Genomic DNA, 56700 nt, shown 5'->3' with positions numbered 1-56700 from the left:
GCCCGCAGCCGCCCCGACACCAACCCCTCCAGGTAGCGCTCGCGCAGGGCGGGCGTCGCGTGCGCGTCGAGGGTCCGCACGTCGAGCAGCGCCGCCGACCCGAGGGCCGACGGCCCGTGGTCGCTGCGTCCCTCGGCCTCGGCCACGGGCGCGTACCGGGCCAGCCCGACACCGCCCCCACCGAGCCCCTCGGGCAACGGCAGCGCCCACAGCCCCTCTCGTACCGCGAGCTCCCTCAGCTCCTCGCGCCGCTCCCGCGCCCGGTCTCCGCCCGCGTCCAGGACGTCCTCCCAGGGCTCGACCTCGCGCACCACGAAGTCGCGCACCCTCCCGGCCAGCGCCGACTCACCGTCCGGACACTCCCGTCCCACGGGCACCGCCTCCTCCTCCACCGGCCGCGCGGGAACCACCCGGCCCCGGACGGCGACTGCTTGTGCGACAGAAAGGTCGAAGCGGACGATCGACGAGTTCCCCCACTCCCTCCCCCACCCACAACCCCCGGACAGAATTCGCGAGGCGCACCCATGACCTCCACTGTTCCCCTCACCCCACCGCCCCTGGCGGGCACGGACCTGGCCTGCTACGGAGGCGGCGATCCGCACCGCCACACCGCACGCCAGCTCCGTGCCCTCGGCGCCGGCCTGCCGGACACCCCGGTCGGCGGCGCCCCCGGCCCCTCCCGACTCCGGTTCCCCCACGGCGCCGGCGCGGTCCTGGACTGGCCCGTGCACGACGACGGCGAGACCGACCTCCAGGCCCGCGCCGGGCTGACGGCCGTCCACGGCCGCCGCCACGGCGCCCCCGAACCCCTGCCCTTCGCCTACGTCGGCACGGTCGCCGCCACCGCGCACGTCACCGGCCTCCTGGCCGCCGAACTCCTGCGTCTGCGCACCGGCCGCACCGGTACCGTCCACACCAGCGCCGAGGCGTGCGCCCTGACCACCGTCTCCCAGTACCTGGCCGCCGAGGCCGCCGACGACGGCGAGGCCGTCACCCCGCGTCCGGGCACCGCCACGTTCACCAGCGGCGACGGCGTGGACTTCGAGATCGAGGCACTGGCCCCCGAACCCTGGGGCCGTTTCTGGACCGAACTGGACGCCCCGCGGCGCGCGGTCGGCGCGGGCTGGACCCCCTTCCAGTTCCGCTACGCGACCGCGTGCGCCCCCCTGCCCGAGGAGCTGCGGTCGGCCGCCGCCGCACACTCCTGGGCGAACGTCCTCGCCGCGGCCGAGCGCGCCGGCGTCGGTCTCGTCCGCCTGACGGGCGCCCCCCGGCGCTCACGGGAGCAGGCCGGGCGGAGACCGCCGTGGATGCTGCGCCCGGCGCCCGTCGGCGCCCCGCGTCCGGCCACCCGCTCCGGCCCCACGGCGCACCCCGGCGACCTGCCCCTCACCGGGGTGCGCGTCCTGGAGGCGGGCCGCCGCATCCAGGCGCCGCTCGCCGCCCGCCTCCTGCGCGCGCTCGGCGCGACGGTCGTCCGGATCGAACCGCCCGGCGGCGACCCGCTGCGCGGCATGCCGCCCGTCTGCCGGGGCCTGTCGGCACGGTGGCTCGCGCTCAACCGCGGCAAGGACGCCGTCGAGGTGGACATCAAGAGCGATCGGGGCCGCCGGGACCTGCGCGACCTGGCCCGCGGCGCCGACGTCTTCCTGCACAACTGGGCCCCGGGCAACGCCGAACGGCTCGGACTGGACGCGGAGTCCCTGACCGAGGCCAACCCGCGCCTGGTGTACGCCTACACGTCCGGGTGGGGCCGCCCCGCCGACGGACTGCCCCCGGGGACGGACTTCATGGTCCAGGCGCACGAGGGCCTCACCGCCCCCGCCCCGGTCCCCGGGCGGACGACGGTCGCCTCCCTGATGACCGTGCTCGACGTCCTCGGCGGCTTCCTGGGCGCCCAGGCCGTCACCGCCGCCCTGCTGACCCGCGAGCGCCTGGGGTCGGCTGTGTCCGTGGAGAGTTCCCTGCGCGCGGCGGCCGACCTGCTGCGCGGGGCGCGCCGGTCCGGGCCCCCCGGTCTGGACTGCCACACGGTCACCGCGGACCTGCCCGGCCTCGAACACGACCCGCGCCTGGGCCCGCTGCTCTCCCGCACCGCCGAGGGCCTCCTGGCGGTCGACTCCCCGTGGAGGATCTCATGACGACGCCCCACACTCCCGTCCCGGCCGCCGCCCGCGAACCGGCCCGGTTCCCCGACCTGGTCCCCGCCCGGCTGCGCGCACGGTGGCGGAACGAGGGCCACTACCTCGGCATGGGCCTGTACCAGCTGTTCCGCACCGTGGCCCGGGCCCACCCCGACCGGGACGCCGTCGTCGACGACCACGGGCGGGTCCCGTACGCGGCCCTGCACCGCGAGGTCCTGCGTGTGGCCGGAGCCCTGATGGGCCTGGGTGTGCGCCCCGGCGAGGTGGTCGCCGTCCAGCTCCCCAACCAGGCCGCGGCCGTGGCCACCGAACTGGCGGTCGCGGCGGTCGGCGCGGTCGCGCTCCCGTTCCCGGTGGGGCGCGGCGCGTCGGAGGTCGAGGCGCTGCTGCGCGGCGGCCGGGCGGCGGTCCTCGTGGCCGCCACCGAGTTCCGGGGCCGCTCCCCCGTGCGGACCGCGGAGACGCTGCGCTCCCGCCTGCCCGACCTGCGGTGGGTGGTGGGAGTGGACGCCAGGGGACGGTTCCCGTCGGCGAGCGACGGCCCGGCCGGGGAGTCCGACCTGCCTCCGGTGGACGCCTCCGGCGCGGCCCGGATCCTGGTCTCCTCCGGCTCGGAGGCCCTGCCCAAGATGGTGGCGTACTCCCACGACGCCCTCGCGGGCGGTCGCGGCAACGTCATGGCCTCCCTACGACTGGGCGCCGACCCCTTCCGCGCGCACTTCCTGGTCCCCCTGGGGACGGCGTTCGGCAGCAACGCCACGTCGGTGGTCCTGGCCCGGCACGGCGGAACACTCCTGCTCAACGACCGCTTCGAGGCGGAACGCGCACTGGCCACGATCAGCGAGCACCGCCCGACCCACGTGCTCGGCGTGCCCACGATGATCCGCATGATGCTCGATCTGGACCGGTGTCCCCCCGGGGACGGCGCGGTCCTGGTGCTCGGCGGCGCGCCGTTGGAGGCCGACACGGCACGGCGGGCGCGCGAGGTGTTCGGCGGGCCGGTGGTCAACCTCTACGGGTCGGCGGACGGCGTCAACTGCCACACGGGCCTGGACGGCGACCCGTGCGACGAGTCGGGGCCGGGCCGACCGGCGGGGCGGCCCGATCCCGGCGTCGTGGCCATCCGCGTGGTGGACGCCGAGGGACGGGACGCGGCCACGGGCGAGACCGGTGAGATCATCGCGCTGGGACCGATGTCCCCGCTGTGCCACGTCGGCGAGGAGGGCGCCGACGGGCGCCACCGCACCGCCGAGGGCTGGGTACGCACGGGTGACCTGGGGGTCCTCGACCACCGGGGCATGCTGAGGGTGGTCGGCCGGCTCAAGGACGTGGTGATCCGGGGCGGCGCCAACATCAGCCCGGTCGAGGTCGAGGCCGCCGTGCGCGCCCACCCGGACGTGGCTGACGCCTGCTGCTTCGGGATCCCCGACCCGCTCATGGGCGAGCGGCTGGTCGCGGCCCTGGTGCCGTACGGCGGCCAGGAGCCGCCCGACGCCGCCGCCCTCGCCGCGCACCTCACGAAGGCGGGACTCGACGCCTTCAAGTGCCCGGAGCGGGTGGTGGGGGTCGACCGGCTGCCCCTCACGGCGGCGGGGAAGGTGGACCGCGACGCCCTGCGCGCGCTCGTCGACTGACCGCGCGGCGCCCGCACGCCGACGGACGCCTCCGTGGGGCGGAGAGCCCCCGTGCCGCCCCACGGGCCGGAGAACTCAGTCGGCGCCGCTCGGAGCCGGAACGACGTCGAGCACGTGCCGCGCGACACCGGCCAGCGTGCGGGGGCAGCGCCACTCCTCCGGGGTGTGGCCCTCCGCGTCCGGCTCCGCGTCGGTCTCCCCGGCCAGGTCGTCCCCGGGACCGGCCCCGGCGAGCTGTTCGAGGCGCTGGGGGATGAAGGAGGTGACGTCCCCGTGTTCCCCGTCGGCGGGATGGGAGGCGTGGTCGCAGTCCGCGTCGGCCCAGGCGCGCTCGGCCTCCTCCGCGGTCGCCCGGATCCTCCTGACCAGCGCGCGGTCGTCGTTCAGATCGGCCCAGACCCCGGTGCCGAGCAGACTGAGCAGCACCTCGACGCTCTCCGGCCCCGGGCCCAGGAGCGCGTCCTCGGACACACGCGCCGTCAGCCCCAGGATCGTCTCCCGCGGATCGCGGTACGGGTACCCCTCGATGAGGTTGAGCGCCTCCCCCACGAGATCGCGGAGGTCGGAGAAGGGCGGGGGCTCCGTCGCCGTCGCCGCGCGGGGGAAGTCCGGCTCGGCGCTCGGGGGGAGGGGCGTGCCCTCGGCTCGGTCGTCGGTCATGGGCGGTGGGACGCGCCCGTCGGCCGAACGGTTCCGTGGTCGCGCCGACGACCGCCCCGGCGCCCGTCGCCGACGCCGCTAGTGGTCGCCGTGGCCTCCGGTCCCGGGCTCGGCCTCCCGGCCCGCGAACGCCTCCGCGATGGTGTGTGCGTTCGCCTCGTACAGCGCGACCAGGTCCAGGTCCTCGCCCGGGTAGTTGACCACGCCGATCTGGAGCGCGTCGGAGTCCGGCAGCACCCGGCCCGCCGACATGTGCGTGTTCTCGAACACGAACGCGGGCTCGGCCCCTGCCAGCCCCGCCACGTCGGACGCGCCCAGCTGCTCGGGGCCGTAGGTCTCGACGAGTTCCGCTCCCGCCAGTTCCGCGGCCCAGGCGGCGTAGACCTGCGCGACGGCGCGCGGGGCCTCGCCGTCCGGCCACTGCCCGGCGAGCTCCCCGGCGATCCGCTGGCGCTCCTCGTCGAAGTCCGCCAGCCACGCCTCGGCGGCCCCGGCGGTGCCGAACAGCTCGCCCAGGCGGATGACCTCGGCGGAGATGGTCTCCGGGGTGTTGTCCAGGTCCACCTCGACCGTCTCGGCGTCGCCCCCGGCGGCGTCGGTGATCTGCTGCGCGAACGGTTCGAAGGGGCTGTACAGCACGTAGTCCGCCCCGGCGACGGCGGCCAGGTCGGAGGGGGAGGGCTCGTACTCGGGGGCGTGCTGGACGTCGGCGGGCACGATCACCGTGACGTCCTCGGCCCCGGCGGCGGTCGCGAAGGCGCCCTGCCAGGTGGTGGTCGCCACGACCACGGGCCCCTCGGCGGCGGTGTCGTCCGCGCTCTCCGCCTGGCCGCCGGGGTCGGCGCCGGCCGCGCAGCCGGTGAGCAGCAGCGCGGCGGAGGCCAGGGCGGCCGGAGTCAGTGCGAGGGGTCGGGGGTGGGCGGTGTGCGGTGCCATGCTCGGCGGTTCCTTTCGGGGAGGAGGTGGGCGGCCACGGCGAGGAGCCCGGCCGTCAGGACCAGGACCGGTCCGGGGGGAAGGTCGAGGAGGAGGGCCAGGGCGAAGCCGGCGACGGTGCTGACCAGACCGCACAGCACGGCCCAGACCGCGATCGAGGTGAGCGAGGCGCCCAGACGGCGGGCCGCGAGGGCGGGAAGGATGGTGAGCGCGTCGACCAGGAGCGCGCCGGTGAGCCGGATCGCTCCGGCCACGGCGACGGCGACGACCACGAGCAGGACGAGGGTGAACCAGCGGACGGGTACGCCGCTGACCAGGGCGAGCTCTCGGTCGTGCAGGAGCAGGGCGAGCTGGCGGCGGAAGAGGACGAGGAGTCCGGGCACGACCACGGCCAGGCAGCCGAGGATGACCAGGTCGACGGTGCGCACCGACAGGATGGAGCCCCACAGCAGGGCGAAGGCGCTGGCGGCGTTGGCCCCCGAGACCGCGATGAGCAGCAGGGCCGCGGCCATGGCCAGGCTCATGAGCAGCCCCATGCCGCCGGAGAGCCCGCCCGGACGGTCGGCCAGGGGGCTGACCGCCGCCCCGGCGCAGGCGCACGCCACCAGGGCGCACAGGGTGGGGTCGGCCCCGGTGAGCAGTCCGACGGCGATGCCCAGCAGGGCGACGTGCATCATCGCGAAGCGGACCGGGAGGATGTCCAGTCCGACGATGACCACCCCGACCAGGGGGAGTCCGACCGCGCCCAGGAGCAGGCCCAGCCCGGCGCGTTGGACGGCGGGCATGGCCAGGAGGGCGGCCAGGGTGTCCGCGTCGATCACGCGACCTCCCGGATCCGGCCCGCGGCCATCTCCAGCCGCCGGTCGCAGTCGGCCGCCAGGTCCGGGTCGTGGGTGACGACGAGGGTCGTGACGCCCAGGGAGAGCAGGTGGCGGGCGGCACCGCGGCGGGCGTCGAAGTCGAGCGCGGCGGTCGGCTCGTCGGCCAGGACCACGCGGGCCCCGGCGCCGACCCGCCCGATCACGCGCGCCAGGTGCACGCGCTGGAGCTGTCCGCCGGAGAGGGTGGCGACCGGTCGGCCCAGGAGGTGGCCGACGCCGAGGTCGTCGGCGGCGGCGCGGGCGCGGTCCGTCCCGGGTCCGCCGCCGTCCAGGAGCTCGCGGACCAGGAGCGGGAAGGATCCGGCCGACTGGCGCTGCGGGATCCACGCGCACTCGCGTCGGCGTCGGGCCCAGTCCCGGGAGGTGCGGGCGACGTGCCCGTCGACGGCGACGGTCCCGGAGGAGGGCCGGTGCAGTCCGAGGACCGCGCGGACCAGGGTGGACTTGCCGGAGCCGTTCGTGCCGACCAGGGCGACCCGGCTGCCCGCCCGGATGTCCAGATCGACCTCGCGCACGGCCCTGACGGGCCCGTGCTCACAGGTCAGCGACTCGATCCGGATACTGGCTCCCGGTGGTGGCACGCGGCACCTGCCTTCCGCTGGACGGTTCCTTCCCGACAGGAGTCGTCGGGACACCGCGCGGAGTTCCCGAATCCCGACTTCGCGGGATCCGCTCCGGTTCGCCCGCCGGGTCCGGGTCGCCCGCCGTGGCGTGCCGCGACGTCCGGAAGGCCGAGGCCCGGACGAGCGGGCGCCCCGGGCGGCGGTGCGGCCGCCCGGGGCGCGCGTGGGCGACCCCGCGGACGGGACGGGCCCGTCTGCGCGGTGCGCTCCGCGTGGCGCGTCCGCGGTGGCCGAGGCGACCGGGGACGCGGCACGGCGGGCGCCGGTGTCGCCCCGCCACCGCTCCGGACGGGGCGGCGGCGAACCCGGGGTGCTTCTAGTGGTGGCCCTCGTGCCCGTCCTCCCCGCCGCCTCCGGCGGCCATCGGCTGGACGGGGACGGCGACCTCCACCTCCTGCCCGCTGGCGAAGGTCAGGGTGAGCGTGACCTCGTCGCCGACGGCGAGCGGCTCGGCCAGGGCGTTGACCATGACGTGGTACCCGCCCTCCATCAGCTCGGTCGATCCACCGCCCGGCACCGGGATCTCCTCGACGGAGCGCATCGTCGAGGCCCCGGAGCCGGTGGTCTCGGTGGCGTACAGGTCCGCGTCGTCGGAGGCGTCGGCGGACACCGCCGTGATCGCGTCGTCGGCCTCGGCGCCGTTCTCCACGCGCAGGTAGACCGCGCCCACCTCCGGGTTGGCGGGCTCGGGCATCCAGGCGCCGGAGACCACCAGATCCGCGCCCCGGGCCGCGCCCCGCTCGGCCTCGTACGCGTCGGCCGCCGCGTCCTGACCGGCGGGCTCCCCTTCCGCGCAGGCGGCCACGGTCAGCAGCGCGGCCAGTCCCACCGCCGCCGCGCCCGACGTGCGACGTCTCGGCCCTGTGGACATGCTTCCTCGTCCCCCTCGTTGTCCGGTGTCCGCCGGGAGCCGGTGCGCTCCGACGCTCGGATACGGAGTCGTCGCAGCCCTCGCGCCGGTTCCCGGCCTGTCCCGTCGGCGGCTCACAGAAGTGTTCCGGCCAGCCCGGATCCGCTCTCGGGAACGGGCGGAACCGCGAACACGGCGCTGCCCTCGTGCCGGACGAAGGCGTTCAGCGCGTCCGCCCCCCGGTCGAGGTTGGTCTGCACGGCCGTGAAGCCGGACCGCGGGTCGGCCTGCCACGCGGTGAAGAGCAGCCCCGCCTGCCTGCGGCCCCCGGCGTCCCAGCCCAGGTCGTAGTTGAACCCCCGCCGGAGCATCCGCGCACCCAGCGTGCTCTCCGGGCTGGCGAGGCGGATGTGGGCGTCGCGCGGGATGACGGGCTCCCCGTCGTCGCCGCGCGCCGCCAGGTCGGGCCGGTCGTCCTCCCGGTCGCCGCCGAGCGGAGCCCCGTCGGACAGGCGGCGGCCGATCACCGCCTCCCGCTCCCCGGTCCCCAACGCGAACCAGTCGTCGAGCAGCATGCGGATGCGGCGCACGACGACGTAGGAGCCGCCGTCCATCCAGGCCAGCGCCTCCTCGGGGTGCGCGGCCAGGACCTGGGAGTCGAACAGGGGCTCGGCGGGCTCCGGGTTGACCGTGCCGTCGACGCTGCCCATGAGGTTGCGCGGGGTCGCGGTGTGGTCCTCGGCGGTCACCGGCGAACGCTGGAAACCGGGCAGGGCCCAACGCACCCGGACCCGGTCCCCCGCCCGGCGCAGCAGGTACGCGACGGCCGAGCTGACCACCACGGGATCCTCGGCTCCCACGTGCAGCATCAGGTCACCGCCGCACCAGGCCGGGTCGAGGTCGTCGGCGCCGAACGCGGGAAGGTCCTCCAGGTGGGGCGGGCGCCGGTCGGGCAGGCCCGCCCGGTCCAGGAGCGATCCGCCCAGGCCGACGGTGACGCCCAGGGAGGCGGGGCGCAGCCCCTGGGAGGGCGCGCCCTCGTCGATCGCGGCCAGCCCCCGTGCGTGGAGGGCCGCCGCCTCCCCGGTCCACACGTCCAGCACCTCGCGGGCGGACGTGCGCACGGTCCCGGCCGCGTCGCCCCGGACGTCGACGCCGAGCACCTGGACGTGCGCGGGGGTGGGCACGCGCAGAGCCGGGGGCCGTCCCGACGCGGGGCCGCTCCGGGCGTGCACGGTGGCGAGCGCGGAGCCGTCGTCGGCGCCCGAGCCGACCGCGACGGCGGTGGCGTACCCGCCCAGACCGCCCGCGCCGAGCCCGGTGAGGCCCGCCGCGCCCGCGGCGGAGAGCAGGCCGCGCCGGGAGACGCGCCGGCGGGCCCCGCGCGAGGTCCCGCTCACAGCAGGTCGTCCCGCAGGGTCGGCAGGAGCCCTGCGATCTGGTCGGCCTCGGCGCCCTCGTCGAACATGCCCGCCGCCTCGCCCGTGGGCAGCAGGACGACGATCCGTCCGCCGTGGGTGACCAGGTACTCGCCCTCGGTCTCCCGCGGGGCCTCGATCGCGATGCCGTAGTCGGCGGCGGCCCCGACCGTCGTGTCGATGTCGCCGCGCACGCCCTGGAACCCGGGGTCGAAGCGGTCGAGCCACGTCCTCAGCTGCTCGTCGGTGTCCCGTGCGGGGTCGGTCGAGACCATGACGACGTCGAAGTCCTCGGCGGTCTCTCCCGCCTGGTCGAGTGCCACGTCGATGTCGGCCATGGTCATCGGGCACACGTCGGGGCAGCTGGTGTAGCCGAAGAAGAGCAGCGTCAGGCGGTCGTCGGCGACGTCGGCGAAGGTCCAGGCGTCGCCGTCGACCGTGGTCAGCTCCGCGGTGGACGCGGCCATCGGGTCATCGGACAGGTCGAGGTAGTACTCGGCGTCCGCCACCGGGGCGCCAGCGGAGCAGGCGGTGGTGAGGGCGAGCAGCGCCGCCGCGGCGGCGGCGCGCCGACGCGCGGATCGGAGGGGTCGGGGTGTCATCTGTCTCCTCGGTGGTGGGGCCGCGCGCGGCGTGCGCGCGGCCCTCGGTCGGTCACGGGCCGCGGCACGGCCCGGGGTGCCGGGGTCAGGCGGCCTCGCGGAACAGGCGCAGCAGGTCGCGGCGCCCGCGCGCCACCCGGGACCGGACGGTGCCGATGGGCACGCCGATCGCCCGGGCCGCCTCGGCGTAGGGCATCCCCTCGATCTGCGTGAGGACGAACGCCGTGCGCCGGTCCACGGGCAGCGCGTTCAGCAGGTCCAGGAGGGCCAGGTACTCGTCGAAGCGTCCGGGGGCCGCTCCGGGGGTGACCCGCGACCAGTCGTCCACGGGCTCGTGGCGCGGGGCGCGGCCGTGGGACCGGTAGCGGTCGGCGACGGTGTGCCGGGCGACGGACAACAGCCAGGAGCGGACCGGGGCCCGGCCCTCGTAGCGCGCCAGGCCGTGCATCGCGCGGGAGAAGGTCTCCTGGGTGAGGTCGTCGACCCAGGAGGGGTCCACGCGCCGTGCGATGAACCGCGCGACGTGGTCCCGGGTCTGGGAGAAGAGGGCGTTCATCTCCTCCATGCCGCCCTCCTTGGCCCGCAGCGCCAGGAGGGTCAGTTCCTCCCGGTCCGGGCGGTCGTCGGAGGACGGGCGCGGTCGTGGTTCGGTCGGCGGGGGGGCGGGTCTGTCCAGGGGAACGGGGGGCCGTGTCTCGACGAGCGCGGGCACGCGTGCTCCTTCGGTCACCGCGCGCGGTCGACGGACCGGCGGACGGCGAGGGGCCGTCCGCGGGCTCGACCGCGGGCGCGGGGGATGTCTGGTCCGTGGTGTCCGGTGGAGGGCCACCGGGGTGACAGCGCACGGCCTGGGCCCCGGAAACGACCGGGACACGGGGTCACGGCGCACGGCGGACGGACGCGGTGCCGGGGGCAGCGCGGTCAGGGCCGTGTGCGGTGGGACGCCGGGTACTCAGGCGGTGCGCGGCGCCAGGGGCGGGCCGCGCAGGATCCGGGTGTGCCGAAGGTAGGGCAGGAGGGGCTGGGAACGCTCCTCGCCGCCCCAGGGTCCCCGGCCGAGGGTCGGCTCGGGGAGGATCCGCACCCGCCCGAGGACGAGCAGGAGCGGGAGGAGGGTGAGCGCCATGAAGCGCAGGAAGGCGAAGAGGGCGTTCTCGCCGCGGTGCAGCCACCACGCGCTGATCAGGGCGGCCACGACGTGCACGGCCAGCATCTGCCAGGTCGACAGCGCGCCGTTGGCCGCCGTGTCGGCGACGCTGGCCGCGTAGGCGGCGGTGTCGGTGGCCAGCGAGGGGTTCTGGGCCGAAGCGGTGTGCGCGCCGTGTCCGCCGCCCCACAGCTGCGTGTAGCTGAACGCGAGGTGCAGGGCGAACTGGCCCCACAGCATCCACCCGGCCAGGACCAGCGGGCCGTGGCGGCGCCGGGCGGCGACCCACGCCACGGCCATGACCACCACCGCGCCGAACAGCAGACCGGCGACGGGGACGTCGTGTCCTGAGGTCAGCGCGTGCCCGTGCGCGGACAGGCTCGCGCACACCAGGGTGAACACCCCGGCGCGCAGCGGTCGGCACGGCTGGCTCTCGGACATCTCCGCCCCATCGTCTCACCCTCCTCGGGCGCCCCCGGACCGGGATGCCCTCTTCGCCGCGGTCCCGCGTCTGGGGCGTCAGGGGTCGGGATCCGCCGGGGGCCAGTCGATCCCGCGCGGGATGTCAAACCCCTTGACCAGCGATTTCTCCGCTCCGAGGCCGGATGTGACCCCGCGCACGAGCGCGTCGGCGGTGCGGATCCGCGCGTCGGCCCGGACGTGTTGGCGCTGTGTTCGGTCGTCGGCGTGGGGCACGCCCGCTCCCTCGGTCGGTGGACACGGCCACGGGTCGGCATGCCCGCTTCCGCGGCCACCTGCCCCTTACCTGAGCGCGACAGTCCTGTCACCGAGAGGCGACCGTGTCGGGGTCGCCCGCGCCGATCCGGTGCGTCGGCCGAACCGCCTCAGTCCTCGCCGGAGTCGCAGTCGCACACCGTCGACCGCGCGTCCTCCAGCTCCTGGTCTGGTCTGCGCCGTTCCAGCATGACGGTGTCGCGCCACACCCCGTGGTGCCGGCCGATCCGCTCGCGCACGCCGAGGGTGCGGAAGCCCGCCAGGTGGTGCAGGGACAGGCTCGCCTTGTTCTCCGGGAAGACCGAGGTCTGGAGCGTCCACAGACCTCCGGCGTCGGCCGCGGTGACCTGACGGTGGATCAGCGCCTTGCCGACCCCGCGCCCGCGTGCGTCCTCGGCGACGTAGACGGAGGTCTCGGCGACCCCCGCGTACACCTCGCGGGCGGAGACGCGGGAGGCCGCCGCCCAGCCGACCACCCGGCCGTCCGCCTCGGCCACCCAGCGGTGTCCGGGCAGCCACCGGGCGTCCAGGTCACGGGCGTCGGGCACCTCGGTCTCGAAGGTGGCGTGCCCCGTGGCGATCCCCTCGGCGTAGATCCGCAGCACGTCGTCGAGGTCGTCTTCGCCCATGGCCCGGACGGTCACGCCGTCGGGGAGGCCGGTGGGGCAGCAGGGGCGCGTGGACAGCAGGCCCATGACGGCGTCGGCGGCGTGCGGAAGGCCGGTGCAGCAGGCCGGATTGACCGCCACATGGGTGGACGTGCCCACCTTGGTCAGGGTCACGAAGCCGACGTCGGCCAGTTTGCGCAGGTGGTGGGAGACGGTGGGCTGGCGGAGGCCGACCGCCTCGGCGAGCGCGCCCACGCCGAGCGAACCCGGCGCGGTGGCGATGGCGTGCAGGAGGCGCACGCGCGCGGGCTCCGCCAGGCAGGCGAACCAGGAGGCGTAGGTCTCGGCGTCCTCGGGGCGCAGGGGCGCGGCGGTCGTCCGCGCGGGTGTCGTGGCGGTCATGGCATTCATTATCAACGATGATCTATATCGATTGCCATCTATGTTGATTTCATCGACAGACATCTATACAGTCTCCTTCATAGACAGCAGTCGATGAAAGGGAGCGTGTCATGGAGAACCACCCCGTCGTGGTGATCGGAGCCGGTCCGGTGGGCCTGGCGGCAGCGGCGGAACTCGCCGAGCGAGGGCTGCCGACCGTGGTCCTGGAGAAGGGGGGCTCCCCGGGCGCGGCGGTCGCGGAATGGGGCCACGTGCGGCTGTTCTCGCCCTGGCGCGACCTCGTCGCCCCGGCCGCCGCCAGGCTGCTCGCCGCCACCGGATGGCACCGCCCCGACGACGGTGACCACCCGACCGGCCGTGCGTGGGTCGACGCCTACCTGACGCCCCTGGCCACCGCCCTCGGTGACCGCGTGCGTCTGAACACCGAGGTCACCGGCGTCACCCGCCGGGGCCGCGACCGCGTGGTCGACACCGACCGCGAGGACCGGCCGTTCACCGTCCGCGTGCGCACGGCCGACGGTGAGGAGCGCCTGACGGCCCGCGCCGTCGTGGACGCCTCCGGCACCTGGGGCGCCCCCAACCCGCTGGGCGGGGACGGCCTGCCCGCCCTGGGCGAGGAGGCCCTGGCCGACCGGATCGCGCACCGCGTCCCCGACCTCGCCGACCCGGCCGTCCGGGACCGGTACGCGGGCCGCACCACCGCCGTCGTGGGACGCGGACACTCGGCGCTGACCGCGCTCGTCGCCCTGGCCGCGCTCGCGGAGGAGGCCCCGGACACCCGGGCCGTGTGGGTCCTGCGGCGCGGAGGGGTCGGGGACGCCTTCGGCGGGGGCGAGGCGGACCGGCTCCCGGCGCGCGGAGCCCTCGGCGAGCGGGCGCGCCGGGCCGTCGACGCCGGCCACGTCCGCGTGGTGACGGGCTTCCGCACCGCCGAGGTCCGCGAACGGGACGGCCGCCTCGTCCTGGTCGACGACGACGGCCGGGAACTGGAGCCGGTCGACGGGGTCCTGGCCCTCACCGGGTTCCGGCCCGACCTGTCCTTCCTCTCCGAGATCCGGCTGTCGCTGGACCCCGTGCTCCAGGCCCCCGTGGAGCTGGCGCCGCTGATCGACCCCAACGTCCACTCCTGCGGAACCGTCTACCCGCACGGGGTGCGCGAGCTGTCCCACCCCGAGACCGGCTTCCACCTCGCGGGGATGAAGTCCTACGGCCGCGCGCCCACCTTCCTCGCCCTGACCGGCTACGAGCAGGTCCGGAGCATCGCCGCGCGGATCGCGGGCGACCACGCGGCGGCCGACCGGGTGGAGCTGACGCTGCCCGAGACCGGCGTGTGCGGCGGATCGGGGCTGTTCGACGAGCCCGAGGCGGCCGACGAGGGCGGTTGCTGCGGCGGCCCCGGGCCGGAGGCGGTGGAGCTCACCGGAACCGCCCGGGTGCGCTGACGCCCCCTCCCCCACGAAGGAACACGCCCATGGAACACGTCCCCCTCGTGATCGTCGGCGCCGGTCAGGCGGGACTCGCCGCCGCACACGCCGCCAACCGGCGGCGCGTGCGCCCGCTCGTCCTGGAGGCCGCCGACCGCCCCGGCGGCTCCTGGCCGCACTACTACGACAGCCTGACGCTGTTCTCCCCGGCCCGCTTCGCCGCGCTGCCGGGTCGACCGATGCCCGGTGACGGGAACCGCTACCCCTCCCGTGACGACGTGGCGGCCTACCTGAGCGACTACGCGTCCCGTCTGGACGCCGACCTCCGCTGCGGCCACCGCGTCACCGGGGTCGGGACCGAGGACGGCGCGTTCACCCTCACCACGGCCGACGGCTCACGGGTGCGGACCGACGCGGTGGTCGCGGCCACCGGGAGCTTCGGCCGGCCGCACCGCCCCGATCTGCCCGGCCTGACGGAGTTCGGCGGCGCCGTGCCGCACTCCGCCGAGTACCGCGCCCCGGAGGCCTTCGCGGGACAGCGCGTCGTGGTGGTCGGCGGCGGCAACTCGGGGGTGCAGATCGCCACGGAACTCGCGCGGGTGGCCCGGGTCAGTCTGGCCACCCGAAGCCCCGTGGCGTGGGTGCCGCAACGCCCTCTGGGGCGTGACGTCCACTGGTGGGCCACGCGCAGCGGACTGGACACGGCGCCGCTCGGCCACCTGTGGCGGGGAAGGGCGACCCCCGTCCTCGACGACGGGCGCCACCAGTCGGCGTTCGCGACCGGCAACCCCGACCAGCGCGCGATGTTCGCCCGCCTCCACGCGACGGGTGTGGAATGGTCCGACGGCACCACCGAGGAGGTCGACACCGTACTCCTGGCCACCGGTTACCGCCCCGACCTCGGCTTCCTGCACGGGACCGGGGCGCTGGACGGCGACGGCCGCCCGCGGCACCGGGCCGGTGTCTCCACCACCGTCCCCGGGTTGGGCTACGTGGGGTTGGAGTTCCAACGCACCTTCGGCTCCGCCACCCTGCGCGGCGTCGGCCGGGACGCCCGGCACGTCCTGCGACGCCTCCTGCGCGGGCGCGGGAGCCGTTAGCGGCGGGGAACCGGACCCGCGTGCGCGACCGGAGCCTCCTGGGCGCGGAGGGTCCGGGGAGCCCTGGAGCGCCCGTCGGGACTCCCTGGCGCTGGACCCTCACGGACGTCGTTCCTCCGCGCCCGGGGGGCGGAAGGGAGGTCTCGGAGCGCGCCGTCACGCCTCGGGCGGCGGACCTCCCCCGCCGTGGCCCGACCGCGGCGGTCCTCCGTCGTAGGGCACTCCGGCCCGGGCCGCGAGCCCGGCGATCAGCAGCTCGATCCCGTACGCGAACTCGACGTCGTGGTCGCTGGTGGCCAGATGGGCCGCCACCGAGGTGAGCAGGGGGTCCCCGGCCGCCTCGATCTCGCCGATCCGGTGGAGCTCGCGCTCCCGGCCCATCGTGCCCGGGGTGATCGCGGATCCGAGTTCCCGCAGGATCGAACCCGCGACGAACGCGACGTAGGCGCGCAGCACGTGGACGAGCTCCCGGGGAGGGAGCCGGAGGTCGGCGGCGGCAGCGAGCGCGGAGCGGATCGCCCCCAGCGCCGCCGAGGACCGCGGGGGCCTGGTGAGGACCAGCGGGAACGACCCCGGGTGCCGTAGCGCGGCGGCGCGGAAGGCGGCGGCGTGCGCCCGGATCCGGTCCTGCCATGAGCCCGTGTCCGCCCCCGAGAAGTCGATCCCGGCCAACAGCGCCTCGGCGACACCGTCCAGCAGGGCGTCCCTGTTGGGCACGTGGTTGTAGAGCGACATCGTCTCGACGTCGAGTTCGGCGGCCAGTCGGCGCAGCGAGAAGGAGTCGAGTCCGTCGCGGTCGATCAGCTCCGTCGCCGCCGCGACCACCCTGTCCCGCGTCAGGCCGAGCCTCCGGCCGCGGCCGACCCCCCGTGCCCCCATGCGACCGGCCCCCGGACGGAGCGGACGGTGACCGCGCGCACACCCCTTGACGTCACTTACGCCATAAGTCTAACCTCCCGGACGAGACCGCCGCCCCGCCCGCTCGCACCCAGGGCGGTTCCGCCGACCGGCGGGCCGCGGCACCGCCCCACCCCCCAGCCGCACCGGAGAGCCCGTGATCACCGACGACGTCCGCCGCGCACGTCAGAAGCTCGTCCTCGACCACTTCCGCGACGAGGTCCGCCAGGAGTGGGACGACGTGCTCGCGACGTTCCCGCATCCCCGCTACGAGCTCATCCCGACCATGACCGTCCACGACGGCGACCGCGCGGTCCGCGACTACTACGACGAGACCCGCGCCGCCTTCCCCGACCAGGACCACGAGATCATCGCGCTGCGGCACAGCGACGACGCGGTGATCGTGGAGTTCTGGCTCACGGGCACCCACCGCGGCCCGCTCGGCGCCATCCCGCCGACCGGCAGCCGGTTCCGCGTGCGCATGACGGCCTACTTCGTCTTCGACGAGAAGGAGGAGCTCGTCTGCGAACGCGTCTACTACGACTCGCTCACCATGCTCAGGCAGGTCCTCGGCGGCCTCGACATGAGGAGGCCCAGGAACTGGATCCTGGCCGTGCGCTGTCTCCGCGGGCTCCTGGCGATGTCCGGCGGCGAACCCCACCCCGCGCTCGTCGACACCACGCCGCCGACCTTCGGGTAGCCCGGCGGCCGCCGCCGTGGCCGGCCCCGGCCGCTACTTGTGCCGCCGCTTCCGGATCGACGGCACCAGGAGCAGACCGACGATCAGTCCGGCCACAGCGGCGCCCGTGAGGGTGACCCACAGGGGCGCCACGACCGAGACGAGCAGGATGTGGATCTGCGTCGACTGCCGGTTCTGGACCACGAAGACGATGACACCGATCAGGATGACGAGCCCCGCCCAGACCCGGCCGGGGATCCGCGCGAGCACACTCCTCCGCTCGTAGGGACCTTCACCAGCCATCCCGGCCTCCCCTCCTCCGACGGCGGAGGGGCCCGGCGCCGGGCCCCTCCGCACGCACGGGCCCTTCCTCCGGAACGTGCCCGGCCCGCCGCCTCCCGCAGGTCAGCGGACGGCCAAGTCTTGGCCGCCGAGCACCGCCGCCGTGCTCGCCTCGGGACGCAGGTCCAGTCGGCGCAGCAGCTGGGCGTTGAGGGCGACGACCACGGTGGACAGCGACATCAGCACCGCGCCCACCGCCATGGGCATCACGAACCCCACGGGCGCCAGCACCCCGGCCGCCAGCGGTACCGAGACCAGGTTGTAGCCCGCCGCCCACCACAGATTCTGCTTCATCTTCCGGTAGCCGGCCCGGGACAGCTCGATGACCGACAGCACCGACCGGGGATCGTCACTGGCCAGGATCACCCCGGCCGAGGCGATGGCCACATCCGTGCCCGCCCCGATCGCCAGCCCCACGTCGGCCCGTGCCAGGGCCGGGGCGTCGTTGACGCCGTCCCCGACCATGACGACCCTGCGGCCCCGCCTCTGGAGGTCGGCGACCCGGGATCCCTTGTCCTCGGGGCGCACCTGGGCGAAGACCCGGTCGATGCCCAGGTCGTCCGCGACGGACCGGGCGACCGCCTCGGCGTCGCCCGTCACCATGACGACCTCCATTCCGAGGGCGTGCAGCGCGCGGACGGCCTGGCGCGACTCCTCGCGGACCTCGTCGGCCAGCGCGACGGCGCCGATGACCGCGCCGTCGGAGAGCACGTGCAGGACGATCGCGCCCTCGGCCTTCCAGGGCTCGGTGGCGGGCAGTTCGTCGGCGCCGTGGGAGCTCAGCATCCCGGGCCCTCCGACGCTGATCCGCGCGTCCGCGACCGTCGCGGTGACGCCGACCGCGGTGGACGCCCGGAAGTCGGCGGACTCGGGGACGTCGAGGCCGCGGTCGCGTGCCGCGGCCACGACGGCCCGCGCCAGCGGGTGTTCGCTGTCCGCCTCGGCCGCCGCGGCCAGGGCCAGCACCTCGTCCTCACCGCGTCCGCCGACCGAGGTCACGCGGGTCACCACCGGCTCGCCCTTGGTCAGGGTGCCGGTCTTGTCGAACAGAACGGTGTCGGCGGTGCGCATGCTCTCCAGGGCCATGCGGTCCTTGACCAGGACGCCGCCGCGCGCGGCGCGCTCGGTGGCGATGGAGACCACCAGCGGGATCGCCAGGCCCAGGGCGTGGGGGCAGGCGATGACCAGCACGGTGATGGTCCGTTCCAGGGCGCTGTCGGGCATTCCGAGCAGCGACCACACGGTCAGGGTGAGGGCTCCGGAGACCAGGGCGAACCAGAACAGCCAGGCGGCGGCCCGGTCGGCCAGGCGCTGGGCGCGTGAGGACGAGCTCTGTGCGTCGGCGACCAACCGCTGGATGCCCGCCAGGGCGGTGTCGTCGCCGACCGCCGTGATCCGCACCCGCAGCGCGGTGTCGGTCGAGACCGTCCCGGCCACCACCCGGTCGCCCGGCCCCCGGGTGACCGGGCGCGACTCGCCGGTGATCATCGACTCGTCCATGTCCGCGGTTCCCTCGGCGACCTCGCCGTCCGCGGGCACGCGACCGCCGGGGCGGACCACGACCAGGTCTCCGACCGCCAGTTCGGAGGGGGCGACGGTGACCACCGCGTCCCCCTCGACGCGCTCCGCCTCGTCGGGCAGCAGCGCGGCGAGCGACTCCAGGGCCGACGACGTCTGGGCCAGGGAGCGCATCTCGATCCAGTGGCCGAGCAGCATGATGACCACCAGCAGGGCGAGCTCCCACCAGAAGTCCAGGTGGTGGGCGACCAGTCCCAGCTGGGCGCCCCACGAGGCGAGGAAGGCCACGGTGATGGCCAGGGCGATCAGCAGCATCATGCCGGGGCTGCGTTCCCTGAGCTCGGCGACGGCCCCGGAGAGGAAGGGCCAGCCGCCCCAGAGGTACATCGCGGTGCCCAGGACCGGTGAGACCCACGTCAGACCGGGGACGTCCGGGAGCGGGTAGCCGACCAGGCCCGCGAACATGCCGCTGAGCCCGACCGTGGGCACCGCCAGGACCAGCATGATCCAGAACAGGCGGCGGAACCGGCCGACGTGGTCGCCGTGGTCGCCGTGCCCTGTGCGGTCGGTGTGCTGGCCGTGGCCGGCGTGGGCGCCGTGCTCGTGGCGGGCGTGCGGGTCGTGCTGAGGGGATGTCGCGTCCATGCCGCCGAACATATACCCCCTAGGGGTATTTGACAAGCACGGTCCTCCCGACGTGCGGGAGACGGCCCACGAGGCGGACCGCCCCCAGGGGGTATGTGCGCCGTCACGGGCGGCCGAGCACCGCCGTCGGACGCGGTGCATCCCGTGCGGCCGTCGCGAGGCCGGCGAAGGACGTCCCCTCCCGTGCCCTGCTCCGCACGCCGCGCGGTGTCGCCCGGCGCGGGTCAGACGGGGTGGGCGCCACCGGCCTCAGTGGTCACTACGCCTGGCCCCGGGCCTGCTGGACGAGGAAGTACTCGTTGCCGAAGGGGTCGGTGAACCAGGTCGCCCGGTCGCCCCACGGCATGTCCTCGGGCGGTTGCTTGACGTTCACGCCCTTGGCCGTCAACGCCTCGTACGCGGCGTCGATGTCGTCGGTGAGGAGGGAGATGCCGCAGAGCCGGGTCGCGGCCGGATCGGGCGCCTCCCGCTCGTAGACCTCAGGCTGGCCCAACACCAATTCGGTCTCGGCGCCGCGCGGCGCCACGGTCAGCCATCGCATCGGACCCATGGTGTGGTCGGCCCGCTTCTCCCAGCCCAGCACACCGACGTAGAAGCGCAGCGCCTCGTCCTGGTCGCCGACCAGGACGGTGGTCGAATGCATCCTGGTGATCATGCGCCCAACCTAATCCGCGCCCCCGCTCCCGCCCCGCACCTTCCGGCGCGGTTGCCGAGCCTTTACCTGCCGACGGGGACGGGGTGCCCGCACGGCGCGGAGCGGCGACATGGGATCATCCCGTGTCGGCCTCGGCCGAGATCGGCCGTGATCGGACGGGGGGAGCGCCATGGTGGAGGCGGGGTTGCCGGAACGGCGATGGCTGTGGCCCCTCCTGGTCAGCGTCGTCTTCGCGCACACCGCCCTGAACGTGGCCCGCCCGCTGATCTCCTACCGGACCATCGCCGTGGGCGGGGACGCCGTCGCGGTCGGTCTGGTCACCGCGGCCTACGCCCTGCTTCCCCTCCTCATCGCCGTCCCGCTGGGACGGGCGACCGACCGCGCGCGGCGGACGGCCTGGATCGTGGGGCTGGGTGCGGCGGTCCTCGCCGCGGGCAGCGTGCTCCTGGCCGCCGCGACCGGACTGGTCTCCCTCGCCCTCGCCAGCACCGTGGTCGGCGCGGGCCACCTGCTGTGCATGATCGCCGGACAGGGGCTGGTCGCCCGGTTCTCACCGCCGGAGCACCTGGACCGCGACTTCGGCTGGTACACCGCCGCGGCCTCCCTCGGCCAGCTCGCGGGTCCGCTGATCTCCGGAGCCGTGCTCGCCGACGCCTCCGGACCGGACCTCCTCCCGGCGACCTCGACGGCGCTGTGGGTCGCGTGCGCCACGGCGGTCCTGGGGGCCGTGGGGATCCTCCCCCTTCTGACGCTGCGCTCGCCGGTCCCGGCCGAACGGGGCTCCGGCACGTCCGTCGGGGCCCGGGAGATCCTGCGCGGACGCCGGATGACCGCGGCGCTCCTGGCCAGCCTGTCGCTGCTCTCCGCGGTGGACGTCCTCACCGCCTACCTGCCGCTGATCGCCGAGAGCCGGGGGATCTCCCCCCTGTACGTGGGCGTCCTGCTGAGCGTGCGCGCCGCGGCCTCCCTGGTCTCGCGCCTGTGCCTGCCGTGGCTGCTGGTGCGCTGGTCCCGCCGGAGCCTGATCGTGGCGAGCACGGCGGTGGCCGGGCTGTCGATGGCGCTGGTGGCCGTGCCGGTCGGGGGCCCGCTGGCGCTCGGGGCGGTGCTGGCGGCCGGTGGCTTCCTGCTCGGTCTGGGGCAGCCGCTGACCATGGCGGAGGTCGCCACGGCGGCTCCGGAGGGGGCGCGCGGATCGGCGCTGGCCCTGCGCATCTGGGGCAACCGGCTCGGACAGGTCGCCATCCCCGCGGCCGCCGCGGGCGTGGCCGGGGCGGTCGGGGCGCCGGGAGCACTGCTGGTCTCGGCCGCCGTGCTGTTCGCGGCCGCCCTCACCGCGCGGTAGCCGTTCGGAACCGGGACCGGCCGCAGCGAACGCTCCGCCCGGCCCCGAGGACGGACCGCCCGACCGTGCCGTCGGCTCAACCGCGCCGCCACACGACGCGCAGGCCCTCCGCTGCCGCGAACCGTTCGAGATGCCCGCCGACGACGAGCTGGACCTGGGACAACGTGTCCTCGTCCGGTCCCGTCGCGGCCAGGCGCAGAGCCGTGGCGTCACAGGTCATGGCGCACGAGCCGCCGGCGAGCAGCAGCAGCGTCGTGTCGCCGTCCCGCTGGACCTCGCACTTGCGGCCCAGGTGGGAGGCGAGCTGCTTGAGCCACCGCTCGCCGCGCCCCGTGGGCACGTCGGCGTGGGACCGTACACTCTTCTGGTGCGTCGTCATGGTGGTGTCTCCGTCCGGTGTCGTCATGGTGTTCTGGCTGTCGTGTCGCGGTCCGGTGGCCGATGACCGGGCCGGACCGGGAAGGCGCGGAGGTGCTGCGGCTGGCCCGGCAGCTGCCGCTGCTGGGAGCCGTGTCGCGGGTCGCCCGCCGCGCCGTGCGCCGACACGCGGCGCTGGAGCGGCTTCCCGACGCGCAGGTCGAGGTCCTGCGCACGGTGGAGGCGCATCCGGGCATCGGCACGCGGGGCGTCGCCGATCGGCTCCAGCTGGTGCCGAACACGGTGTCGACCACCGTCGGCGAACTCGTCCGCGCGGGTCTGCTGAAGCGCGCCCGTGACCCCTCCGACCGGCGGGCCGCGCGGCTGCACCTCACCGACGAGGGCGCGCACCGCCTGGCGGCCTGGGGCGCCGCCGGTGACGAGGTGCTGTCGGCGGCGCTCCTGCGCCTGGACGAGGACGACCGCCGGGCGATCGGCCGGGCGCTGCCCGCTCTGCGCCGACTCGCGGCGGTCCTCGACGAGGAGGACGCGGGTCACGAGGCCGCTCCCCCGCGCACGACCACCGGGCGGTCGGTGACGGGGTCACCCGACACGTCCGACTCCACGCCGTAGCCGCGGCGGGGCGACGGACCGGTCGCGGTCACTCACCAGCACATGTCCTCCGTCGGGTCGCGCGCGCGAACGAGCGCCTGCGTAATAAGGCAAGCCTCACTCTACCTCTGAGACAGAGGTTTATCCAGCGCCCGCGCCCCGCCTCCGCCCCCGCCCCCGCGTCGCACCGGGGCGCGCACCGCTCGGCGGCCGTCCTCCTACCCGGTCCCCGGAGCGCCCGCCCCGACCGCGAACTTGCCCGCGGCCACCGTCCGCGCGGCGTCCTCCAGTTCCGCCACGAGCGACGCGGTCCGCAGTCCCCCGGTGAGCGGTCCCACCCTGCGGGCCAGCACGTCGAACGCCGCCGCGCGCAACTCGGTGTTGACGTTCACCTTGGCCGCGCCGCACCGGACGGCGTCGGCCAGGACCGCGTCGGGCACACCCGAGGCCCCGTGCAGCGCCAGCGGCACGCCGGCCGCGGCGGCGACGTCGGCGAGCCGGTCCAGGTCGAGGCGGACCTCGCCCCGGTAGGAGCCGTGCACGTTGCCGACCGCGACCGCGAGGCAGTCGACCCCGGTCCGCGCGACGAAGTCCACCGCCTGGCCCGGGTCGGTCATCGCCTCCGACACCGCGGCCGCCCGGTCGACGTCCTCGTCCCCCTCGATCCGGCCCAACTCGGCCTCCACGCACACGCCCCGGTCCGCGACCAGTTCCACCGCGCGCCGGGTGAAGGCGACGTTGTCCTCGTACGGCAGCGTCGACCCGTCCGCCATGACGGCGTGCGCCCCCGCGTCCACCGCGGCGGCGATCCGACCCAGATCAGAGCAGTGGTCGAGCTGGACGAACACCGGGACCGGAGCGGGGTCGGCCACCGCCCGCAGTGCCCGCACGAGCGAGGGCCCCGACGGTGCGGCGAACACGGAGTCGGCGACCAGCAGGATGACCGGGCGGTGCGCGTCAACGGCCGCCGCGACGACGCCCGTGGCCGTCTCCAGCGTGTAGCACGTGAACGCGAACACCGGCGCGGCCGAGCGCAGCACGTCCCCCGGACCAGACGGCGCCGAGGCGCCCATCAGACCCCCCTCTCCTCGTACCAGCGGATCACACCGGAGTCGTCCTGGCGCCCCCAGCCGCGCTCCGACGCCTCCTCGAACACGCGCCGCGCGGTGGAGGCCAGGACCGCGTCCAGTCCGGAACGCTCCGCCGCGTCCGCGACCAGACCCATGTCCTTGACGAAGATGTCGAGCGCGCTGCGGACGTCGTCGAAGGACCGCGTGACCATCCGGCCGCCCCGGTCGTCGAGCATGAACGACGCCGCCGCGCCCGGACGGATCGTCTCCCACGTCTCGGCCACGTCCACGCCCATGCTGGCGGCCAGCGCCAGCGCCTCGGCCGCCGCCGCGATGTGCACCCCGCACAGGAGCTGGTTGACGAGCTTGACGACCTGTCCCTGGCCGGGCTCGCCGCCGACCCGGCGGACCGGGTCGCCCAGGGCGTCCAGCACGGGCCACGCCCCGGCCCACGACGCGTCGTCACCGGATCCCATGATCAGCAGTTCGCCCCTGCCCGCGCGGACGACCCCGCCGCTGACCGGGGCGTCCACGAAACCGACCCCCTTGTCCGCCGCGGCCGCGGCCAGCTCCCTCACCGGCTCGCGACCCAGCGTCCCCATGACCACGAGGACCGAGCCCGAACGCATCGAGTCCAGGGCTCCCGGGGAGTCCCCGGCGCCCAGCAGCGCGCCGCGCGCCTGGGCGGGCGTGGCCACCATGCACACGAGGACGTCCGCCGCGGCGGCGACGGCCGCTCCGTCTCCGACCAGGGTCACGCCGCTGCCCTCGACCGCGCGCGCCGCGGAGGGCGCCGGGTCGTACGCGGTCACCCGGGTGCCGGTGGAGGCCAGGTGGCGGGCCATCGGGGCGCCCATCACACCGAGGCCGATCACTCCCGCGCGGGGGGTGTCGGCGGTGTTCACCGTTGTCCTGGACATGGTCACTCTCCTGTTTCGGTCTCGGCCGTCAGACGGCGCACCACCGTCAGCAGCGACTGATCGTCCCCGACGTTGCCGGGAAAGACGGTGTAGGGAGGCCCGTCGGGCTCGCCCTCGGCGTCCACCGGTTGGAGCAGGGACACCTGGCCGGGCAGCACCGAGCCGAGCACGCGCGCGCGGCGCACACCGAGCCCCTTCACCGCGACCTCGTGCGACGTGATCCCGCCCTTGGCCACCACGGCGCGCGGTGCGCGGTCGCGCAGGACCCGCCGCACGGTCTCCACCACCGCGTCCGACACCTCCCGGGCGATGCGCAGGCTGTCGGCGCCGTCGAGACCGCGCCGCAGCGCCCGCGACGTCTGGACGAGGACGTCCCCCTCCGCGAGTCCGGCGACCGCGCGGGCCGCGACGTCGGCGACCACCGGACCGGGGGCGTCGAGGAGCGCGGGCACGTCGAGGGTGAGCCGCAGGAGCGGACGTCCGGCCTCCAGCGCCGCGACCTGGCGGGTGGTCAACTCAGTGTGCGAGCCCACGACGACGAGCACGCCCGACGCCGCGGAGCCTTCGACCGCCTCCGCGGTCGGCGCTCCCGCCGGCCGGACCGGCTCAGCCGGGGGCATCCCCGCCCGGACGCGCACGAAGGTGGGGCCGGTGCGGTAGAGGAACCTGCGGCCCTCCTCCTCGAGCTCGGCCAGGGCCAGCGCCGCGACCTCCAGGTCGTGCTGGTCGGCGGCGTCGAGCGCGACGACCGGGGGGGCCGAGGCCACCGCGGCGCCGACGTGCCGCTCCACCAGCGCCCTGACCCCGCGCACCCCCTCGGTGCGGATGGTTCGCAGGTCGACCGTCAGAACGTCGGCGGCGCGCACGGCGCCGCCGCTCCGCTCGGCCACCCAGCCGGACAGGTCGTCGGCCCGGTATCCGAAGGTCGCGTCGCGCGCGAACTCGGTCCGTCCCGCGGGCACCCACGCGTCGCCGACACGGACGAGGTGGACTCCGTCGACCGTGGCCCGTCCCGCCTCCAGGTAGGCGGGACAGAGCACGACGGCGTCCAGGGCCTCGCCGGTCTCCGCGCGCCACGCGTCGGCGAGCGCGTCGGTCTCGGCCGGGTAGTGGCCGCGCAGCGTGGAGTCGCTCCGGCTCAGGAGCAGCACGCGGATCCCGGTGCGCCGCGACGCCTCGGCGAGCGCGGTCGCCACTTCGCGGGCGGTGCGGCGGGCCGCGGACTCGTCCATCGCGCGGGAGTTGGTGAGCACGAACAGGAGTCCGCGGTCGGCGGCGCGCAGCCCCCACTCCAGGTCGGCGACCTCCCAACGGGTGACCAGCGGGACGTCGCGCACGGTCTGCGCTCCGGTCGGGTCGTCGTCCACGGCCACCAGGACGGTGCCGGAGCCGCCCAGGCCGCGGGCGATCCGGTCGAGCGCCCCGTCGACGGTGAGCGGCGGCGGGAAGGCGTCGGCCTCCGGCGGGCGAGCGGGAGTGCGCGCGGGGGTCCGCGCCGGGGTCTGTGCGGTCCGCGTGTTCATCGCACCACCAGGGAGAGCAGGAACGTGATCACGAACGCGGCGACCCCCATCGCGGAGACCGCCACCGTCCACGACCTCAGCGAGGTCGCGACGTCCATCCCGAGCAATCGGCTCACCATCCAGAATCCGGAGTCGTTGACGTGTGAGAACGCGGCGGCGCCCGCGCCGACGGCGACGACCACGAGGGCCGCGGCGGACGCGCCCACGTCCTGTTGGAGGAGGACGGGGCCGACGATCCCCGCGGTGGTCACCATGGCGACGGTGGCGGACCCCTGGGCGAGACGCAGTGCGGCGGAGACGATGAACCCGAGGACGACGAGGGACACCCCGAGCCCGCCGAGCACACCGGACAGCGCGTCGCCGACCCCGGACGCCACGAGCACGGCGCCGAACGCGCCGCCCGCTCCGGTGACGAGGATGACCACGGCGGCGGAGCTCATGGCGGAGGTCGCCATCGTCTCGATCCGGGACATCGACGCTCCGCGACGCAGGCCCAGGAAGTAGAACGCCAGCAGCGCGGTGATCATCAGGGCCACCGCCGGGTCGCCGACGAAGCTGAGGGCCGTGCGCGCGGTTCCGCCCTCGGGCAGGACCGCCGCCGACAGGGTGTTACCGAGAATGAGCAGGATCGGCAGCACGATGAGCCCACCGACCAGCGCGAACGAGGGGGCGGGCCGCGCGTCCGCCCCGGGGGCGTCCGTGTGCGCCGGCTCGATCCGATGGCCCGCCGGGATGGGGAGCGGGATCCGGCGGCCGATGCGGACGCCGATCGGGTACCCGGCGACGATCCACGCGGCGAACCCGATGACGGCGCCCCAGAGGGCGACGAGTCCCAGGTCCGCGCCCAGCTGCGCGGCCACGGCCACGGGGCCGGGGTGCGGCGGCAGCATCGTGTGGACGGCCATGAGGGCGGTGGCGGTCGGCAGCGCGACCGCGAGGGTGTGTCCGCGCAGGGCCGGGACGCGCGCGGCCACGCCCAGGACGAGCGGCATGAGGATGATCAGGCCGACGTCGAAGAAGACGGGGATGCCGAAGACGAATCCGGTGAGGCCCATGGCCAGCGGCGCCCTGCGCTCACCCGTCCAGCGGACGAGGCGGGACGCGAGGACCCGCGCTCCCCCGCTCTCCTCCAGGACCTTCGACAGCATCGCGCCGAGCGCCACGACGATCGCGATCGAGCCGAGCGTGGCGCCGAGCCCGGACTTGATCGTCGGCAAGACCTCGGCGAGCGGGATGCCCGCCCCGAGCGCGACGAGCAGGCTGACGATCAGCAGCGCGAGGAACGGCTGGAGTTTCGCCTTGATGACCAACACGAGAAGCAGTCCGATGCCGCCCGCGACGATGAGGAGCAGGGCCCACGTCGGTAGGTCCTGCGCCCATGTGGATGTTCCCATCGCTTCACCCTTCCCACCACCGGATCACGTCCGGCTGACCTGCCACTTCGAGAACCAATTGGCCAGAGGTCTGACCACTTGAACTCTACGGAGCCGTGTGACGAAGATCAACCGGTTCGCGCGTGAACTTCACAGGAGATTCACACGGTCACTCTGTGCGCCTGGTAGGGGGCGGAGGTGGGAGGGCGTTCGGGCCCGGTGATGAGGCACGGTTCGCCGACGGATCCCCCGAGGCCGGGATCAGGCTTCGGCGGTGCTGGGGGCCAGCTCGTCCTCGGCGTTGCGCCGAGCGGTGCGGATGTGGTCGGTCGCGGCCTGACGGGCCTCGTCCGGGTCGCGGGCCAGCACCGCGTCGAGAATACGCCGGTGCGCGCGCCTGGTCGTGGGCAGGTGGGTCGCCTTGCGCATGGTCGGGCCCATGGTGTCGACCTGGAGGCGGCGCAGCGTGCTCATCCCGGCGAGCATGAACCGGTTGCCGCAGGCGCTCACGATCGCCTCGTGGAAGGCCACGTCGAGCGCGAACAACTCCTGGTCGGACAGCTCCCCCGCGTCCACGGCGCTCTCCCAGCGCTGGTGCGCCTCGGCGATCGCCGCCAGGTCCTCGTCATCGGCCCGCTCAGCGGCCCAGGCCGTGGCCGGGGCCTCCAGCACCTCGCGCATGTCGAAGAACTCGCGGATGTCGGACGGGGAGAGCCGCTGGTCGCGGCTGAGGCGTTCGACCGGGTCGACGTCGAGCACGAACACACCGGCCCCGTGCCGGATCTCGACCACCCTGCGGGCCGCCAGCAGTTGCAGGGCTTCGCGCAGGGAGGGCCTGCTCACGCCCAGCGCGGCGGCGAGGTCCCGCTCTGAGGGGAGCCGGGTGCCGCCCTCCCACATCTCGTCGTCGATCTTGGCCTGGATCTCGGCGGCGATGCGGTCGGCCAGCCGGGGACGGCCCGGAATGGCGGACCACTGCCCGCCGCCCGGGGCCCGCCCGTCGGAGTCGGTTCCTCTTCGCCTCGCCACGCGCCCCATCGTAGTGCGCCGTGCCCGCGCCACGGCCGCCGCCGGTCATCGGGTTCCCGCGCACCCACCCGGTCACGGCGGTGGCCGCCCCATGGCCGGGCCCCGCTCAGACCGGGGTCCCGAACCGCGGCTGGAGTGCTAGAACCCCTTCTCCCTCAGCCACGCGAGCAGGTCGTCCTCGCGCCGCGCCGACTGCTCCCCGGTCCAGGGCCCCATCTCGCGGGAGTCGACCAGCAGGCCGTCCCGGAGGTAGATCACGCGGTCCGCCCGAACGGCGCAAGCGGGGTCGTGTGTCACCATGACGAGCGTCGTTCCCTCACTGTGCACGTCCGTCAGCGCGTCCATGACCTCGGTCGTCATGCTGCTGTTCAACGCTCCCGTCGGCTCGTCCGCGAACAGGATGGACAGCTCGCACGCGAGGGCCCGGCAGATCGAGGCCCGCTGCAGCTGGCCTCCTGAGACCTGGGTGATGCCGTGCCGCCTGACATGCGCGATGCCGAATCGCTCCATGAGCGCGTCGACGCGGGCGATCGCGGCGTTCTTCTCCTTGGGCGCCGCCTTGAGGGCGGGCAGGAGAATGTTGTCCCGCACGTCCAGGTTGCTCAGAAAATACGCCTGCTGGAAGATCAGTCCTATCCTCCTCAACCGGACGCGGCTCATCTCCGCGTCGCTCAGAGAGGTCTGATCCCGCCCTTCCAGCAGCACCTTCCCGCTCGTCGGACGATCCATTCCACTGAGGTTGTGGAGCAGAGTCGACTTCCCGGAGCCGGAGGCTCCCATCACGACGACGAACTCGCCTTTCCGGACGGTCAGGTCGATCCCGTTGATGACCTGGGTCGGCGGATCGGTGGAGTAGAACGACTTGGTCAGGTTCCGGCATTCCAGCGTCACGTGAGAGTTCTGCGACATGGTTTCTCCTATCACCCTTCAAGCCACGTGCTCTTGTTCGCACCGCGAAGCCGGGCGGTCAGAACCACAACCGCGAGGTATCCGGCACCGATCAGAAGCAGCGGATACGCCACATAGGCGAGCAGTGGGTTCGGAATGAACGTGAGATCCACGATTCCCAGTCCCGCCAATGAGATGAGGGCGCCGACGAGGGGCTCTCCGAGCGCAACCGCGCACACACCGCCCAGCGATGTTCCGACGACCACCGTGATGAGGGTCTTGGTCCTGATCTGGCCGGTGATCTCACTCACCGAGAAGCCGATGGCGGACAGAACACCCATCTTCCTCCGGTCCCTCGACAGGACCAGTTTGAGGAACAGGCTCGTGATGAGTACCGCGACACCGATTCCGAAGACGAAGGACAGGACGGCAGCGCCCTGAAAGGCACTGACGACGTAGGACATCGTCTGCTGGACGTACTCCCGCATCGGGATCACGTTGGCCGTCGGGAATCGCTCGCCGTAGTCGGCCGCGACGGCGGCGGGGTCCGTTCCCTCGGCCACGTTCGCGTAGATCACGTAGCCGGACGCGCCGGTCGTCACCTCACCCTGCATCTTGGCGGTGTACCCACCACTGGTGACGTCCTGATAGATACCGCTGACGACGAGTGCGGTCGGCTCTCCGCCGTCGTGGAGGGTCAGCTCGTCTCCGGTCGAAACCTGGTACCTGTCCGCGTTCAGGACGGAAAGTGCGATCTGCCCCGGCCCCGGACGCTCGCCCTCCAGGAAATCGACCGTGCCACCGGAGTAGTCACCCACTTCGACGCGGAATGTGGCCAGCCCCTCGTCTCCTTCGGCCTCGCTCAGCACGTTGGCGAAGGCGCGCACATCCGTCAGCCGGTCATCGTTCCGCATCCTCGAGAGCACGTCCTCGCGGACGTCGTCGACATCATCCGAGAATTGCAGATCAGCGCGCAGGTCGCTCTCCGCGGCCCCCATGTACGTGACGAAGCGAGGGCTTTCGAACGTGCTGAGCAGATTCAGCGGGATCGTCATGAGGACGGAGACGAGGAAGAAGACGATGGGGATCAGGAGCCACTGTCCGCTCTCCGCCCGAAGGTCCAGAAGGGCGAGGCGTCCGTTGACGCTTCCGCCGCGAGGGGAGACGAGGCCGGTCCGCCGAACTCGCCTGGCCTGCCGTTCGGCGCGGCGCGCGGTCCGCCGATCGTCGAGCGTGCTGCCGTGGACCAGAGCGTTGACCACCTGGATCTTCCTGACCCTGCCGAGGACGCCTCGGCAGATGCCGATGACGAACAGGTAGACGAGCGCGAGCGAGATCAGGGGCACCAGGATCGTCGTGAGGCCCAACGGCGCCTCGGCGTAGTTCACCTGGATGCTCCGCGTCAGCAGATCGGTCGCGAAGACGGCCAGGACTCCACCGATGACGCAGGCGAGGAAGGCCATGACGCTGTACTTCGACAGGTACAGGCCGGCGATCGCCCTGTCGGAAAGGCCGACGGCCTTCATCGCGCCGATCTCGCGGACCTCGTCCTCCAATGTCCCGCGGATCACGAAGCGCAGGCTGAGAAGCGCGATCGCGATGAGGAGAAGGCTCGCGAACACCAGTGCCAGCGCCAGCAGGCCGTCACTGAACGAATTGAGCAGCCGGATCAACTCGTAGGTGACCGCCTGGCCGTTCTTCGGCAGGGTCTCGTCGGACTCGTACGCACGCTGGAACTCGGACGTCGAGGATGGATCGGTCAGCCGATACTCGACGATGATCTCGGGGACGCCGCCTCCGGAACGGTCCAGTTCCGCGAAGTCTGCTTCGGAGACCAGGAACCGTGTGGCGGAGGACAGCGACGACGCCATCTGCGCATCGCGCACGAACCCTTGGACGCGCAGATCGTGGGCTCCGGCGTCTGTCATGACGCTGAGTTCGTCGCCGACCCGGAGGTCGTATCTCCGCTGGTAATCCACCGGGACGTAGACCTCGCCCCGGGAAGGCCGTGGAATCGCCCCGGACTCGTCGATCAGGAAGTCGAATTCCCGGTTCTGCGTCACGAAGAGGTTGTCGATCAGGCTGTCGGAAAGACCGCCCGACTCGCCGGTCGAGGGACGCTGCCAGCCGATGGCCGCGCCGTCGAAGCCGAGCATCTCCTCCACGAGCCACGCATCGACCTCCGGATGCTCCGAAGCGAACCGGTGCAGCGCGCCCTGGTCGTAGTCGCCCTTGTGCATCTGCAGGAAATGCGGCGGCTCCGCCTCGTCGAAGATCTGGTCGACCGATCCGACCAGGCGCTCCATGACCATGGACCCGGTGGCCATCAAGAATGCGCTGAGGATCAGAATCACGGCGAGCGCGATGTTGACGCCCCTGTTCTTGACCAGGTCATTGCGCGCGTACCGGAGGTAGAGAGACCCTCTCCTGTTCATCCGAAGCTCCCAAGGCCTGGCATCCGCACGGGCGTTCCCGCGTCTACGCACGGGCGCGTGTCCGCGGACACGTCCACCCCCGCGCACGGCTCGACGTGTTCTCGAAGTGCTGGACCACCGGTACCTCCTACGGCCGAGGGCGCCACGGCGCCCTCCGACGGCTACTCGAACGGGAGCCCCTGGCGGAAGGCTTGGCGCAGGGCGGCTCACGACCCGATCCTGTCGGCCGCGGACCCTGACCCACCTCCGGCGCCGACCCTGAGCCCACCCTGAACCACGGATCCGGGCGGACGGGATCGAGCGGAACTACGCGCGCGCCGCCCACGGGCGAGGTGGATCGTCAGCGACGACGGTTCAGCCGGGTGGCCGCGGCCAGGAGGGGGGTGACCGCGGCGGTGGCGGCGGCGCCGAAGGGAGTGCCGGTGGCGTGGAACAGGCGGACCGTCCTCATGGCCAGGGTGAGCAGCTCGGCGCCGCGCTGACGCATGTCCGCCTCGAATCCGCTGACGGCCGCGCCGAGCCCGGTGTCGCCGTCCCTCACGTCACGCAGCCGTTCGAGCAGGCTGGCGGCGTCGATGATCGCCGCCCCGGCACCCATGCCGGCGGTCGGCGGCGTCGCGTGGACGGCGTCACCGAGCGCGGTGATCCGGCCCGCGGGCCACGGAGCGAGATCCCGGGCCCGCGTCGAGGCGGCGTTGAAGCGGTACGGGGCCACGCTGCCCGGGTCCGTGCGGGCGACGACCTCCAACGTCCGCTCGGCCCAGCCCCGCTCGCGGAATCGGGCCAGGAGCGCGTCCCTCAACGCGTCTGCGCGCAGTGCGCGCAGCGCCTCGGTGGCCGCGGACTCGGGGAGCATCGCTCCCCAGATGTAGGTGGGACCGGTCGTGATCGCCGACCGCAGTTCGGGGGCGTCGATCACCGCGTTGCCCACCGGATCGAGGAAGCCGACGTAGAGCGCCGCGCCCCGGGGAGCGATCGCCAACCCGGATCGGGGCCCGAGTCGCTCCCGCTCGTGAGGACTCAGGTCGCCGAGGCGGGTCCGGCCGGAGAACCCGATGTAGCCCGCCGGGGCGTGGGTCGGGCCTCCCGCCAGATGGCGCGCGACGAGGGAGTGGGTGCCGTCCGCGCCCACCACCAGATCAGCCGAGACGGGTTCGGCGTCGGCGAACCGCACCAGCGGAGACCCGTCCTCACCGCGGCCGACACCGGTCACCGCCCGTCCCAGGCGGAGGTCGTCGCCGACCGCCTCGGCCAGCAGCGTCCGAAGGGTGACGCGGTCCACGTCCACCCCGGAATCGCCGCTGAGGTCCGGCCCCCGCCCGAGCAGCCGCCCGTGCCGGTCCCAGAACGCGTCGCGGTCGCGCAGCCGCAGCGCCGAGGCCGACGCGAGCAGCCGCTCCATGATCGGCGGATCGACCAGCTCCCGCAGAGCCGACTGTGCCCGCTCGTGCAGGGTGATGTGGTAACCGCCGGTCACCGCCACATCGGTGTCGCGTTCGAACACCGATACCTCGAACCCCCGACGACGCAGCCCAGCACCCAACGCGAGACCACCGATCCCGCCACCGACAACGACGACGCGCATGTTCATGCATCCCCTCACTGACCGTTTGCCGTTCGGATCCGACAATGGCATCAGTAGTGGACGCCCAGTGGCCAGTACCCACCTAGGATGGCGTGATGGCGACCACCTCACAGCGCGCGCTGCGCCTGCTCTCACTCCTCGGAGCGCGCGGGCAATGGCCGCTCGGCGAGCTCGCCGACCGGCTCGGGGTCAGCGAACGCACGGTCCGCCGCGACATCGAGACCCTGCGCCTGCTCGACTACCCGATCACCACGGTCCACGGGCCGGGCGGCGGCTACCGGCTCGGCACCGGCCACACCCTTCCGCCGCTGCTGTTCGACCACGACCAGGCCCTCGCTGTGGCGGTCGCCCTCCAGACCGCGCCCAGCACGGTGTTCGGCCTCGGAGACGACGCGGCACGGGCGCTGACGGCCCTCGTACAGGTGATGCCCCCTCCGCTGCGGGCGTCCATGGAATCCCTGCGTCTGACCAGGCTGCGGAACTACTGGGAGTTCCCGGCTCCACCCATCGACCCCGCCGCGCTCACGACCGTGGGCGCCGCGGTCCGCCACCGCCGCGTGCTCGTCGTCGAAACCCTGCGCGCCGACGGCTCACGCCCGGTGCCCGGCGAGGACGGGTTCCTGCCCGCCCGCCGTGTCGAGCCCCACCACCTGGCCGTCTGGGCCGCCCGGTGGTACCTGGTCGCCTATGACGTCACGGACGGCGACTGGCGGGTGCATCGTGTCGACCGCCTCCGCACCCGCCCGACGACGGACCGGTTCGCCCCCCGGGAGGTTCCTGGAGGCGATCTCGCGCAGTACGTCATGGGCAGCCACGATCGGGGCGACACACCGGACACGTGGGAGTGCACCGGCAGCGCCCGGCTCGACCTGCCCGCCGGTACCGTCGCCCGTTGGGCGCCGGGCGGCTCGGTCGTCGAACACCTCGACGCCGACCACTGCCGACTCACGCTCGGAGCGTGGTCCTGGGCGGGCGTCGCCGGTATCCTCGCCACCTTCGACGCCGACCTCACCGACGTCCGCCCTCCGGAACTCGTCCGCGCCTTCCACCGCATCGCGCGCCGCTGGGCCACCGTCCCGGACGCCCGCGATGGGAGCGGGACGGCGTCGTCCCCGTGACGGTCGGTCGTGGGAGAGCCCCGTGTGTGCGTGTCCGGGACGGAAGGACGGCCTGCCCCGGACCGGCCGTTCCCCGGGCGTACCCGTGTGCGCGGGCGTACTACTCGACCGAGGATCCGGAGGGAGGCTCGTCCGAGGTGGCGACGCCGATCGGGCAACTGGCGCCGGTTCCGCCGATCCCGCAGTAGCCGTTGGGATTCTTGTCCAGGTACTGCTGGTGGTAGCGCACAATCGGGCATTTCCGTGCGATGAGGAAGATGGTCAGCTTACGGCGACGATCTGGCAGGGCTCCTGGCCAGCCTCAGCCCACCTGCCGCTGACCAGTGGCAACGCCACCGCCGAGAGAAACGCCCTCCAGGCCGCCGAATGGTGTCGAACCCCGGCCGCTGAGAGCACGGACGGCGAAACACCGCTGGTGCCACATCCCCGGTCTCGCGTCCCACTGCTGCGCCAAGGTGGACCATGCTGGTTCGGGAGCGTTCCACCCTGTACCAGGATCGAACCACGGTTCGAGGCCTCGCCCCACTCCCTACCCACCCTGTGCCCACGGCGGGACGAGGCCCCATGGCAGGAGTCTCGGGAGATCATGGGCGAAGCCACCGGGTATCAGTGACCGCCGAGGCGGTCCAGGATGTGCTGGGTGTGGACCCGCAACACGGGAAGGGCCCTCTCAGCCACCTCCTCGGCGCCCGGGGCGACATCGGCAAGTCCTTCCAGTACTTCCTCGAACGCCTTCGGGAACGCCTCAGCCACCATCGCCACGCGCCCGATCAGGAGTTCCGGATCCAGTCCGAGGGTTTCAGCGGCCTTCCTCAGTTGGTGGCGCCTGATCCGTGACGCGATGCGTTCGCCGCCGATGGATAGGGCCACCGACCTGTCGACCTTCCGAGCGTCGTAGGCCAGACCCGTGGCCAGGTCGTAGAGCGGAGCCACACGGGTCAGCCCTGGTGCGCGCAGGAGAGAGACGTTCTTCGCGTGTCCGTCGGGAGCACCGGCCACCAGGTTGACGAGCAGGAAGTCCGCGAGGGCGAGCCGGTCGTCGAACAGGCCGGTCGACTCGCGGGTGAGGACCCGCATCATGTCCCTCAGCCCCGGACCGTCGCGGGACTCGTACTTGTGCGCGGGCATGCGCCCGCACGCCTGCGCGAAGTCCTCCTGGTGCGTGCGCAGGACGCGGCCGGCTTCCAGGGACCGGTCGAAGCGGTCGATCACGATGGCCCACTGGTCATCGAACCGGGCGAGGGTACTCTTGGCGACGACCACACCCACGGCCGAGGCCGCCTCCATGGTGACGTGCTCGACCAGGGCCTGGTGGTGCAGCTGCCTGATCCCCGGCTTGACGATGTGCGTGGTGGCGGCGCTGCCGTGGGCCGTGTGCCAGCGCCCGTCGATCCTCGCAAGTGCGAACTTCTCCTGCTGCCCACCCAACGACCAGTGTTCACCGGGCATCGTCCAGGACGGCTCATCACCGGCGAGTGCGCGGATCCGCGCGGCGATCTCGGTGTCGCTGGTCGGTTGGTGTTCGCCCTCGCGTGTCCGAAGCTCCTCCAGGTCCTCCTCGCGACAGAACTGGACGGCTCCCGGACAGTCCCAGCCCATCGCCGCGAGGATGCCGAACGCGTCGTCCACGGCGACCCCGAGCTGGTCGGACCACGCGGCACGGGCGTCCTCGTTCTCGGGAAGCAGCCCGAACAGGTACGGCTTGACTCTCGTCGCCGGGTGGGCGCCTCGTTGGATGGGCAGGCGCGCGGACAGTGCCACCTCGCCGTTTCGCACGTACTCGGCCGTGTAGGAGAACGTGGGATCGTCGCCGGAGGCCGCGCGCTCCAGGTGTCCCGCCACGTGGCCTGACAGCAGGACGGCCAGGCGCTCAGTCATCGCGGTTGTCCCTGCCTCCGGCGCCCGGAAGACCCCAGGAGGCCCGACGCGCCTGTGAGGCCGCGCGCAGACCAGCGCCGACTTCGTCCGGCGGGTCCTGGTGGGTTCTCGGCTTCCGCGCGGACACGGCACGGCTCCGATCGGGGCTCGGTCGTGCCTGTGGCGCGTCGCTGTTCGATCGCAGAGTCAGGGTGAGGCCCAGGGCGGCGAGCAGCCGAAGGAGGGGCTCCAGTTCGGCGCCGCGGTGACCTGCTTCGACGCGAGCCAGCCAGGAGCGGGCAACGCCCGCCCGGGCTGCCAGGGCCGCCTGACTGAGACCCTGGGAGAGCCGGGTGTCGCGGACCAGGCCACCGAGCTTCGACCACCCCGTCAGGGTGAACTCTTCCGGCATCGCATCTTCTCCGTCCTCGTTCGAGGACATTGTAAGCACGTCCTCGAACGAGGACAACTGCGATTTGTCCTCGAACAGGGACAGCGGAGACGGGTTCTGGCGGTGTGGCGCATACGTGGTGAAGCCCCGTGCATGACCAGGGAATGCCGTCCACTGTGAGCCGCGCGCTCCGAGTGGCGGACAGAGGGCACCTACCGCTGTCGCAACGTCGGTGAGCCGCCCCCACCATCATCGAAGGACGGCTGAGCCATCGTTCAGCCGTCCTTCGGGCGTACCCGTGTGCGCGGGCGTACTACTCGACCGAGGATCCGGAGGGAGGCTCGTCCGAGGTGGCGACGCCGATCGGGCAACTGGCGCCGGTTCCGCCGATCCCGCAGTAGCCGTTGGGATTCTTGTCCAGGTACTGCTGGTGGTAGTCCTCGGCGAAGTAGAACGCCCGCAGCGGAGCGATCTCGGTGGTGATCGGACCGTAGCCCGCCCGGGTCAGGACCGGCTGGAAGGCGTCCCGCGTGGCCTCGGCCGCGGCCCGCTGGGCGTCGCCGTGGTAGAGGATCGCCGACCGGTACTGCGTGCCCACGTCGTTGCCCTGGCGCATCCCCTGGGTGGGGTCGTGGCCCTCCCAGAACACCTTGAGGACCTCGGCGTAGGAGATGCGGGCGGGGTCGAAGACCGCGCGCACCACCTCGGTGTGGCCGGTCCGCCCCGAGCACACCTCCTCGTAGGTGGGGTTGGGCGTGTATCCGCCCGCGTAGCCCACGGCGGTGGTGAGGATCCCGCGCTCCGCGCCCAGCCGCCAGAACATCCGCTCGGCGCCCCAGAAGCAGCCCATGGCGACGTCGGCGATCTCGTGGCCCCCGGGGTAGGGCGGGGCGAGCGGCGTGCCCAGGACGGTGTGCCGCGCGGGCACCGGCATCGGGGTGTCCCGGCCGGGCAGGGCGCGCGCCGGGTCGACCATGGTCGTCTTCGAACCGAACATGCGTCCAGACTAGCCACGGTCGGGCGGGTGCGCACGGGTCGTCCACAGGTGTCCGATATCCCGAAGACACCCAGGTGGCTTCGTCCTACGATGGGATTCGTGCCCGAATCCAACCGCGGCGTCGCCATCGGCGCGAGCGCCTTCGTCCTGTGGGGCTTCGCGGCCCTCTACTGGCCCTTCCTCTCCGCCTCCGAACCCAGCGAGATCCTCGCCCACCGCATGGTGTGGTCTCTCCTCGCGATGTGCGTCTTCCTCCTGCTCGCCCGGCGCGGCTGGGCCTGGCTGCTCCCGGTCCTGCGCAGTCCCCGCCGCTTCCTCCCGGTCGCCGCCGGGGCCGTCCTCATCGGGCTCAACTGGTGGGGGTTCATCTACGCGGTCTCCGTCGCGGAGACCCTCCAGGCATCGCTCGCCTACTTCATCAACCCGATGATGGCGGTCTGCCTCGGTGTGGTCGTCTTCTCCGAACGCCTGCGCCCCACCCAGTGGGTCGCGGTCGGCCTGGGCGTCGCCGCGGTCGGGGTCATGACCGTCGCCTACGGCTCCGCCCCCTGGCTCGCCCTCCTCATGACGGCGTCGTTCGCCGCCTACGGCGCGGTCAAGAAGTACGTCGACCTCGACGGCATGCAGAGCCTGACCGTCGAGACGCTCGTCATGTTCCCGCCCGCGCTCGGCTACGTCGTCTACCTGGAGCTGACCGGGAACGGAACGTTGTTCTCCGTCTCCCCCGGGCACACGGCCCTGCTGGTCGGCGGCGGGTTCGTCACCGCCCTGCCGCTGCTGCTGTTCGGTGTGGCCGTCAGACTCGTGCCGATGAACGTCATCGGCATGCTCCAGTACATCGCGCCGTCGATCATCTTCGTCATCGGCTGGCTGGTCCAGGGCGAGGAGATGCCGGCGAGCCGGTGGTTCGGGTTCGGGTTCGTGTGGCTGGCGGTGCTGGTGTTCGTGGTCGACCAGATTCGCGCCTCCGCCTCCCGTGAACGCCGCGCCAGAGCCACGGCGCCCGCCGACTGATTCCGCTTCCCCGGTTCCGGCAAACCGAAACTACCCTCAGTGACTCTGTGCTAACGTCGGGTCGCGGGTGGGGGTCGACCCACCCCGACCACAGCACACGTCGCGGAGGAACCGCCCATGCCCGCCACCAGCCGAGCCGGACGCGCTGCCCGCGCCGCCTCGGCCGTGTGCACGCTGGCGCCCTCCCTGCTCGGCCTTCCGCTGCTCGTCGGCGCCTTCCTCACCACGCTGTGGCTGTTCGGCGCGGCCCCGGCGCACGCCGACGGGCTCGGTCTCCAGGACACCCGTCCGCTGGCCGACACCGCGCCGCTCACCGAGGTCGTCCGGGTGACCGGCCCGGTCACCTCCACCCTCGGCACCGTCCACCAGGGGCTGGAGGAGCGCGCCGAACGCACCGCCGGGCGGGCCGTCGGCCTGCCCGAACCGGCCCAGGCGGTCGGCGAGGTCAGCGCCGGGGCCCGCCGCGTCGTCGAGGAGATCCGCCCCGAGCGGCTCGACACGCCCGCGACCGACCTCCTCCCCGCTCTGGCGGACCTCGGCGGCGAGGGCGCCACGCGCGCCCCCCGCGCGGAGTCCGCCCCGGCGGTCCCCGCCGAGGAACGCACCGACCGGCCGACCCCCGCGTCGGGCACCGACGCCCCGACCGCCGTCGGCTCCGTGCCGCGGCCCCACTCCGCCGGGACCGCCGCCCCCGCGACACCCCGCCGCTCCGACGAGGGCGCCCCCGCGGCCCAACGCGACGCCGACCGCCTCGGCGGCCACCTGACCACCGGCTCGACGCCCACAGCCGGGGGCTCCTCCCCCGCGCCCGGCGTCGCCGGATACCTCACCTCCACCGCCGTGGCCGCCCCGGCCTCCGCGCCGGTCCGGCCGACCGACACCCGGCTGCACGCCGTGCCGGTCGACCCCGCCGACGACCCCACGGTCTCGCCCGACTAGGGACGGTCCTCCTCAGGCACGCCCGCCGTGCCCCTCGGACCGTTCCCAGCCCGGGCTCCTCGCGCCCACCCACGTTCTGGGAGCTGACCTGAGTCCCGTGGGCTCACTCACGTGATTCATGTCAGCCGGTGGTCCTCAGCTCCTCCGGCTCCGGCCCCGCGCCCCCGTCGCGCGACAGGCCGCCCCGTATCCACGCAACGCAGCTTTGGAAGGTTAACCATGACGCAGGTCAAGCGGACCTCAGCCCGGACCCTCGTCCTCGCCGCCGGGACGGCCGGCTTCGTCGCCCTGGGCGTCGGCATCTCCGGGGCCGACGCACTGGAGTCCCCCACCCGCGAGGTCGCTCCCATCGTCGAGCGGGCCCTCGTCGAGGGCGTCGCCCCGACCATGCGGGGGCTGGCCCCCGACGGCGCCGTCCCGATCGCCGACGCCGCGCTGTCCGAACTCCAGCGGGCCGCGCACGACCCGGCCAAGCCCGCCCCCGACCTGTCCGCGCCGCTGCCCGAGTCCGGCCGCCTGGCCACCCCCGCGGGCGAGTTCGACAGCCCTCTGCCCGCCGTGCGCCACGCCGTCGCCGGGGTGCAGGACGCGACCGGGCTGGACGGGGACCCGCACCACACCGTCGGTCACGCGGCCGGTGACTCCGTGACCGGCACCGCCCAGGACGCCGGGAACTCCCTGGAGGACACCGGGGGCATGGTCGAGGGCACCGCCCGCCACGCGGGCGGCCGGGTCGAGAGGTCGGCGGGCACACTGCTGCCGCACACCGTCCACGCCGCGCACGAGCTCAAGAACGAGCTGGACGTCCCCTCCACCTCCGACCTGGCCCGCATGGCCGCCCCCTCCCAGTTGCCCGAGCCCGCCGACCTGACCAGCGGCGCGAGCCTGCCGCTGGACGTGGACTCCAGCCTGACCGACGGCTCCGGCCTGCCCCAGCCCGCCGACCTGACCGACCTGACCGGTGAGAACACGCTCGCCCTCAGCGACATCGTGGACCTGGGCGAACAGCTGGGCGGCCCGACCGGAACCGTGCACCAGAGCTCGGCCGCCACCGCCGTCCCGAACGTGTGGGACATGGCCTACGTCTTCGGTCTGGAGACCCCCAAGCAGGCCCAGGACCTCGTGGAGTCCACCCCGGTCACCGACGACAACTACGTCGACCTCGGGGAGGGCGAGATCCTCGGGATGGTCGGCCAGCGCAACATGGAGGACCCGCTCGCCATGACCGTCGCCCAGAGCGCCCCCGGTTCCGACGGGGTCGGCGACGGGGGCGGCCTGCTCCCCCAGATGCCCAAGGTGACCGAGATCGCCCCGATGCCGCAGATGCCGCAGGTGACCGAGATCGCCGAGATCCCCGACCTGACCGAGGGCGGGCTGCCGCGCGTGGCCGAGGGCGCCGACACCCAGACCGTCGACGACCTGTTCACCACGCTCGGCCAGGGCCCGTCGGCGCTGGGGGAGCTGGACACCAGCGACCTGGTCTCGATCGAGGGCGGCGGCCCCGTCCAGGCCCCGGCGGCCGACGACGGCATGACCCACCACCCGACCTTCACCGACCTGCCCGGCCACGAGGCCCTGCCCGCGGTGAGCTGACGCGCTCCGGACGCGGCGAAGACCCCGCCACGACGGTGTCCGGGGAACGCCGCGGGACCGGGGCGGTCTGATCAGCCTGTGCGCCGTACGACCGAACGCTCGGCTGGGGTCTCCCAGCCGAGCGTTTCACGTGGGCGGCCGTCGGACACGGCGTCGCGTCATCCGACGGGTGCCGCGGCGCCGACGGCGGGTGGGCGGGGCGCGGCCCGGGATCAGCCGGAGCGCCGCACCACGTAGGCGCACAGGGCCTCGAACGCGCCGCGCGCCGGGCCCTGGGGGAGCGTGGCCAGCTCCTTGCGCGCCAGTTCGGCCCAGCCTTCGAGGGTCGCCTCGGCCTCGGCCATCGCCGGGTGCCGACGCAGCAGCGCCAGGGCCTCCTCGGCCTCCTCGTCGCCGAGCGGGCGGCCGAGCAGCGACCGCAGCCGTTCGTCCTCCGGGGCGGTCGACCGCAGCGCGTAGAACATCGGCAGGGTGAGCACGCCCTCCCGCAGGTCCGTGCCGGGCGTCTTGCCGGAGTCGGCGGTCTCGCTGGCGACGTCGAGCAGGTCGTCGGAGATCTGGAAGGCCATCCCCAGCGCGTCGCTGGCACGGGTCAGGGTGCCCACGGTCTCCGGGTCGACCTTGCCGAACATGCCGCCGAACTCGGCCGAGGACGCGATGAGCGACGCGGTCTTGTCGCTGATCACCTGGAGGTAGTGGTCGAGCGGGTCGGTGCCCTCCGGCGGGCCGGAGGTCTCCAGGATCTGGCCCTGGACGAGGCGGCCGAACGTGGCGGCCTGCAACCGGACCGCCTCGGAGCCGAGGTCGGCGAGCAGCTCGGAGGCCTTGGCGAACACGTAGTCGCCGGTGAGGATGGCGATGTTGTTGCCCCAGCGCTGGTTGGCGCTGGGCTCGCCGCGGCGCAGCTCGGCCTCGTCCATGACGTCGTCGTGGTAGAGCGTCGCCATGTGGGTCAGCTCCACCACGGCCGCGGCCGGGATGAGGTCGGGCACGGTCGGGTCGCCGAACTGCGCGGCGAGCAGCACGAGCGTGGCACGGAACCGCTTGCCCCCGGCGGAGATCAGGTGGGAGGCGGCCTCGGTCAGCATGGGGTTGCTGGACTCCACGGTCGACCTGAGCAGGCTCTCGACCTCCTCAAGGCCGGCCTGGACCTCTCGGGCGAGTGTCGGGTCGACTCTCGGCAGAGCGAGAAACCCGCTCGGGACAGCACCGCTCACCGTAAAGCTCCACCTGTCGAGAGGGCGCGCGGGCGGTCCTCGGACGAGGAGGACCACCCGCGCGCTCAGCACATGAACATGATCCGACTTGCCACGGTATCCGACCCGGATTGAACAGCCAAAGCCACACCCGGGTACACGCTCACTCGCCCCCGATATCCGCTGTGACCTGGTACACCGTCACCGATGCGGGCTGCGAACCCGGTTCCGAGGCCGGCAGGAGGTTCTCCAGCAGCGGCCCCGGGAGGACACCCAGCAGCAACGTGGCGGCCACCCCCAGGGCGATGACGCCGCCGGTGAACACTCCCGCCGGAGCGACCGTCGGCCCCTCGCCCTCCGGGTCCCTGAAGAACATCACGACGATGATCCGGACGTAGAAGAAGGCGGTCACGGCGCTGCTGAGGACGCCCACGACGACGAGCGGCGCGGCGCCCGCCGCGAGGGCCGCCTCGAACACGGCGAACTTGCCGATGAACCCGCTCGTCAGCGGGATCCCCGCGAAGGCGAGCAGGAACAGGCCCAGCGCCCCGGCCAGTGCGGGGGAACGTCGGCCCAGTCCGGCCCAGCGGTCGAGGTCGCCGAGCTCCTGGCCTCCGTCGCGGGTGCGCACCAGTGTCACCACGGCGAACGCGCCCAGCGTCGTGAACCCGTACGCCGCCAGGTAGAACATGGCGCCCGCGAGCCCCTCGACGCTGTTGGCGACCACGGCGGTGAGCACGAACCCGGCGTGCACGACCGACGAGTAGGCCAGCAGCCGCTTGATGTCGCGCTGCGTCACCGCGATGACGGCGGCGGCGACCATCGTGAGAATCGCCACCGTCCACAGCATCGGCTCCCACAGCTCCGCCGACTCCCCGAACGGGACGAAGAACACACGCAGCAGCGCGCCGAACGCCGCGACCAGCGTGCACGAGGCCATCAGCGCGGTGATCGGCGTCGGGGCGCCCTGGTAGACGTCCGGCTTCCAGTTGTGGAAGGGCACCGCGCCGACCTTGAACAGCAGGCCGACCGCGACCAGGCCGATCCCCATGAGCAGCAGCGGTCGCCCGTCTCCGCCCTCGAAGATCGCCGCGCCCCCGTTCGCCACCGCGACGCGGACGTCGGCGAAGTTCACCGAGCCCGCGTATCCGTAGACCATCGCGATGCCGAACAGGAAGAACGCCGACGCGAACGCGCCGAGCAGGAAGTACTTGACCGCGGCCTCCTGCGAGAAGAGACGGCGGCGGCGGGCCAGCCCGCACATCAGGTACAGCGGCAGGCTCATCACCTCCAGGGCGATGAACATGGTGAGGAAGTCGTTGGACGCCGGGAACATGAGCATCCCCAGCACCGCGAACAGCACCAGCGGATAGACCTCGGTGTGCTGGGAGCCCGCCATGATGTGGGCGCGCTCCTCCTCGCTGCCGGGCACGGTGGCCGCCTGCGCCGCGAAGGCGTCGCGGCCGTGGCGGCGCTCGGCGATCAGCATGAGGCTGGCCAGGGCCAGGACCGTGATCGTCCCCTGGAAGAACAGGACGGTGCGGTCCACGGCCAGCACCCCGGCGGCCAGCAGCGCGCCGCCCTCGGGCACGGTGCCCATCTGGACGAGCAGCAGGACGAACGTGGCGAGCAGGGCGACGACGGCCAGCCCGAGCTGGAGCCCCCGTCGCCGCTGACTGGGCACGAACGCCTCGAAGAGCGTGGCGAGCACGCCCGCCGCGAACACGGTGAGCAGCGGCGCGAACAGCCACCAGTCCAGCTCGGGCGCCGCCTCGGTGAGTCCGGGGAGCGTCGGCTCCACCGCCTCGGCGGGGATGAGGGGGATCACTCCTCGTCTCCTTCCTGTGCGCCGCCGTCGGCGACCGCGCCCGCCTCGGAGGTCTCCTCGGCGACGGTGCGTTCGACGGCGGGGTTGATCACGTCCAGCAGCGGCTGCGGGTAGACGCCGAACGCGATGATCAGGGCGACCAGCGGGCTGACCGCCCAGGCCTCACGGCCGGACAGGTCGCGCAGTCCCGACAGCTTCTCCGGGACCGGGCCGGTCATGGTGCGCTGGTACATCCACAGGATGTAGAGGGCGGCCAGGACGACGCCGGCCGTGGCCAGGACCGCCGGGACCGCGTTGAACTCGTACACCCCGACGAACACCAGGAACTCGCTGACGAACGGGGCGAGCCCGGGCAGCGCGAGCCCGGCCAGGCCCACGACCAGGAAGGTCCCGGCGAGCTTCGGGGCGATCTTCTGCACGCCGCCGTAGTCGGCGATGAGCGCCGAGCCCCGGCGGGCGATGAGGAAGCCCACGATGAGGAACAGCGCCCCCGTCGCGAACCCGTGGTTGACCATGTACAGGGTCGCCCCCGCCTGCCCCTCCTGGGTCAGGGCGAAGATGCCCAGGGTGATGAAGCCGAAGTGGGACACGGACGTGTAGGCGACCAGGCGCATCATGTCGGTCTGGCCGACGGCGAGGATCGCCCCGTAGACGATGCTCACCAGACTCAGTCCGACCACCGGCCACACGAACCACGAGATCGCCCCGGGGAACAGCTCCATGCAGTACCGGAGCATCCCGTAGGTGCCGACCTTGTCCAGCACGCCGACCAGCAGGACCGCCGTGCCCGGCCGCGAGGCACCGGCCGCCGACGGCAGCCAGGTGTGCACGGGCCACATCGGCGCCTTGATCGCGAAGGCGATGAAGAAGCCGAGGAACAGCCAGCGCGCGGTGTCGGGCGAGACCGCGCGCAGCGGGCCGCCGTCCGCGACCAGGTCGGTCCACAGGAAGGTGCCGCCGTACACGTACACGCCGATCACCGCGACCAGCATGACCAGGCCGCCCGCGAGGCTGTACAGCAGGAACTTCACGGCCGCGCGCGACCGCTCGCCGCCGCGCCCGTACCGCCCGATCATGAAGTAGACCGGGATGAGCATCGCCTCGAAGAACACGTAGAACAGGAAGACGTCGGTGGCGGCGAAGACGCCGACCATCATCGCCTCCAGCACGAGGACGAGCGCGAGGTACCCGCGCCCGCCGTCCTCGCGGTCGTCGTGTTCGTTCCACGCGGCCAGGACGACCAGCGGCACGAGCACCGCCGACATCAGGACGAGCGCCAGCGCCACGCCGTCGACGCCGACCGCGTAGTGGACCCCGAAGTAGGGGATCCAGGGGTACACCTCCTCGAACTGGAGCCGCCCCGCGGCCGACACGTCGAAGCGCAGCGCCATCGCCGCGACGACGAGCAGCGTGCCCAGGGAGAAGCCCAGGGCGATCCGCTTCGCGGCCTCCGCCGAGCCGCGCGGGGTCGCCCAGAGGACGACCGCGCCGACCGCGGGGAGCGCGATCGCGATGGTGAGCCAGGGGATCATTGTCTACAACCTCACAACCAGCGTCGCGGCGACGATCACGGCGCCGAAGAGCATGGTGAGCGCGTACGTGCGGGCGAACCCGGTCTGGGCCCGGCCCAGCTCCCGGGAGGAGTCGCGCACGCTCATGCCGAGTCCGTCCACGGCCGCGTCGATGACCTTCTCCTCGACCACGACCATGGCCTTGGTGAGGATCTGTCCGGGCTTCATGAACAGCTCCTCGTTGATCTCGTTGCCGTACAGCTCCCTGCTCGCCGCGACGGTGACGAAGTTCCCGGCGGGCGCGGTCCGCGCGACCGGCCTGCGCAGGTACACCGCCCAGGCCGCCGCCACGCCGAGCACGAGCACGCCCAGGGCCGCCAGACCGTAGGGCGAGGTGAAGGCGTGCGCCACGCTGAAGTGGTGCGGCTCGGCGGCCACGGCCGGAGCCAGGAAGGCCGCGAACCGGTCGCCGAACATCAGGAACGCGCCCAGGGCGGTCGAGCCGATCGCCAGCACGACCATCGGCGCGGTCATCACGCCCGGGGACTCGTGCGGGTGCGCGCCCTCGTCCCACCGCTTCTCGCCGAGGAAGGTCATGAAGACCATCCGCGACATGTAGAAGGCGGTCAGTCCGGCGCCCGCGATCACCGCGGTGCCGAGCACCGTGCCCTGCGTGCCGCCGATGTCGAAGGCCGCGGAGATGATGCTCTCCTTGGTCCACCAGCCGGACAGGAACGGGACGCCGATGATGGCGAGGTAGCCGAGGCCGAAGGTGGCGAAGGTGACCGGCATGACCCTCCGCAGCCCGCCGTACCGGCGCATGTCCACCTCGTCGTCCATGGCGTGCATGACCGACCCGGCGCCCAGGAACAGCCCGGCCTTGAAGAAGCCGTGCGTGACCAGGTGGGCGATGGCGGCGACGTAGCCGACCGGGCCGAGCCCGGCGGCCAGGACCATCATCCCGATCTGGCTCATCGTCGACCCGGCCAGGGACTTCTTGATGTCGTCCTTGGCCGAGGCGATGATCCCGCCCGCGATCATCGTCGCCGCGCCGACCACGGCGACGGCGGTCTGGGCGGCGGGCGCGGCCTCGTAGATCGGCCCGGCGCGCACCACGAGGTACACCCCGGCGGTGACCATGGTCGCCGCGTGGATGAGGGCCGACACCGGGGTGGGGCCCTCCATCGCGTCGAGCAACCACGCCTGGAGCGGGAGCTGCGCGGACTTGCCGCACGCGCCCAGCAGCAGGAGGAGGCCGATCGCGAGCAGCAGGCCGTCGCTGAGCCCCGGCACCTGGGCGAACACGTCGCTGAAGCCGACCGCGCCCAGCGTCGTGTACATGACCATGATCGCCACGAGCAGGCCGATGTCGCCGACGCGGTTGATCAGGAACGCCTTCTTGGCGGCGGTGGCCGCGCTCGGCTTGAACTGCCAGAACCCGATGAGCAGGTAGGACGCCAGGCCCACGCCCTCCCAGCCGAGGAAGAGCAGCACGAAGTTGTCCGCGAGCACCAGCACGAGCATGGCGGCCACGAACAGGTTGAGGTAGGCGAAGAAGCGCCGCCGGTCGGGGTCCTCGGCCATGTAGCCGACCGAGTAGACGTGGATGAGCGTGCCCACGAACGTGATGAGCAGGGCGAAGGTGATCGACAGGGGGTCGATCAGCAGGTTGACCTGTGCCGAGACGCCGCCCGCGGCGAACCACTCGTACACCGGCACCGAGACGGCCCGCGCGTCGGCGGCCCGCCCCAGCAGGTCGAACAGGATGAGGACCGCCCAGGCGCAGGCCGCCGCCGGCAGGGCCACGGCCAGCCAGTGCCCCCAGGCGTTGGTGCGCCGCCCGCCCAGCAGCAGGATCGCCGCGCCCGCCAGGGGGAGGGCGATCAGCAGCCAGGCGTACGACAGCACGGTGCTGTCGGCCGCGACCGCCACCGCGGGTTCGGCGGCGAGGTATGCGTGAGATGTCACTGCCACGTCGCCTTCTAGTGCTTGAGCAGGTTCGCGTCATCGAGCGACGCCGACCTGCGGGTTCGGAAGATCTGCATGATGATCGCCAGCCCGACGACCACCTCGGCGGCGGCGACGACCATCACGAAGAAGGCGATGACCTGCCCCTCGATGTCCCCGTGCATCCGGGCGAACGCGACGAACGCCAGGTTGCAGGCGTTGAGCATGAGCTCCACGCACATGAAGACGATGATGGCGTTGCGCCTGACCAGCACTCCGACGGCGCCGATGGTGAAGATCAGCGACGCCAGGACGATGTAGTTCATCGGGTCCACGAGGACTCGACCTCCTGCCCGTTGCCGTTGGGACCGCCGTCCGCGTCGCCCCCGGGGGTCTCCGCGTCCCCGGAGGACTCGGCGGACCCGTCGGTGCGGTTCTCGTCGAGGGTCGGCGTGCCCTCCTTGGACCGCGCCGAGTCCGACGCCCCGCCCGGGAGCGGGGGTCGGCCCGCCCGGACGTCGCCCGGCACGCCCGACTGGAGCTCCGGGTCGCGCGCGGCGAGCACGGGGTTGAGCGAGAGGCGGGCGACCGTGCCGTCCGGCAGCAGCGCGGGCATGTCGATCGCGTTGTGCCGGGCGTAGGTGCCGGGGCCGGGCAGCGGGGTCGGGTGGTCGCCGCGGATCCGGTCCTCGGAGATCTCCCGCTGGGTGCGGCGCTTCTTGGTGCGGGCCGTGTGCGCCAGGACCAGCGCGCCCAGGACCGCGGTGATGAGCAGCGCGCCGGTGGCCTCGAACGCGACCACGTAGCGCAGCAGCAGTTCGTTGGCGATCCACGGGATGCTGCCCCCGGCGGCGGCCGCTCCCCCGGCGATGCCGACCGGGTCACCTACCACGATCCGGGTGATCCCGGTGGTCAGGGCCCCGACGAAGCACAGGGCGACGACGGCGGTGAGGATCCGCTGTCCGCCGAGCGTCTCGGTGAGCGAGTCCGCCGAGCTGACGCCGATGAGCATCAGCACGAAGAGGAACAGCATCAGGACCGCGCCGGTGTAGACGACGATCTGGACGACCATGAGGAACGGCGCCTCGTTGATGCCGTAGAAGACGGCGAGGCCGACCATGGCCAGTGCCATGGACATCGCCGAGTGGACGGCCTTGCGGGAGAAGACCACGCCCAGGGCGCCGAGGACGACGAGCGCCCCCAGGGCCCAGAAGACGCTGGCCTCCAGTCCGCCGACGGGCGCCGCGAGCGCGGGGGCCGACGTGGCGGCGACGACGGTGGCGGGGGTCAACGTACCGCCTCCGTCGTCTCCTGCGACCCGTGCTGGCCGCGCCCGGTGGCGTAGTAGTCCTCCTCGGTCTCGCCGAGCCGCATCGGGTGCGGCGGCGCCTCCATGCCCTCCCTGAGCGGGGCGAGCAGCTGCTCCTTCGTCCAGATCAGGCTCTGCCTGCTGTCGTCGGCCAGCTCGTACTCGTTGGTCATGGTCAGGGCGCGGGTCGGGCAGGCCTCGACGCACAGCCCGCACAGGATGCACCGCAGGTAGTTGATCTGGTAGACCCGCCCGTACCGTTCGCCGGGCGAGTACCGTTCGTCCTCGCTGTTGTCACCGGCCTCCACGTAGATGGCGTCGGCCGGGCAGGCCCAGGCGCACAGTTCGCACCCGATGCACTTCTCCAGCCCGTCGGCCCACCTGTTCAGCTGGTGACGGCCGTGGAAGCGGGGCGCCGTGGGGCGCTTGACCTCCGGGTACTCGACCGTCGGCACCTTGGTGAACATGGTGTGGAAGGTGACGCCGAAACCCTTGACGGGGTTGAGCCACTCAAGCACCGCTGACCTCCTCACGCTTGTCGTTGCGTCCGGCCGCGGCCGTGGCCGTCCGCGGCGGTTCGGCGAGCACGCTGCTGCCGTAGTGCGGGGCGGCGCTCGGGGGCACGGGGAACCCGCCGAACGACGCGTCCTCGTGGGCGCGGCGCGCGTTCTCGGCGCGCTCGCGGGCCGCCTCGGCCCGCTCCCGGCGCGCGTGGCGCGTCCAGGCCCAGAACGCGGCGAGCGTGGCCGCGGTGAACGCCGCCACGACCACGCCGACGACCACCGGGGAGGCGCCGTCGAGGACGAGCATCCGCACGACGGCGACCGCGGTGATCCACACGAGCTGGACGGGGATGAGCACCTTCCAGCCGAACCTCATCAGCTGGTCGTAGCGGACGCGGGGCAGGCTGCCGCGCGCCCAGATGAACAGGAACATGACGGCGACGAACTTGAGCAGCCACCACAGGGCGGGCCACCAGCCCTCGTTGGCGCCGGGCAGGACCGCCTCGACCCCGGGCGGGGCGAGCCAGCCGCCGAGGAAGAGCGTCACGGACACCGCGGCGACCGTGCACATGTTCACGTACTCGGCGAGGAAGAACATCGTGAACTTCATGGACCCGTACTCGGTCATGAAGCCGCCGACGATCTCGCCCTCGCCCTCGGCGAGGTCGAACGGGAGCCGGTTGGTCTCGCCGACCATCGTCACCAGGTAGACGAGGAACGACGGCAGCAGCAGCACCGCGAACCACAGGCCGCGCTGGGACTCGACGATCCCGGACGTGGTGAGCGTCCCGGACATGATGAAGACCGCCACGAACGACATGCCCATGGCGATCTCGTAGCTGATCACCTGCGCCGAGGCCCGCAGGCCGCCGAGCAGCGCGTACGGCGACTGCGAGGCCCAGCCGCCGAGCACGAACCCGTACACGCCCAGGGCGGCGGTGGCCAGGACCACCAGCGCGGCGATCGGCAGGTCGGTGAGCTGGAGCGGCGTGACGACGCCGAACAGGTTCACCTCCGGACCGACGGGGATGACCGAGAAGGCGATGAAGGCGGGCACGGCCGCGATCATCGGCGCGGCGATGTAGACGAACCGGTCCACCCCGCGCGGGATCAGGTCCTCCTTGAGGGAGAGCTTGATGCCGTCGAACAGGGACTGGAGGAGGCCGAAGGGGCCCAGCCGGTTGGGTCCGTGCCGTTGCTGCATCCGGCCCATGACCTTGCGGTCGGCCATGATCATCATCAGCACGCACAGCATGAGGAAGACGAAGATCGCCACGGCCTTGATCGCGGTGATCCACCACGGGTCCTGGCCGAAGGCGTCCAGCGTGGCCTCCGAGGCCGACTGGACCGCGTACGGATCGAGGGCGGCGGGGGTCACTGGTTCCTCCCGGCGTCGTTGGCGGTGGCCAGGATGACCGTCTCGCCCGCGCCGCCGCCGAGGTCGCGCGGGACGTCGCAGCCGTGCGCGTTGGCGGGCAGCCAGACGACGCGGTCGGCGATGTCGGTGACGACGACGGGGACGGTCACGGAGCCGCGGGTCCCGGTGACGCGGAGCGCTCCGCCGTCGGGGACGCCGACCTCGTCGGCCGTGGCCTTGGACAGGTAGGCGCGGGGCGCGCGGGCGGTCCCGGCGAGGAACGGCTCGCCGTCCTCCATCCGGCCGGTGCCGAGCAGCTGGCGCCAGGTCGACAGGACCGCCTGCCCCGGCCCGGCGTCGGGGACCGGTTCGGGGAGGACGGACGGGCCGTCGACGCGCCCACCGGTCCACAGCCCGAGTTCGAGCAGTTCGCGGTAGGCGGTCGCGGAGTCGGGCAGGCCGAGGTGGACGTCCATGCCGTCCGCGACCGCCGCGAGGACCCGCAGGTCGGAGAGGGCCCCGGGCACCCTGAGCGCGTCGCCGAAGGGCCGGTGGCGGCCCTCCCAGTTGACGAAGGTCCCGGACTTCTCGGCGACCGCGGCCACCGGCAGCACCACGTCGGCGCGGTCGGTGACGTCGCTGGCCCGCAGTTCGAGGCTGACGATGAACGGCACCCGGGCCAGCGCGGCGCGGGCGGCGTCGGGGTCGGGCAGGTCGTCGAGCTCCACTCCGGCGATGAGCAGGGCGTCCAGCTCGCCGGCGGCGGCAGCCGCGATGATCCGGGCGGTGTCGCGGCCCGGGGTCTCCGGCAGGGAGCCGACGTTCCAGACGCGGGCCACCTCGGCGCGTGCGGCGGGGTCGGCGACTGGACGGCCGCCGGGCAGCAGGCCCGGCAGCGCTCCGGCGTCGACCGCGCCGCGCTCGCCCGCGCGGCGGGGCACCCACACCAGGCGTGCGCCGGTCCGCTCGGCCAGGTCGGCGGCGGCGGTCAGGGCGCCGGGGACGGCGGCGAGCCGCTCGCCGGCGACGATCACCGCGCCCTCCTGGCGCAGCGCCTCGGCGGCCTCGGGCTCCTCGGTCTCCAGGGCGTTGAGCACGCGCCCCTCGTCGCCGGGGACGGCGCGGAGGAGCCGACCGCTGGTCTTGGTCAGGCCGAGGCTGGCGTGCGGGGCGACCGAGTAGACCCGGACCCCGTTCTTCCGAGCGCCCTTGCGCAGCCGGAGGAACATGCTCGGGGACTCGTCCTCGGGCTCGATCCCGGCCAGGAGCACGGCGGGCGCCTTCTCCAGGGCGGTGAAGTCGACCCCGATCGGGGCGCCCGCGACGTGGGCGGCCAGGAACGCGGCCTCCTCGTCGGAGTGGGCGCGGGCCCGGGCGTCGACGTCGTTGGTGCCCAGGGCGACCCGGGCGAACTTGGCGTAGGCGTAGGCGTCCTCGTAGGTGAGCCGCCCGCCGACCAGGACGCCGACCCGGCCGCGCGCTGCGGCCAGCCCCCGGGCTGCGGTGTCGACCGCCTCGGGCCAGGAGGCGAACTCCAGGGCGCGCGACCGCTCGTCGCGGACGAGCGGGCGGGTGAGCCGGTCGGGCTGGGTGGCGTAGGCGAACGCCCACCGGCCCTTGTCGCAGTTCCACTCCTCGTTGACCTGGGGGTCGTCCCCGGCCAGGCGGCGGGTGACCTTGCCGCGCCGGTGGTCGGTGCGCTGGGCGCAGCCGCCCGCGCAGTGCTCGCACACGCTGGGCGTGGACACCAGGTCGAAGGGGCGGGAGCGGAACCGGTAGGCGGCGCCGGTGAGCGCGCCGACCGGGCAGATCTGCACGGTGTTGCCGGAGAAGTAGGAGTCGAACGCCTCTCCCTCGGCGATGCCGACCTGTTCCTGGGCGCCGCGCTCCATCAGCTCGATGAGCGGGTCACCGGCGATCTGCGCGGCGAAGCGGGTGCAGCGGGCGCACTGGATGCAGCGTTCCCGGTCGAGCAGCACCTGGCTGGACAGCGCGATCGGCTTGGGGAAGGTGCGCTTGACGTCGACGAACCGCGTCTCCCCCTGCCCGTTGGACATCGCCTGGTTCTGGAGCGGGCACTCGCCGCCCTTGTCGCAGACCGGGCAGTCCAGCGGGTGGTTGATCAGGAGGAACTCCATGATCCCCCGCTGGGCCTTCTCCGCCGCCTCGGAGGTCAACTGGGTGTTGACCACCATGCCGTCCATCACGGTGATGGTGCAGGAGGCCTGCGGCTTGGGCATGCCCCGGCCGTTGCCCATGTCGGGGATCTCCACCAGGCACTGGCGGCAGGCGCCGACCGGGTCGAGCAGCGGGTGGTCGCAGAACCGGGGGATCTGGATCCCGAGCAGCTCGGCGGCCCGGATGACCAGCGTGCCCTTGGGCACCTGGATCTGGAAGCCGTCGATGGTGACGGTGATCAGGTCCTCCGGCGGTGCGGGCGCCGCCCCGCCGGAGGAGTTGGACGTGACGGTCACTGGTTCCCTCCCCGTTCCGTGGTGGTCGAGGTCGGCCGGTCCCCCCAGAGGGTGGCTTTGGCATGGTCGAAGGGGCAGCCGCCCTGCTCCACGTGGTCGATGTACTCCTGGCGGAAGTACTTGATGGAGGAGGTGACCGGGCTGGTCGCTCCGTCGCCGAGGGCGCAGAAGGAGCGGCCGAGCAGGTTGTCGCAGATGTCGAGGAGCTTGTCGAGGTCCTCCTCGGTTCCCTGGCCGTTCTCCAGCCGGTCCAGCACCTGGACCATCCAGAAGTTGCCCTCGCGGCAGGGCGTGCACTTGCCGCAGGACTCGTGGGCGTAGAAGGCGATCCACCGGCCGACGGCCCGGACGACGCACGTGGTCTCGTCGAAGATCTGGAGGGCGCGGGTGCCGAGCATGGACCCGGCGGCGCCCACCGACTCGAAGTCGAGCGGTGTGTCGAGGTGCTCGTCGGTGAAGATCGGCGTGGAGGAGCCGCCGGGCGTCCAGAACTTGAGCCGGTGCCCGGAGCGGACCCCGCCCGCCATGTCGAGGAGTTCGCGCAGGGTGATGCCGAGCGGAGCCTCGTACTGGCCGGGCTCGGTGACGTGGCCGGACAGGGAGAAGAAGCCGAACCCGGCGGACTTCTCGGTGCCCATCGAGGTGAACCACTCGGCGCCGTTGGCGACGATGCCGGGGACGCTGGCGATGGACTCGACGTTGTTCACCACGGTCGGCGAGGCGTAGAGCCCGGCGACGGCGGGGAAGGGCGGCTTGAGCCGTGGCTGGCCCCGGTAGCCCTCCAGGGAGTCGAGCAGTGCCGTCTCCTCGCCGCAGATGTAGGCGCCGGCGCCCGCGTGGACGACCACGTCGAGGTCGAAGCCGGTGCCGAGGATGTCCTTCCCGAGCAGCCCGGCGTCGTAGGCCTCCGCGACGGCCCGGCGCAGACGGCGGATGACGTGGACGACCTCGCCGCGCACGTAGACGAACGCCTGGTTCGACCTGATCGCGTACGAGGCGATCGCGATGCCCTCGACCAGCACGTGCGGGTTGGCGAGCAGCAGCGGGATGTCCTTGCAGGTGCCCGGCTCGGACTCGTCGGCGTTGACCACGAGGTAGCGCGGGTTGGGGTTGTCCGGTGGCAGGAAGCCCCACTTCATGCCGGTCGGGAACCCGGCGCCGCCGCGCCCGCGGAGCCCGGACTGCTTGACCGTGTCGACGATGGCGCCGGGCTCCATCGCCAGCGCCTTGCGCAGCGCCTCGTAGCCGCCGGTGGCCCGGTAGCCGTCGAGCGTGTAGGAGTCCGGCCGGTCCCAGTGGGCGGACAGGATCGGGGTCAGGGTGGTCACTTGGCTCCCTCCTCACCCTGGGTGGTGCCGGGGGCGGGCAGGTGCGCCGGGTCGGGAGCCGACCACCCGCGCCGCTGGGCGAGCCTGAGCCCGGCCAGGGAGGGGGCCGCCGCCTGGACGCCCTCGTCCGCGCGGCCGTCCTCGAACCCGGCCAGCACGCGCGAGGCCTGCTTCCAGGTGCACAGGCTCGACGGGCCGCGGGTGGGCGCCACGTCCTTGCCCAGCCGCAGGTCGTCGACCATCCGCTTCGCGCTCTCGGGGGTCTGGTTGTCGAAGAACTCCCAGTTGACCATCACGACCGGCGCGAAGTCGCAGGCCGCGTTGCACTCGACGTGCTCCAGCGTGACCGTGCCGTCCTCGGTGGTCTCTCCGTTGCCCACGCCCAGGTGCTCCTTGAGCGCCGCGAAGATCTCGTCGCCGCCCATCACCGCGCACAGGGTGTTGGTGCACACGCCCACCTGGTAGTCGCCGCCGGGGCGGCGGCGGTACATGGTGTAGAAGGTGGCCACTGCGTTGACCTCGGCGAGCGTGATGCCGAGCTGGTCGGCGCAGAAGCGCATCCCGGCCCGGCTGACGTGGCCCTCCTCCGCCTGCACCAGGTGCAGCAGCGGCAGGAGCGCGGACCGCTCCCTCGGGTAACGGCTGATCAGCTCCTTGGCGTCCTGCTCCAGCCGCGCGACCACCTCGTCGGGGAAGCGGTCGGGCGCGGTGTCCGCGCCGTCGGGTGTACTGTGCTCGCTCACCGGTCCACGCCTCCCATCACCGGGTCGATACTGGCCACGGCCGCGATGACGTCCGCCACCGTGCCGCCCTCGCACATGGCGGCGACGGCCTGGAGGTGGGTGAACGAGGGGTCGCGGAAGTGCACGCGGTAGGGGCGGGTGCCCCCGTCGCTCACCGCGTGGCACCCGAGTTCGCCCTTGGCGCTCTCGACGGCCGCGTACGCCTGGCCCGCGGGCACCCGGAAGCCCTCGGTGACCAGCTTGAAGTGGTGGATGAGCGCCTCCATGGAACCGCTCATGATGTGCGCGATGTGGTCGGGCGAGTTGCCCATCCCGTCCGGGCCGAGCGCCAGCTTGGCGGGCCAGCCGATCTTGGCGTCCTCGATCATCACCGGGCCGGGCTGGAGCCTGTCCAGGCACTGCTCGACGATCTTGAGGCTCTCCGTCATCTCGGCCATGCGGACGCGGTAGCGCGCGTAGACGTCGCCGCCGTCGGAGACGGGGACGTCGAACTCGTAGTCCTCGTAGCCGCAGTAGGGCTTGGCCTTGCGCAGGTCCCAGGCCAGGCCGGAGGCGCGCAGCAGCGGGCCGGTGACGCCCAGCGCCATGCATCCGGGCAGGTTGAGATAGGCCACGTCCCTCGTGCGGGCGAGGTAGACGGGATTCTCGTCCAGGAGCTTGCGCATGGTCGCGATGCGCTTCGGCATCTCCCTGAGGAGTTCGCGGATCTTGCCGATCGCTCCCGGCGGCAGGTCCTGGGCCACGCCTCCGGGGCGCACGTAGGCGTGGTTCATCCGCAGGCCCGTGATGAGCTCCAGGATGTCCAGGATCATCTCGCGCTCGCGGAAGCCGTTGGTCATGACCGTGGTCGCGCCCAGCTCCATGCCGAACGTGGCCAGCGCGACGAAGTGCGAGGCCATCCGGTTGAGCTCCATGACCAGGACGCGGATGACGTTGGCCCGCTCGGGGATCCGGTCGGCGACGTCGAGCAGCCGCTCGACGGCCAGGCAGTACGCGGTCTCGTTGAACAGGGGCGTCAGGTAGTCCATGCGGGTCACGAACGTGGTCCCCTGGGTCCACGTCCGGTACTCCATGTTCTTCTCGATACCGGTGTGCAGGTAACCGATACCGACGCGCGCCTCCGTGCAGGTCTCACCGTCGAGGGTGAGGATCAGGCGCAGGACGCCGTGTGTGGAGGGGTGCTGGGGACCCATGTTGACGACGAGGCGTTCGGCGCTCGTGGCCTGGGCCCGTTCGATGACCTCGTCCCAGTCCCCGCCGGAGGCGTCGATGTAGTCCTCGGTGACGGTCATGCCGGGCCTCCCTTCAGGCCGAACCGTGGTGCGGTGGTCCGCGGGCTCACTTGTAGGACCTCCGTTCGTCCGGCGGGGGCACGGTCGCGCCCCGGTACTCGACCGGGACGCCGCCCAGCGGGTAGTCCTTGCGCTGGGGGTGGCCGTGCCAGTCGTCCGGCATCTGGATCCGGGTGAGCGCGGGGTGCCCGTCGAAGACGATCCCGAAGAAGTCCCAGGCCTCGCGCTCGTGCCAGTCGTTGGTCGGGTAGACCGACACGATCGAG

The 56700-nt window shown here is 73.2% G+C and carries 52 protein-coding genes and 1 pseudogene (2 of these 53 only partly in view); 11 read left to right on the top strand and 42 right to left on the bottom strand.

The genetic code is table 11. The features are described 5' to 3' along the window. Positions 1–371 carry the 5' end (the start) of an acyl-CoA dehydrogenase family protein gene (locus ACIBFB_RS24130; RefSeq protein ID WP_397233827.1) on the bottom strand. The gene continues 790 nt to the left of window position 1, outside the view, so 371 of the gene's 1161 nt are visible here — the first part of the coding sequence; it begins with the start codon at positions 369–371; its stop codon lies off the left edge, out of view. A gap of 153 nt (positions 372–524) precedes the next feature. On the opposite strand from ACIBFB_RS24130, the gene ACIBFB_RS24125 reads away from it, so the two are divergent. Together ACIBFB_RS24125 and ACIBFB_RS24120 are read left to right on the top strand one after the other, a co-directional pair. After that, the gene (locus ACIBFB_RS24125) at positions 525–2141 is read left to right on the top strand and encodes a CoA transferase (protein WP_397233825.1); all 1617 of its coding nucleotides are present in this window, start codon (positions 525–527) and stop codon (positions 2139–2141) included. Then, the gene (locus ACIBFB_RS24120) at positions 2138–3778 is read left to right on the top strand and encodes a class I adenylate-forming enzyme family protein (protein WP_397233823.1); all 1641 of its coding nucleotides are present in this window, start codon (positions 2138–2140) and stop codon (positions 3776–3778) included. Before ACIBFB_RS24125 ends, ACIBFB_RS24120 begins: the two co-directional genes overlap by 4 nt. Before the next feature lie 75 nt (positions 3779–3853). Here ACIBFB_RS24120 and ACIBFB_RS24115 read toward each other — a convergent pair whose 3' ends face one another. The 11 genes from ACIBFB_RS24115 to ACIBFB_RS24065 form a co-directional block, all read right to left on the bottom strand. Then, positions 3854–4438 (bottom strand): hypothetical protein, encoded by a 585-nt coding sequence (locus ACIBFB_RS24115; RefSeq protein ID WP_397233821.1) that lies wholly within the window; start codon positions 4436–4438, stop codon positions 3854–3856. A 78-nt stretch (positions 4439–4516) separates the two neighbouring features. Then, complete coding sequence (locus ACIBFB_RS24110; protein WP_397233819.1) at positions 4517–5374, bottom strand: metal ABC transporter solute-binding protein, Zn/Mn family; 858 nt, start codon at positions 5372–5374, stop codon at positions 4517–4519. Continuing rightward, complete coding sequence (locus tag ACIBFB_RS24105; RefSeq protein WP_397233817.1) at positions 5335–6195, bottom strand: metal ABC transporter permease; 861 nt, start codon at positions 6193–6195, stop codon at positions 5335–5337. Before ACIBFB_RS24105 ends, ACIBFB_RS24110 begins: the two co-directional genes overlap by 40 nt. Next, entirely contained in the window at positions 6192–6836 is a 645-nt protein-coding gene (locus tag ACIBFB_RS24100; RefSeq protein WP_397233815.1) for an ABC transporter ATP-binding protein, read from the bottom strand. The genes ACIBFB_RS24105 and ACIBFB_RS24100 overlap by 4 nt, the downstream gene beginning before the upstream one ends. Positions 6837–7194: 358 nt before the next feature. Further along, positions 7195–7749, bottom strand: a complete 555-nt coding sequence (locus ACIBFB_RS24095) for a copper chaperone PCu(A)C (protein WP_397233812.1) — start codon at positions 7747–7749, stop codon at positions 7195–7197. A gap of 113 nt (positions 7750–7862) precedes the next feature. Then, positions 7863–9128 carry a Dyp-type peroxidase gene (locus ACIBFB_RS24090; protein WP_397233810.1) on the bottom strand — a complete coding sequence of 422 codons (1266 nt, stop codon included), beginning with the start codon at positions 9126–9128 and terminating at the stop codon, positions 7863–7865. Next, complete coding sequence (locus tag ACIBFB_RS24085; RefSeq protein WP_397233808.1) at positions 9125–9748, bottom strand: SCO family protein; 624 nt, start codon at positions 9746–9748, stop codon at positions 9125–9127. Before ACIBFB_RS24085 ends, ACIBFB_RS24090 begins: the two co-directional genes overlap by 4 nt. 85 nt (positions 9749–9833) lie before the next feature. Beyond that, entirely contained in the window at positions 9834–10460 is a 627-nt protein-coding gene (locus ACIBFB_RS24080) for a sigma-70 family RNA polymerase sigma factor (protein ID WP_397233806.1), read from the bottom strand. A 240-nt stretch (positions 10461–10700) separates the two neighbouring features. After that, a complete protein-coding gene (locus tag ACIBFB_RS24075) occupies positions 10701–11336 on the bottom strand; it encodes a hypothetical protein (protein WP_397233803.1) in 636 nt (211 codons plus the stop codon). A gap of 78 nt (positions 11337–11414) precedes the next feature. Next, positions 11415–11591 carry a hypothetical protein gene (locus ACIBFB_RS24070; protein ID WP_397233801.1) on the bottom strand — a complete coding sequence of 59 codons (177 nt, stop codon included), beginning with the start codon at positions 11589–11591 and terminating at the stop codon, positions 11415–11417. Between the two features lie 149 nt (positions 11592–11740). After that, complete coding sequence (locus ACIBFB_RS24065; RefSeq protein WP_397233799.1) at positions 11741–12649, bottom strand: helix-turn-helix domain-containing GNAT family N-acetyltransferase; 909 nt, start codon at positions 12647–12649, stop codon at positions 11741–11743. 101 nt (positions 12650–12750) lie between these two features. Here ACIBFB_RS24065 and ACIBFB_RS24060 point away from each other — a divergent pair, with 101 nt between their 5' ends. Both ACIBFB_RS24060 and ACIBFB_RS24055 read left to right on the top strand, forming a co-directional pair. Continuing rightward, positions 12751–14082, top strand: a complete 1332-nt coding sequence (locus ACIBFB_RS24060; protein ID WP_397233797.1) for an FAD-dependent oxidoreductase — start codon at positions 12751–12753, stop codon at positions 14080–14082. 29 nt (positions 14083–14111) lie between these two features. Then, on the top strand, positions 14112–15164 hold the full coding sequence (locus tag ACIBFB_RS24055; RefSeq protein WP_397233795.1) for a flavin-containing monooxygenase: 1053 nt from the start codon (positions 14112–14114) through the stop codon (positions 15162–15164). A 156-nt stretch (positions 15165–15320) separates the two neighbouring features. Here the strand turns inward: ACIBFB_RS24055 and ACIBFB_RS24050 are convergent, their stop codons facing one another. Beyond that, positions 15321–16043: a TetR/AcrR family transcriptional regulator C-terminal domain-containing protein gene (locus tag ACIBFB_RS24050; protein ID WP_397233793.1), complete on the bottom strand. Its 723-nt coding sequence runs from the start codon at positions 16041–16043 to the stop codon at positions 15321–15323. A gap of 175 nt (positions 16044–16218) precedes the next feature. Here ACIBFB_RS24050 and ACIBFB_RS24045 point away from each other — a divergent pair, with 175 nt between their 5' ends. Beyond that, positions 16219–16761, top strand: a complete 543-nt coding sequence (locus tag ACIBFB_RS24045; protein ID WP_397233791.1) for an ester cyclase — start codon at positions 16219–16221, stop codon at positions 16759–16761. 33 nt (positions 16762–16794) lie between these two features. On the opposite strand, the gene ACIBFB_RS24040 is transcribed toward ACIBFB_RS24045, so the two are convergent. The 3 genes from ACIBFB_RS24040 to ACIBFB_RS24030 form a co-directional block, all read right to left on the bottom strand. Further along, positions 16795–17043 (bottom strand): DUF1049 domain-containing protein, encoded by a 249-nt coding sequence (locus ACIBFB_RS24040; protein ID WP_397233789.1) that lies wholly within the window; start codon positions 17041–17043, stop codon positions 16795–16797. Positions 17044–17145: 102 nt separating this feature from the next. Then, the gene (locus ACIBFB_RS24035) at positions 17146–19245 is read right to left on the bottom strand and encodes a heavy metal translocating P-type ATPase (RefSeq protein ID WP_397233787.1); all 2100 of its coding nucleotides are present in this window, start codon (positions 19243–19245) and stop codon (positions 17146–17148) included. Between the two features lie 259 nt (positions 19246–19504). Then, complete coding sequence (locus tag ACIBFB_RS24030; RefSeq protein WP_397233785.1) at positions 19505–19900, bottom strand: VOC family protein; 396 nt, start codon at positions 19898–19900, stop codon at positions 19505–19507. Positions 19901–20069: 169 nt separating this feature from the next. Between ACIBFB_RS24030 and ACIBFB_RS24025 the strand changes: the two genes are divergently transcribed. Beyond that, positions 20070–21245 carry an MFS transporter gene (locus ACIBFB_RS24025; RefSeq protein WP_397233783.1) on the top strand — a complete coding sequence of 392 codons (1176 nt, stop codon included), beginning with the start codon at positions 20070–20072 and terminating at the stop codon, positions 21243–21245. A 76-nt stretch (positions 21246–21321) separates the two neighbouring features. Here the strand turns inward: ACIBFB_RS24025 and ACIBFB_RS24020 are convergent, their stop codons facing one another. After that, complete coding sequence (locus ACIBFB_RS24020; protein ID WP_397233780.1) at positions 21322–21624, bottom strand: DUF2218 domain-containing protein; 303 nt, start codon at positions 21622–21624, stop codon at positions 21322–21324. A 62-nt stretch (positions 21625–21686) separates the two neighbouring features. Here ACIBFB_RS24020 and ACIBFB_RS24015 point away from each other — a divergent pair, with 62 nt between their 5' ends. Then, positions 21687–22235 (top strand): MarR family winged helix-turn-helix transcriptional regulator, encoded by a 549-nt coding sequence (locus tag ACIBFB_RS24015; protein ID WP_397233778.1) that lies wholly within the window; start codon positions 21687–21689, stop codon positions 22233–22235. Positions 22236–22432: 197 nt separating this feature from the next. Here the strand turns inward: ACIBFB_RS24015 and ACIBFB_RS24010 are convergent, their stop codons facing one another. From ACIBFB_RS24010 to ACIBFB_RS23975, 8 genes are all read right to left on the bottom strand, one after another. Continuing rightward, entirely contained in the window at positions 22433–23287 is an 855-nt protein-coding gene (locus ACIBFB_RS24010; RefSeq protein ID WP_397233776.1) for a class II fructose-bisphosphate aldolase, read from the bottom strand. Then, a complete protein-coding gene (locus ACIBFB_RS24005) occupies positions 23287–24204 on the bottom strand; it encodes an NAD(P)-dependent oxidoreductase (protein WP_397233774.1) in 918 nt (305 codons plus the stop codon). The genes ACIBFB_RS24010 and ACIBFB_RS24005 overlap by 1 nt, the downstream gene beginning before the upstream one ends. A 2-nt stretch (positions 24205–24206) precedes the next feature. Beyond that, on the bottom strand, positions 24207–25727 hold the full coding sequence (locus ACIBFB_RS24000; protein ID WP_397233772.1) for a four-carbon acid sugar kinase family protein: 1521 nt from the start codon (positions 25725–25727) through the stop codon (positions 24207–24209). After that, positions 25724–27121, bottom strand: coding sequence for a GntP family permease (locus ACIBFB_RS23995; RefSeq protein ID WP_397233770.1), 1398 nt, complete (start codon positions 27119–27121; stop codon positions 25724–25726). Before ACIBFB_RS23995 ends, ACIBFB_RS24000 begins: the two co-directional genes overlap by 4 nt. A gap of 240 nt (positions 27122–27361) precedes the next feature. After that, positions 27362–28129, bottom strand: a complete 768-nt coding sequence (locus ACIBFB_RS23990) for a FadR/GntR family transcriptional regulator (RefSeq protein WP_397233768.1) — start codon at positions 28127–28129, stop codon at positions 27362–27364. A 138-nt stretch (positions 28130–28267) separates the two neighbouring features. Then, positions 28268–29038, bottom strand: coding sequence for an ABC transporter ATP-binding protein (locus ACIBFB_RS23985; protein WP_397233766.1), 771 nt, complete (start codon positions 29036–29038; stop codon positions 28268–28270). 11 nt (positions 29039–29049) lie between these two features. Continuing rightward, complete coding sequence (locus ACIBFB_RS23980; RefSeq protein ID WP_397233764.1) at positions 29050–31452, bottom strand: FtsX-like permease family protein; 2403 nt, start codon at positions 31450–31452, stop codon at positions 29050–29052. Positions 31453–31792: 340 nt separating this feature from the next. Beyond that, positions 31793–33037, bottom strand: a complete 1245-nt coding sequence (locus tag ACIBFB_RS23975) for an FAD-dependent oxidoreductase (RefSeq protein ID WP_397233762.1) — start codon at positions 33035–33037, stop codon at positions 31793–31795. Positions 33038–33132: 95 nt separating this feature from the next. On the opposite strand from ACIBFB_RS23975, the gene ACIBFB_RS23970 reads away from it, so the two are divergent. Then, complete coding sequence (locus ACIBFB_RS23970) at positions 33133–34155, top strand: helix-turn-helix transcriptional regulator (RefSeq protein WP_397233760.1); 1023 nt, start codon at positions 33133–33135, stop codon at positions 34153–34155. Between the two features lie 100 nt (positions 34156–34255). On the opposite strand, the pseudogene ACIBFB_RS23965 reads toward ACIBFB_RS23970, so the two are convergent. From ACIBFB_RS23965 to msrA, 4 genes and pseudogenes are all read right to left on the bottom strand, one after another. After that, positions 34256–34378 (bottom strand): annotated as a pseudogene (locus tag ACIBFB_RS23965) (peptide-methionine (S)-S-oxide reductase); the annotation flags it as partial. A gap of 383 nt (positions 34379–34761) precedes the next feature. Then, positions 34762–36033 carry a HipA domain-containing protein gene (locus tag ACIBFB_RS23960; RefSeq protein WP_397233758.1) on the bottom strand — a complete coding sequence of 424 codons (1272 nt, stop codon included), beginning with the start codon at positions 36031–36033 and terminating at the stop codon, positions 34762–34764. Then, positions 36026–36454: a helix-turn-helix domain-containing protein gene (locus tag ACIBFB_RS23955; protein ID WP_397233756.1), complete on the bottom strand. Its 429-nt coding sequence runs from the start codon at positions 36452–36454 to the stop codon at positions 36026–36028. The genes ACIBFB_RS23960 and ACIBFB_RS23955 overlap by 8 nt, the downstream gene beginning before the upstream one ends. Before the next feature lie 262 nt (positions 36455–36716). After that, complete coding sequence (msrA, locus tag ACIBFB_RS23950) at positions 36717–37400, bottom strand: peptide-methionine (S)-S-oxide reductase MsrA (protein WP_397233754.1); 684 nt, start codon at positions 37398–37400, stop codon at positions 36717–36719. A 99-nt stretch (positions 37401–37499) separates the two neighbouring features. Here msrA and rarD point away from each other — a divergent pair, with 99 nt between their 5' ends. The 3 genes from rarD (at position 37500) to ACIBFB_RS23935 (ending at position 40946) form a co-directional block, all read left to right on the top strand. Continuing rightward, the gene (gene rarD, locus ACIBFB_RS23945; protein WP_397233752.1) at positions 37500–38414 is read left to right on the top strand and encodes an EamA family transporter RarD; all 915 of its coding nucleotides are present in this window, start codon (positions 37500–37502) and stop codon (positions 38412–38414) included. 117 nt (positions 38415–38531) lie between these two features. Further along, on the top strand, positions 38532–39353 hold the full coding sequence (locus ACIBFB_RS23940; protein WP_397233750.1) for a hypothetical protein: 822 nt from the start codon (positions 38532–38534) through the stop codon (positions 39351–39353). 219 nt (positions 39354–39572) lie between these two features. Beyond that, complete coding sequence (locus tag ACIBFB_RS23935; RefSeq protein ID WP_397233748.1) at positions 39573–40946, top strand: hypothetical protein; 1374 nt, start codon at positions 39573–39575, stop codon at positions 40944–40946. A 212-nt stretch (positions 40947–41158) separates the two neighbouring features. On the opposite strand, the gene ACIBFB_RS23930 is transcribed toward ACIBFB_RS23935, so the two are convergent. From ACIBFB_RS23930 to ACIBFB_RS23870, 13 genes are all read right to left on the bottom strand, one after another. Further along, entirely contained in the window at positions 41159–42163 is a 1005-nt protein-coding gene (locus ACIBFB_RS23930) for a polyprenyl synthetase family protein (protein ID WP_397233746.1), read from the bottom strand. A 142-nt stretch (positions 42164–42305) separates the two neighbouring features. Beyond that, positions 42306–43970, bottom strand: coding sequence for an NADH-quinone oxidoreductase subunit NuoN (gene nuoN, locus ACIBFB_RS23925; RefSeq protein WP_397233744.1), 1665 nt, complete (start codon positions 43968–43970; stop codon positions 42306–42308). Next, positions 43967–45502, bottom strand: coding sequence for an NADH-quinone oxidoreductase subunit M (locus tag ACIBFB_RS23920; RefSeq protein WP_397233742.1), 1536 nt, complete (start codon positions 45500–45502; stop codon positions 43967–43969). The genes nuoN and ACIBFB_RS23920 overlap by 4 nt, the downstream gene beginning before the upstream one ends. 3 nt (positions 45503–45505) lie before the next feature. Next, entirely contained in the window at positions 45506–47449 is a 1944-nt protein-coding gene (nuoL, locus tag ACIBFB_RS23915; protein WP_397233739.1) for an NADH-quinone oxidoreductase subunit L, read from the bottom strand. A 14-nt stretch (positions 47450–47463) separates the two neighbouring features. After that, complete coding sequence (gene nuoK / locus ACIBFB_RS23910; RefSeq protein ID WP_397233737.1) at positions 47464–47763, bottom strand: NADH-quinone oxidoreductase subunit NuoK; 300 nt, start codon at positions 47761–47763, stop codon at positions 47464–47466. Beyond that, a complete protein-coding gene (locus ACIBFB_RS23905) occupies positions 47751–48719 on the bottom strand; it encodes an NADH-quinone oxidoreductase subunit J (protein ID WP_397233735.1) in 969 nt (322 codons plus the stop codon). The genes nuoK and ACIBFB_RS23905 overlap by 13 nt, the downstream gene beginning before the upstream one ends. Further along, complete coding sequence (gene nuoI / locus ACIBFB_RS23900) at positions 48716–49255, bottom strand: NADH-quinone oxidoreductase subunit NuoI (protein WP_397233733.1); 540 nt, start codon at positions 49253–49255, stop codon at positions 48716–48718. The genes ACIBFB_RS23905 and nuoI overlap by 4 nt, the downstream gene beginning before the upstream one ends. Continuing rightward, entirely contained in the window at positions 49248–50618 is a 1371-nt protein-coding gene (gene nuoH / locus ACIBFB_RS23895) for an NADH-quinone oxidoreductase subunit NuoH (RefSeq protein ID WP_397233731.1), read from the bottom strand. Before nuoH ends, nuoI begins: the two co-directional genes overlap by 8 nt. After that, positions 50615–53071 (bottom strand): NADH-quinone oxidoreductase subunit G, encoded by a 2457-nt coding sequence (locus ACIBFB_RS23890; RefSeq protein WP_397233729.1) that lies wholly within the window; start codon positions 53069–53071, stop codon positions 50615–50617. Before ACIBFB_RS23890 ends, nuoH begins: the two co-directional genes overlap by 4 nt. After that, entirely contained in the window at positions 53068–54399 is a 1332-nt protein-coding gene (nuoF, locus tag ACIBFB_RS23885; RefSeq protein ID WP_397233727.1) for an NADH-quinone oxidoreductase subunit NuoF, read from the bottom strand. The genes ACIBFB_RS23890 and nuoF overlap by 4 nt, the downstream gene beginning before the upstream one ends. Further along, complete coding sequence (gene nuoE, locus ACIBFB_RS23880) at positions 54396–55142, bottom strand: NADH-quinone oxidoreductase subunit NuoE (RefSeq protein ID WP_397233725.1); 747 nt, start codon at positions 55140–55142, stop codon at positions 54396–54398. Before nuoE ends, nuoF begins: the two co-directional genes overlap by 4 nt. Continuing rightward, positions 55139–56434 carry an NADH-quinone oxidoreductase subunit D gene (locus ACIBFB_RS23875; RefSeq protein ID WP_397233723.1) on the bottom strand — a complete coding sequence of 432 codons (1296 nt, stop codon included), beginning with the start codon at positions 56432–56434 and terminating at the stop codon, positions 55139–55141. The genes nuoE and ACIBFB_RS23875 overlap by 4 nt, the downstream gene beginning before the upstream one ends. 46 nt (positions 56435–56480) lie before the next feature. Further along, positions 56481–56700, bottom strand: partial view of an NADH-quinone oxidoreductase subunit C gene (locus ACIBFB_RS23870; RefSeq protein ID WP_397233721.1) — the final stretch only. Its footprint extends 533 nt past the window's final position; 220 of the gene's 753 nt are visible here — the last part of the coding sequence; the start codon falls outside the window, past its right edge; its stop codon occupies positions 56481–56483.

It is taken from the genome of Nocardiopsis sp. NPDC050513 (genome assembly GCF_044457925.1).
Taxonomy (GTDB): Bacteria; Actinomycetota; Actinomycetes; order Streptosporangiales; family Streptosporangiaceae; genus Nocardiopsis.
This window is presented reverse-complemented; position numbering and strand designations above follow the sequence as displayed.

What these genes read in the sequence shown, in the direction of transcription:
- ACIBFB_RS24030 (WP_397233785.1), bottom strand. Translation starts at nt 19,900, where the DNA reads ATGATCACCAGGATGCATTCGACCACCGTCCTGGTCGGCGACCAGGAC.
- ACIBFB_RS23935 (WP_397233748.1), top strand. Translation starts at nt 39,573, where the DNA reads ATGACGCAGGTCAAGCGGACCTCAGCCCGGACCCTCGTCCTCGCCGCC.
- ACIBFB_RS24035 (WP_397233787.1), bottom strand. Translation starts at nt 19,245, where the DNA reads ATGGACGCGACATCCCCTCAGCACGACCCGCACGCCCGCCACGAGCAC.
- ACIBFB_RS23955 (WP_397233756.1), bottom strand. Translation starts at nt 36,454, where the DNA reads ATGTCCTCGAACGAGGACGGAGAAGATGCGATGCCGGAAGAGTTCACC.
- ACIBFB_RS24005 (WP_397233774.1), bottom strand. Translation starts at nt 24,204, where the DNA reads ATGTCCAGGACAACGGTGAACACCGCCGACACCCCCCGCGCGGGAGTG.
- ACIBFB_RS24110 (WP_397233819.1), bottom strand. Translation starts at nt 5,374, where the DNA reads ATGGCACCGCACACCGCCCACCCCCGACCCCTCGCACTGACTCCGGCC.
- ACIBFB_RS23970 (WP_397233760.1), top strand. Translation starts at nt 33,133, where the DNA reads ATGGCGACCACCTCACAGCGCGCGCTGCGCCTGCTCTCACTCCTCGGA.
- ACIBFB_RS24055 (WP_397233795.1), top strand. Translation starts at nt 14,112, where the DNA reads ATGGAACACGTCCCCCTCGTGATCGTCGGCGCCGGTCAGGCGGGACTC.
- ACIBFB_RS24115 (WP_397233821.1), bottom strand. Translation starts at nt 4,438, where the DNA reads ATGACCGACGACCGAGCCGAGGGCACGCCCCTCCCCCCGAGCGCCGAG.
- ACIBFB_RS24010 (WP_397233776.1), bottom strand. Translation starts at nt 23,287, where the DNA reads ATGGGCGCCTCGGCGCCGTCTGGTCCGGGGGACGTGCTGCGCTCGGCC.
- ACIBFB_RS23995 (WP_397233770.1), bottom strand. Translation starts at nt 27,121, where the DNA reads ATGGGAACATCCACATGGGCGCAGGACCTACCGACGTGGGCCCTGCTC.
- ACIBFB_RS23920 (WP_397233742.1), bottom strand. Translation starts at nt 45,502, where the DNA reads ATGATCCCCTGGCTCACCATCGCGATCGCGCTCCCCGCGGTCGGCGCG.
- ACIBFB_RS24050 (WP_397233793.1), bottom strand. Translation starts at nt 16,043, where the DNA reads ATGGGGGCACGGGGGGTCGGCCGCGGCCGGAGGCTCGGCCTGACGCGG.
- ACIBFB_RS24125 (WP_397233825.1), top strand. Translation starts at nt 525, where the DNA reads ATGACCTCCACTGTTCCCCTCACCCCACCGCCCCTGGCGGGCACGGAC.
- ACIBFB_RS24040 (WP_397233789.1), bottom strand. Translation starts at nt 17,043, where the DNA reads ATGGCTGGTGAAGGTCCCTACGAGCGGAGGAGTGTGCTCGCGCGGATC.
- ACIBFB_RS23875 (WP_397233723.1), bottom strand. Translation starts at nt 56,434, where the DNA reads ATGACCGTCACCGAGGACTACATCGACGCCTCCGGCGGGGACTGGGAC.
- msrA (WP_397233754.1), bottom strand. Translation starts at nt 37,400, where the DNA reads ATGTTCGGTTCGAAGACGACCATGGTCGACCCGGCGCGCGCCCTGCCC.
- ACIBFB_RS24120 (WP_397233823.1), top strand. Translation starts at nt 2,138, where the DNA reads ATGACGACGCCCCACACTCCCGTCCCGGCCGCCGCCCGCGAACCGGCC.
- ACIBFB_RS24020 (WP_397233780.1), bottom strand. Translation starts at nt 21,624, where the DNA reads ATGACGACGCACCAGAAGAGTGTACGGTCCCACGCCGACGTGCCCACG.
- ACIBFB_RS23980 (WP_397233764.1), bottom strand. Translation starts at nt 31,452, where the DNA reads ATGAACAGGAGAGGGTCTCTCTACCTCCGGTACGCGCGCAATGACCTG.
- ACIBFB_RS23960 (WP_397233758.1), bottom strand. Translation starts at nt 36,033, where the DNA reads ATGACTGAGCGCCTGGCCGTCCTGCTGTCAGGCCACGTGGCGGGACAC.
- ACIBFB_RS24075 (WP_397233803.1), bottom strand. Translation starts at nt 11,336, where the DNA reads ATGTCCGAGAGCCAGCCGTGCCGACCGCTGCGCGCCGGGGTGTTCACC.
- ACIBFB_RS23985 (WP_397233766.1), bottom strand. Translation starts at nt 29,038, where the DNA reads ATGTCGCAGAACTCTCACGTGACGCTGGAATGCCGGAACCTGACCAAG.
- ACIBFB_RS23975 (WP_397233762.1), bottom strand. Translation starts at nt 33,037, where the DNA reads ATGCGCGTCGTCGTTGTCGGTGGCGGGATCGGTGGTCTCGCGTTGGGT.
- ACIBFB_RS24095 (WP_397233812.1), bottom strand. Translation starts at nt 7,749, where the DNA reads ATGTCCACAGGGCCGAGACGTCGCACGTCGGGCGCGGCGGCGGTGGGA.
- ACIBFB_RS24060 (WP_397233797.1), top strand. Translation starts at nt 12,751, where the DNA reads ATGGAGAACCACCCCGTCGTGGTGATCGGAGCCGGTCCGGTGGGCCTG.
- ACIBFB_RS24065 (WP_397233799.1), bottom strand. Translation starts at nt 12,649, where the DNA reads ATGAATGCCATGACCGCCACGACACCCGCGCGGACGACCGCCGCGCCC.
- ACIBFB_RS23940 (WP_397233750.1), top strand. Translation starts at nt 38,532, where the DNA reads ATGCCCGCCACCAGCCGAGCCGGACGCGCTGCCCGCGCCGCCTCGGCC.
- ACIBFB_RS24015 (WP_397233778.1), top strand. Translation starts at nt 21,687, where the DNA reads ATGACCGGGCCGGACCGGGAAGGCGCGGAGGTGCTGCGGCTGGCCCGG.
- ACIBFB_RS24000 (WP_397233772.1), bottom strand. Translation starts at nt 25,727, where the DNA reads ATGAACACGCGGACCGCACAGACCCCGGCGCGGACCCCCGCGCGCACT.
- ACIBFB_RS24025 (WP_397233783.1), top strand. Translation starts at nt 20,070, where the DNA reads ATGGTGGAGGCGGGGTTGCCGGAACGGCGATGGCTGTGGCCCCTCCTG.
- ACIBFB_RS24085 (WP_397233808.1), bottom strand. Translation starts at nt 9,748, where the DNA reads ATGACACCCCGACCCCTCCGATCCGCGCGTCGGCGCGCCGCCGCCGCG.